At 71.5% G+C, this 40605-nt stretch carries 35 protein-coding genes (1 of these 35 cut by a window edge); 14 read left to right on the forward strand and 21 right to left on the reverse strand.

All coding sequences use genetic code 11. The features are described 5' to 3' along the window. From FLL47_RS08270 to FLL47_RS08285, 4 genes are all read left to right on the forward strand, one after another. Nucleotides 1-600, forward strand: partial view of a response regulator transcription factor gene (locus FLL47_RS08270; protein ID WP_144119845.1) — the 3' portion only. 57 nt of this gene lie to the left of the window's left edge; only the last 600 of its 657 coding nucleotides appear in the window; its start codon lies off the left edge, out of view; the stop codon is at nt 598-600. Then, nucleotides 597-1802 carry a sensor histidine kinase gene (locus FLL47_RS08275; protein WP_144119846.1) on the forward strand — a complete coding sequence of 402 codons (1206 nt, stop codon included), beginning with the start codon at nt 597-599 and terminating at the stop codon, nt 1800-1802. The genes FLL47_RS08270 and FLL47_RS08275 overlap by 4 nt, the downstream gene beginning before the upstream one ends. A gap of 88 nt (nt 1803-1890) precedes the next feature. Beyond that, nucleotides 1891-2385, forward strand: coding sequence for a SigE family RNA polymerase sigma factor (locus FLL47_RS08280; protein WP_144119847.1), 495 nt, complete (start codon nt 1891-1893; stop codon nt 2383-2385). Next, nucleotides 2378-3676, forward strand: coding sequence for a beta propeller repeat protein (locus FLL47_RS08285; protein ID WP_144119848.1), 1299 nt, complete (start codon nt 2378-2380; stop codon nt 3674-3676). Before FLL47_RS08280 ends, FLL47_RS08285 begins: the two co-directional genes overlap by 8 nt. A gap of 62 nt (nt 3677-3738) precedes the next feature. Here FLL47_RS08285 and FLL47_RS08290 read toward each other — a convergent pair whose 3' ends face one another. Then, a complete protein-coding gene (locus FLL47_RS08290) occupies nt 3739-6135 on the reverse strand; it encodes a hypothetical protein (RefSeq protein WP_144119849.1) in 2397 nt (798 codons plus the stop codon). Between the two features lie 223 nt (nt 6136-6358). Here FLL47_RS08290 and FLL47_RS08295 point away from each other — a divergent pair, with 223 nt between their 5' ends. Beyond that, nucleotides 6359-7423, forward strand: a complete 1065-nt coding sequence (locus tag FLL47_RS08295; RefSeq protein ID WP_144119850.1) for an NAD-dependent epimerase/dehydratase family protein — start codon at nt 6359-6361, stop codon at nt 7421-7423. A 35-nt stretch (nt 7424-7458) separates the two neighbouring features. Beyond that, nucleotides 7459-8277, forward strand: a complete 819-nt coding sequence (locus FLL47_RS08300; RefSeq protein WP_144119851.1) for a WecB/TagA/CpsF family glycosyltransferase — start codon at nt 7459-7461, stop codon at nt 8275-8277. Between the two features lie 137 nt (nt 8278-8414). On the opposite strand, the gene FLL47_RS08305 is transcribed toward FLL47_RS08300, so the two are convergent. Then, nucleotides 8415-8753 carry a hypothetical protein gene (locus FLL47_RS08305; RefSeq protein ID WP_144119852.1) on the reverse strand — a complete coding sequence of 113 codons (339 nt, stop codon included), beginning with the start codon at nt 8751-8753 and terminating at the stop codon, nt 8415-8417. 166 nt (nt 8754-8919) lie between these two features. On the opposite strand from FLL47_RS08305, the gene FLL47_RS08310 reads away from it, so the two are divergent. Continuing rightward, nucleotides 8920-9693 carry a hypothetical protein gene (locus FLL47_RS08310; protein WP_144119853.1) on the forward strand — a complete coding sequence of 258 codons (774 nt, stop codon included), beginning with the start codon at nt 8920-8922 and terminating at the stop codon, nt 9691-9693. A gap of 104 nt (nt 9694-9797) precedes the next feature. Here FLL47_RS08310 and FLL47_RS08315 read toward each other — a convergent pair whose 3' ends face one another. Both FLL47_RS08315 and FLL47_RS08320 read right to left on the reverse strand, forming a co-directional pair. Then, entirely contained in the window at nt 9798-10022 is a 225-nt protein-coding gene (locus tag FLL47_RS08315; protein WP_144119854.1) for a DUF397 domain-containing protein, read from the reverse strand. Further along, nucleotides 9986-10870, reverse strand: coding sequence for a helix-turn-helix domain-containing protein (locus tag FLL47_RS08320; RefSeq protein ID WP_144119855.1), 885 nt, complete (start codon nt 10868-10870; stop codon nt 9986-9988). The genes FLL47_RS08315 and FLL47_RS08320 overlap by 37 nt, the downstream gene beginning before the upstream one ends. Nucleotides 10871-11254: 384 nt before the next feature. On the opposite strand from FLL47_RS08320, the gene FLL47_RS08325 reads away from it, so the two are divergent. After that, a complete protein-coding gene (locus tag FLL47_RS08325; RefSeq protein ID WP_144119856.1) occupies nt 11255-11572 on the forward strand; it encodes a hypothetical protein in 318 nt (105 codons plus the stop codon). A gap of 172 nt (nt 11573-11744) precedes the next feature. Further along, on the forward strand, nt 11745-12068 hold the full coding sequence (locus FLL47_RS08330) for a hypothetical protein (RefSeq protein ID WP_144119857.1): 324 nt from the start codon (nt 11745-11747) through the stop codon (nt 12066-12068). Nucleotides 12069-12143: 75 nt separating this feature from the next. On the opposite strand, the gene FLL47_RS08335 is transcribed toward FLL47_RS08330, so the two are convergent. Further along, nucleotides 12144-13091, reverse strand: a complete 948-nt coding sequence (locus FLL47_RS08335; RefSeq protein ID WP_144119858.1) for a PASTA domain-containing protein — start codon at nt 13089-13091, stop codon at nt 12144-12146. Nucleotides 13092-13169: 78 nt separating this feature from the next. Next, a complete protein-coding gene (locus FLL47_RS08340; protein ID WP_186315610.1) occupies nt 13170-13850 on the reverse strand; it encodes a PASTA domain-containing protein in 681 nt (226 codons plus the stop codon). Nucleotides 13851-13947: 97 nt separating this feature from the next. Here FLL47_RS08340 and FLL47_RS08345 point away from each other — a divergent pair, with 97 nt between their 5' ends. Next, nucleotides 13948-15192, forward strand: a complete 1245-nt coding sequence (locus tag FLL47_RS08345; protein WP_144119860.1) for a hypothetical protein — start codon at nt 13948-13950, stop codon at nt 15190-15192. 93 nt (nt 15193-15285) lie between these two features. Here FLL47_RS08345 and FLL47_RS08350 read toward each other — a convergent pair whose 3' ends face one another. After that, nucleotides 15286-16551 carry a CapA family protein gene (locus tag FLL47_RS08350; protein WP_246157661.1) on the reverse strand — a complete coding sequence of 422 codons (1266 nt, stop codon included), beginning with the start codon at nt 16549-16551 and terminating at the stop codon, nt 15286-15288. 52 nt (nt 16552-16603) lie between these two features. Next, nucleotides 16604-18079, reverse strand: coding sequence for a glutamate-cysteine ligase family protein (locus tag FLL47_RS08355; protein ID WP_144119861.1), 1476 nt, complete (start codon nt 18077-18079; stop codon nt 16604-16606). Nucleotides 18080-18236: 157 nt separating this feature from the next. Between FLL47_RS08355 and FLL47_RS08360 the strand changes: the two genes are divergently transcribed. After that, nucleotides 18237-18707, forward strand: coding sequence for a MarR family winged helix-turn-helix transcriptional regulator (locus tag FLL47_RS08360; protein WP_144119862.1), 471 nt, complete (start codon nt 18237-18239; stop codon nt 18705-18707). Between the two features lie 356 nt (nt 18708-19063). On the opposite strand, the gene FLL47_RS08365 is transcribed toward FLL47_RS08360, so the two are convergent. Further along, on the reverse strand, nt 19064-21523 hold the full coding sequence (locus tag FLL47_RS08365) for an ATP-binding protein (RefSeq protein ID WP_144119863.1): 2460 nt from the start codon (nt 21521-21523) through the stop codon (nt 19064-19066). Nucleotides 21524-21819: 296 nt separating this feature from the next. Between FLL47_RS08365 and FLL47_RS08370 the strand changes: the two genes are divergently transcribed. Then, complete coding sequence (locus FLL47_RS08370) at nt 21820-22623, forward strand: hypothetical protein (protein WP_144119864.1); 804 nt, start codon at nt 21820-21822, stop codon at nt 22621-22623. Between the two features lie 106 nt (nt 22624-22729). Here the strand turns inward: FLL47_RS08370 and FLL47_RS08375 are convergent, their stop codons facing one another. The 6 genes from FLL47_RS08375 to FLL47_RS08400 form a co-directional block, all read right to left on the reverse strand. After that, on the reverse strand, nt 22730-23875 hold the full coding sequence (locus tag FLL47_RS08375; protein ID WP_144119865.1) for an acyl-CoA dehydrogenase family protein: 1146 nt from the start codon (nt 23873-23875) through the stop codon (nt 22730-22732). An 11-nt stretch (nt 23876-23886) separates the two neighbouring features. After that, entirely contained in the window at nt 23887-25407 is a 1521-nt protein-coding gene (locus FLL47_RS08380; protein WP_144119866.1) for an acyl-CoA carboxylase subunit beta, read from the reverse strand. 245 nt (nt 25408-25652) lie between these two features. Then, nucleotides 25653-26546, reverse strand: coding sequence for a chaplin family protein (locus FLL47_RS08385; RefSeq protein ID WP_186315611.1), 894 nt, complete (start codon nt 26544-26546; stop codon nt 25653-25655). A gap of 374 nt (nt 26547-26920) precedes the next feature. Then, complete coding sequence (locus FLL47_RS08390; RefSeq protein ID WP_144119868.1) at nt 26921-27799, reverse strand: hypothetical protein; 879 nt, start codon at nt 27797-27799, stop codon at nt 26921-26923. Further along, nucleotides 27792-28286 carry a SigE family RNA polymerase sigma factor gene (locus FLL47_RS08395; RefSeq protein WP_144119869.1) on the reverse strand — a complete coding sequence of 165 codons (495 nt, stop codon included), beginning with the start codon at nt 28284-28286 and terminating at the stop codon, nt 27792-27794. The genes FLL47_RS08390 and FLL47_RS08395 overlap by 8 nt, the downstream gene beginning before the upstream one ends. 118 nt (nt 28287-28404) lie before the next feature. Continuing rightward, nucleotides 28405-29319 carry a hydroxymethylglutaryl-CoA lyase gene (locus FLL47_RS08400; protein WP_144119870.1) on the reverse strand — a complete coding sequence of 305 codons (915 nt, stop codon included), beginning with the start codon at nt 29317-29319 and terminating at the stop codon, nt 28405-28407. Nucleotides 29320-29497: 178 nt separating this feature from the next. Between FLL47_RS08400 and FLL47_RS08405 the strand changes: the two genes are divergently transcribed. Next, nucleotides 29498-32731 carry a S8 family peptidase gene (locus FLL47_RS08405; RefSeq protein WP_144119871.1) on the forward strand — a complete coding sequence of 1078 codons (3234 nt, stop codon included), beginning with the start codon at nt 29498-29500 and terminating at the stop codon, nt 32729-32731. Nucleotides 32732-32788: 57 nt separating this feature from the next. Here the strand turns inward: FLL47_RS08405 and FLL47_RS08410 are convergent, their stop codons facing one another. From FLL47_RS08410 to FLL47_RS08435, 6 genes are all read right to left on the reverse strand, one after another. Next, nucleotides 32789-34126, reverse strand: a complete 1338-nt coding sequence (locus tag FLL47_RS08410) for an acetyl-CoA carboxylase biotin carboxylase subunit (protein ID WP_144119872.1) — start codon at nt 34124-34126, stop codon at nt 32789-32791. A gap of 172 nt (nt 34127-34298) precedes the next feature. Next, entirely contained in the window at nt 34299-34910 is a 612-nt protein-coding gene (locus tag FLL47_RS08415) for a TetR/AcrR family transcriptional regulator (RefSeq protein WP_144119873.1), read from the reverse strand. 35 nt (nt 34911-34945) lie between these two features. Beyond that, nucleotides 34946-37819 carry a hypothetical protein gene (locus tag FLL47_RS08420; RefSeq protein ID WP_144119874.1) on the reverse strand — a complete coding sequence of 958 codons (2874 nt, stop codon included), beginning with the start codon at nt 37817-37819 and terminating at the stop codon, nt 34946-34948. Further along, a complete protein-coding gene (locus FLL47_RS08425) occupies nt 37816-38193 on the reverse strand; it encodes a hypothetical protein (RefSeq protein ID WP_144119875.1) in 378 nt (125 codons plus the stop codon). The genes FLL47_RS08420 and FLL47_RS08425 overlap by 4 nt, the downstream gene beginning before the upstream one ends. A 98-nt stretch (nt 38194-38291) precedes the next feature. Beyond that, nucleotides 38292-39062, reverse strand: coding sequence for a hypothetical protein (locus tag FLL47_RS08430; protein ID WP_144119876.1), 771 nt, complete (start codon nt 39060-39062; stop codon nt 38292-38294). A 1-nt stretch (nt 39063) separates the two neighbouring features. Next, nucleotides 39064-39582 (reverse strand): SigE family RNA polymerase sigma factor, encoded by a 519-nt coding sequence (locus tag FLL47_RS08435; RefSeq protein ID WP_144119877.1) that lies wholly within the window; start codon nt 39580-39582, stop codon nt 39064-39066. Nucleotides 39583-39755: 173 nt separating this feature from the next. Between FLL47_RS08435 and FLL47_RS08440 the strand changes: the two genes are divergently transcribed. Then, entirely contained in the window at nt 39756-40538 is a 783-nt protein-coding gene (locus tag FLL47_RS08440) for a maleylpyruvate isomerase family mycothiol-dependent enzyme (protein WP_186315612.1), read from the forward strand. The last annotated feature ends 67 nt before the right edge of the window (nt 40539-40605 follow it).

A 40605-nucleotide genomic window follows, 5' to 3' on the forward strand; every position in this document is an offset into this window, starting at 1 on the left:
CTGCGTGACGACGCTCACGCCGTCGACGTGGTGTACGACGGCGACGCGGCGCTGGAGCGGCTGGCCGTACACGACTACGACGTGGTGCTGCTGGACCGGGATCTGCCGGTGGTGCACGGCGACGACGTGTGCCGCTCGCTGGTCGACTCGCAGTCCAGCGCCCGGGTACTGATGCTCACCGCCGCCGCCGAGGTCGGCGACCGGGTCGCCGGGCTGACCCTGGGCGCCGACGACTACCTGTCCAAGCCGTTCGCGTTCGCCGAGCTCGCCGCCCGGGTGCACGCCCTCGGCCGACGCGCCCGCCCGGCCAGCGCGCCGACCCTGGTGCGCGGCGGGATCCGGCTCGACCAGGCCCGCCGGGAGGTCTTCCGGGACGGCCACTACGTGCCGCTGTCGCGCAAGGAGTTCGGCGTGCTGGCCGAGCTGCTGCGGGCCGAGGGCGCGGTGGTCTCCGCGGAGAGCCTGCTGGAGAAGGTCTGGGACGAGCACGCCGACCCGTTCACCTCCGCGGTCCGGCTGACCATCCTCAAGCTGCGCCGCAAGCTGGGCGACCCGCCCGTCGTCACCACCGTCGCCGGAGTGGGGTATCGGATCCCGTGAGACTGCCGTCGTACCGCCTGACCATCCGCGCCCGCCTCACCCTCGTCTACGGCGGGCTGTTCTTCCTCGCCGGGCTGGCCCTGCTGGTGGTGACCTACTTCCTGGTCGACCAGTCGCTGCTGCAGAAGTTCACCTTCCACGCCCCGCTGCCCGACCTCGGCCAGGCGCCCGGGGTCGCCGGGCTGGCCGAGCAGGGCGGCGGCGCGCGGGTGCGGGTCCTCATCAACAACAACCCCGACCTCGTCTACTACATGGACAAGCAGGCCGAGTCGCTGCGCCACGCGACCATGGTCGCGCTGCTCCAGCAGGGCGCGATCGCGCTGCTGGTGGTGGGTGCCGTGTCCATCGCGCTGGGCTGGCTGATCGCGGGCCGGCTGCTGTCGCCGCTGCACCGGATCACCGACACCGCCCGCCGGATCAGCACCGCCCCCGCCGCCGACCGCGGGCTGCACGAGCGCATCGCGCTGCGGGGCCCCAACGACGAGATCCAGGAGCTGGCCGACACCTTCGACGCCATGCTGGCCCGGCTGGACCAGGCCTTCGACGGGCAGCGGCGCTTCGTCGCGAACGCGTCGCACGAGCTGCGTACGCCGCTGACGCTGAACCGGTCACTGGTGGAGCTGGCCATGCACCGCAAGACCGCCTCCGACGACGTCAAACGGCTCGGCGAGACGCTGCTCGACATCAACGGCCGGCACGAGCGCCTGATCGAAGGGCTGCTGCTGCTGGCGCGCTCGGAGAACGAGGTGGTGGAGCGGCGGCCGATGGACCTCGCCGACGTCGTCGACCACGTCGGGCTGCAGAGCGCGGGCGCGGCGGCCGAGGCCGACGTGGCGGTGGCCGTCGAAGCCGCCCCCGCGGAGACCACCGGTGACCCGGTGCTGCTGGAGCGGGTCGCGCAGAACCTCATCGGCAACGCGATCAGGCACAACGCCGCGGGCGGCTGGGTCCGGGCCGCGACCTCCACCCGGGGCGGCCGGGTGGAGTTGGAGGTGTCCAACACCGGGCCGGTGGTGGCAGCGTACGAGGTGGAGGGGTTGTTCGAGCCGTTCCGCCGGGGCAGCGAGCGCACCCGCTCCGACCAGGGCGTGGGGCTCGGGCTGTCGATCGTGCGAGCGATCACGCGGGCGCACGGCGGCACGGTCACCGCTCGGCCGCGCGAGGGCGGGGGCCTCGTGGTGACGGTCTCGCTGCCCCGGTAGAGACATTCGTCTGCAACATTCCCGCGCCCCAGCGCGTGCCAGAGGAAAGCCGCCGCTGTGGGCGGCTCCGGCCCGCGGGGAGCGCCGCATGTCACCACCGACGGGGTTCACGGAGCTCTACGCGACCCACTTCCAGCGCCTCGCCACGCAGCTCTACGCCTACCTCGGCGATCACGCCGAGGCGCAGGACCTGGCGCAGGAGGCGTTCTGCCGGGCGTTCGACCGCTGGCACCGGATCAGCGCGTACGACGACCCGGCCGGCTGGGTGCGCCGGGTCGCCTGGAATCTGGCCACCAGCCGGTTGCGGCGGCGCGCCACCGCGCTGCGCTACCTGTCCCGACAGCGGGAGGAGCACGTGGCCGGGCCGGAACCCGACCGGGTCGCGCTGGTGGAGGCGCTGGCGAAGCTGCCCGCCAGGCACCGGCTCGCGGTCGTGCTGCACCACCTCGGGCAGCTGTCCACCGCCGAGATCGCCGAGCAGCAGGGCGTCGCCGAGGGGACGGTCCGGTCCTGGCTGTCGCGCGGCCGGGCCGCGCTGGCCGCCCATGTCAGCGACGTTCGCGAGGAGAGCAGCCGTGCCTGAGCCGATGGATCAGACCTTCGCCGACTTCGCCGCGCGCACCGCGGGCACCTTCCGGGCCGTGCCGGTCGAGGCCGTCGCTTCGGCGGTACGCCGCCGACGGCGCACCCGGCACGGCGCGCTCGCCGCGCTCGCACTGGCCGCGATCATCGCTCCGGTGACGCTGCTGAACCTCGGTGGCCGCGGCGAGACCCCGCCCGTGGTCACCCCCTCGACGCCCGCCGTGACAAGCCCTTCGGGCAGCCCGTCGGCCGCGCCCGCACCCGTTGTGGAGACCAGGGCGGTGCAGGTGCCGGGCGTCGCGCCCGACTTCCCGGCGACCGTGGTGTTCACCGACGCCGAGCACGGCTGGGCGCTGCTGGTGGGCTGCCCGTCGCGCGCCCCGGCCTGCGACCAGGACGACTGCGTGCAAGCCGGCCACACCTGCACCGCGGTGCTGGCGCGCACCGGGGACGGCGGGCGCACCTGGCACCGGGTCACCGGCGTGCCGTCCCTGGACGGCAAGGTGATCAACCTGTACGCCCTCGACGGGCAGACCATCGCGCTGCACCTGATCAAGGAAAAGTTCCTGCTGACGCGGGACGGCGGGGCGACCTTCACGACGCACCCGCTCTCCGCTCCGCCGCAGGAGGCGGTGCTGGCCGACGCCCGCGCCCACGGACACGAGGGCTATGGGCTGGCCTGCCCCGGCGCGGTGACCTTCGAGGACGGCGCGTCCGCCCCCGAGTGCGAGCGCGTACAGCTCTACAAGATCGGATCCGGCCCGGTGGTGCCGCAGCCCCAGCTCGGCGGCAACCCGAACCGCGCGTCGTCGCTGCACCGCGGGCTGGACGGACGGTTCTGGCTGCTCACCTCACCCGAGCACGAGGGCGCGCCGCGGATCCAGCTGAGCGAGGACGGTTTGCGCAGCTGGCGGCAACTGCCCGCACCGGCACAGGCGACCGCCTTCGGGCTGGTGCTGTCGCCCGACGGCGCCGAGGTCTGGCTCACGGGCAACACGCAGCAGCTCTGGCGGCTGGTCGGCGGGGCCTGGCAGCGCCAGGCCGACCTGCCCGCGGAGACCCAGCCGCACCAGGTCGTGGCGCTGGGCGGCGGCATCCTGCTCGCCGGCAACCCGTCGGGGGTGTGGCGGCTGCAGGACGGCGTCTTCACCCAGGTGCCAGGCCTGCCCGGGCTGGGCATCCTGACCCGGCTGCCTGACGGCACCCTGTTTGGATACGACGACAATGGCCGGAAGTGGCTGAGTCCGGGCACCGGTAACGCTGCCGACCGCCCCTGGATCAAGATCTTCTAGCCGGGTAGCGAGCCTGGCGCCTGGTGGTCCGCGATCGCGGACCACCAGGCGCCAGGTCGGTGCTACGGAGCCGTCACCTGAATGCTGTGCCAGGTGTAGCCGGAGACGAGTCCGTCCGCGGTGAAGCTGCGCACCTCGATCTGCAGCCAGTACTCCTGCTGCTCGGGGGTGAACGTCACGGTCGCCTTGCCGTCGGGTCCGGCGGCGACACGCTGGATCTCGCCCTCGTACCCGATCCGGTATTCGAACTCGGTGGTGCCGGCGAGCTGCGCCGTGAAGGTGATCTCCTGCGGCTGCCCGACCACGCCGTCCGTCGCCGAGATCAGCGGCTCGAGGCCGTTCACCGCGATGGAGTGGTAGGCCGGGTCCGAGAGCAGGCCGTCGGCGCTACGCGACTGCACCAGGAGGCTGTACCAGCCACCGTAGGTGCTGTTGTAGACACGAGGGGTCCACTCCACCGACGCGGTGCCGTCCGGCGCCGCGGCGATCACCTGCTCCGGTCCGTCATCGAACCGGTAGACGTACTCGACCACCTCCGGCACGGCCGGGGTGAACACGAACGTCCCGGGCATCCCGATACCGCCGCCCCGGATGCCGTTCGGGTAGACGGCCGACTCCACGCCCGGCGCGATCGACGCCGGGTAGAAGGCGACGCCCGACTCCTCCGAGGTGAACCCGTCGGCGGTGCGGCTGCTGACATCGAGCGTGTTGTAGCCCGCCCGCGTCGCGGTGAACGGGAGGGTGACGGAGCCGTCCGGGCCGGCCGCCACGGTCTGCGCGGGCTGCTCGTCCTCCTGGTACCGGTTGAACTGGTACGTGTACTCCACGACGCCGTGCATCCGGGGCTTGAAGGTGAAGTGGCCCTTCGTGCCGACCGGAAGACCCTGCGTGCCGTCCATCGGGAAGTCGGTAGAGATGATCTCCGGCGCGGTCCAGACCGAGAGCTGCCTCCAGTTCTCCCCCGAGAGCAGGCCGGTCGCCGTCGTGCTGCGCACGTAGACCGTCGAGCCCTGGACCGACGGGGTGACGACGACCTGGGCGGTGCCGTCCGCGGCCGCGGCGACCGTCTGGTCCGGGCCGTCGTCGAGCCGGTAGGTGTACGACACGACGTCGTCCATGTTCGGCCGGAAGGTCAGGTGGTGCGGGTCGCCTGCCCAGGCCTCAGGATCGGCGTCCTCGATCATCGGCGCGGTCCGGCGCACGATGAAGTTGTACGAGACCTGGCTGGAGGAGTTGCCCGCCCGGTCGACGCTGTACACGTACAGCGTCTGGTATCCGTCCCGGGTCGGGGTGATCGGCACGGTGACCGCGGCGCCGAGGCTCGGCGCGGCGACGTACTGGTAGGCGCCGCCGATGCCGTACCGGTAGCCGGCCACGTCGGCCACTCCGTTGGCGCTGAACGTGAAGTCGCCCGCGAGGCCGGGGCCGCCATGCGTCCACTGCCCGTCGTTGGGGTAGTCGACGGAGCTGACCAGCGGCGGCTGGGACGGCCGCTCCCGGTCCACGGTGAACCGGCATTCGGCGCTCCACGGCCCGGCCACGTCGTCGTCCGCGGCGCGCACCGCGGCAACGTAGGTGCGGCCCTGCTCCAGCACGCCGCTCGGGACCGTCCCGGACACCCACCGCGGCGCGTAGCTGCGGTAGGTCGTCCACTCGACGCGCTTCTCGGGCTCGTCGGCGGGCCACACCGCGAACGTCGGCATGATCGGGTCGCCGATGGTGTTGCCCGGCGCGACGTCGGGGTCGGTGGCCCACGCGGTGATCGTGGGGGTGGCGGTGGGGATGAAGAGCGCCTGCTCCACGCCGCAGCTCTGGTTGGCGACGGTGAGCTGCGTGGGGGCACCCGGTGCCGCGTTGGCGGTGATCGAGATGCCGGTGTTGCGCACGCGGCGGCCGTAGTGCAGGTTGCCCTCGACCTCCTCCGGCACACGCAGTGCGAGCGTCAGCGAGGTCTGCCCGGCGGCGAGCGAGTCGCGCACCAGGTCGAGGACGTCCACGCGAAGGTACCGGGGCGGGCAGGAAGGCCCGTCGAACCCGGCGAGCCTGGCCAGCTCCTGCGGCGGGGCGGCCCAGGTGGTGCTCCCACTCACCGGGGAGGTCCGCCACAGTTCCAGGCTGCGCTGCTTGTCGCAGTCGTTGGCCGCGGTCTCCGTGGCCGCGAAGGCCGCCGCGGAGATCGTCTTGCCCCGGTAGGCGGACAGGTCGTACGTGAAGTACGCCCGAGACTTGTGGTGCTTGCCGGCGTCGTCGCGCCACGAGCCCACGGGCATGTCGTACGCGGTGACGTCGATGTAGGGGGTGTTCTTGTCCCGCGAATCGGTGTGGGCCCACGTGCTCGCGGTGACGAAGGTCATCGTCGCCGCGTCGGCCGGCCGGCTCGGCGCGAGCACGCCCGCGGCCGCCAGCGCCAGCACGCCGCCCAGCACAGCCAGGCGCCTGCCCCCGTAATACTTGATCACACGACCTCCGTTGGTAGACGTGAAAGCGGTGGGATCGTAGCGGCGCGGCCGGACCGCCGCCGACCCGGTTTCCGGGTCGGCGGGTCCCGGACCCGGCAGCGGAACGAGATCTTCACGCTCCGTGTACGCAAGGCCACCCGGCCGACAGGCTGCCCCCGACCAGGGCCGGTCAGGGTAAGCTCTCCGCTGGTCGCGATCGTCGATTGGTTACAGGGAGTGTCTGGTGAGCGTTGCGTTGGTGACCGGTTCGGCCGGTCTGATCGGTTCCGAGGCAGCCCGCCACTTCGCCGGCCTGGGCATGCACGTCGTCGGCCTCGACAACGACATGCGCAAGTACTTCTTCGGCGAGGACGGCTCGACGGCCTGGAGCCTGGTGAACCTCACCAGCAAGCTCGGCGACTCGTACACCCACTACGACGTCGACATCCGCGACCGTGACGTGCTCAACAAGATCTTCGAGCGGTACGGCAAGGACATCTCGCTGGTGATCCACACCGCGGCCCAGCCCAGCCACGACTGGGCGGCCAAGGAGCCGTTCACCGACTTCGACGTCAACGCCGTCGGCACGCTGAACGTGCTGGAGTACACCCGCCAGCACTGCCCCGACGCCGCGTTCATCTTCTGCTCGACGAACAAGGTCTACGGCGACACCCCGAACCGCCTCCCGCTGGTCGAGCAGGAGACCCGGTACGAGATCGACCCGAACCACCAGTTCGCGGGCGGCATCACCGAAGACATGACGATCGACAACAGCATGCACTCGATCTTCGGCGTGTCCAAGGTCGCCGCGGACGTGGCGGTGCAGGAGTACGGCCGCTACTTCGGCATGAAGACGGCGTCCTTCCGCGGCGGCACGCTGACCGGCCCGGCCCACTCGGCCGCCGAGCTGCACGGCTTCCTGGCGTACCTGATGCGCTGCGTGATGGAGGGCCGCACCTACAACCTGTTCGGCTACAAGGGCAAGATGGTCCGCGACGCCATCCACTCGCACGACGTGCTCACCGCGTTCGAGGCCTTCTTCCGCAACCCGCGTTCCGGCGAGGTCTACAACCTGGGCGGCGGCCGCTTCTCCAACACCTCGCACCTCGAGGCCTTCGCCATCGCCGAGAAGATCGCGGGCAGGGAAGCGAAGGTCAACTACGTGGAGCAGGCCCGCATGGGCGACCACCAGTGGTACGTCAGCGACATGGCCAAGTTCCAGGCGCACTACCCGGACTGGCGGATGACGTACGACGTGCCCGCTATCCTCAACGAGATCTACGAGGCCAACGCCGACAAGTGGATGTAGTCCCCCCGATCGGCGCGCACACCCCGAGGAACGTCATGACGACGACGCTTAACAGCGGCAGCAAGCGCAACGTGCTCGGCGTCCTCGTCGACGCCACGGACTACGACGACGCCACCGAGCGCATCATCCGCGCCGCGGCGGACGGGCGGCCGTTCGCGGTCACCGCGCTCGCGGTGCACGGGGTGATGGAGGGCGTCGCCGACGGCACGCTCGGCGCGCAGCTCAACAGCTTCGACCTGATCACCCCGGACGGCCAGCCGGTGCGCTGGGCGCTCAACCTGCTGCACGGCGCCGGGCTGCGCGACCGGGTGTACGGACCGGAGCTCACCCTGCGGGTGCTCGGCCGGGCCGCCGAACAGGGCCTGCCGGTGTACCTCTACGGCTCGACCCAGCCTGTGCTGGACCTGCTGATCCCGGCGCTGATCGCGAAATTCCCGGCGCTGAAGATCGCCGGGAGCGAGCCGTCGAAGTTCCGCGGTGTGGAGCCCGGCGAGCCCGAGCAGATCGCGGCGCGCATCACCGGCTCGGGCGCCCGGATCGTGCTGGTCGGCCTCGGCTGCCCGCGGCAGGAGAAGTTCGCCTACGCGATGCGGCCGTACCTGGCGATGCCGCTGCTGGCGGTCGGGGCGGCGTTCGACTACCACGCCGGCGGGCTGCGCAAGCCGCCCGCGTGGATGCAGCGGAACGCCCTGGAGTGGCTGTGGCGCCTGGGACTGGAGCCCAAGCGCCTGTGGCGTCGCTACCTGATCCTCAACCCGAAGTACCTGGCCCGCCTCACCGCCCAGAAGACCCGCCTCTGGCGCGCCACCCCGGTCACCCCCGCCACGAACTCCCCCTCAACCTTCGCGGTCTGACCCACCCCACCCACCCGCCGTCATCCGGGTCGCAACTCTTAAAGAGTCGCGGCTTCCAGGGGAGACGGATGCCGCGACCTTTTAAGAGTTGCGACCCGGGTGGACGGCGTGGGCCGGCGGGGAGGCCGGTGGGGAGGTTACCTGCGCAGGTAGATGAGGCCCAGGACGGAGCGGGTGGCGTCGAACCAGCGGTCGAACCACTCCTCGGTGGGCGGTGCGTTGCGGGGCGGGAGCTCCAGGAGCAGGCCGCGCAGCAGCGGGTGGTCGACGAGGGTGGACTCGGCGGGCATGTCCAGCCAGCTCGACGGAGCGAACGACTGCTCGCCGAACCTGTCCAGGCCGAGCGCCTGCAGCGGCCCGGGGCCCGGCTCCAGCAGGGTGTCTCCCGGCAACTGGACCCGTTCGGAGTCGCGCAGGTTGCGCTCGCGCGGAGCGGGGCTGGCGTTCTGGCTGGGCACGTGTTCAGGCATCGTCATCTTCGTCCTACCCGGTCGGCGAGTTTCGCGGTGTGGTGGGGCGCCGTCTGATACAACGACCGCAACGGAATGCAGGCGACGGTCTACCCGCGATCGTCACTGCACGTGTTGCTTGCGTGACTATGCGCAAGCAAACCAGTTGTGCATCACGTGCGGGGGAACCACCATGGTCGCTGAACCGGCGTCCACACCATTGCCATCTCAGGTCACGCCGGCGCAGCTGATCGGCGAGATCAGCCGGCTCGTCCGGCAGCTGCCCTGTCCGCACTGCGGCCAGGAGGGCGCCGACTCCGCGCGCGCCCACTACCAGGCGGTGGTCCCGGCGGCCCGGGAACCCTACGACGACGTCGCCCCGCTCGACCCGCTGGACGAGATCGGCGACGACGAGCGCTGGCTGTGGCGCCTGGTCGAGGAGGCCGAGCGCGTCGCCGCGGCCGCGCCTCCCGGGCCGGATCCGCGCCAGGTCGCGCTCGCCGAGCAGCGCTGCCAGGAGGCGTACGAGGCCGAGCAGAAGGTCCAGACGCGCATCCACGCGACCATCACCGCGCTCGCCCAGCCGTCGTCATGGCTGCGGCCCCGCCACCGGTCCGCGCTCGCCCGGCACCTGCGCGAGGACCGGGCCGCCGCCGTGCTGACCGCGATCCAGCGGGGACGCATCGAGGAGATCCGGGGCCGGCTGCGTGCCGTCGCCAACCGGCGGGCCGACTACCTCACGGCGCATCGCGCCACGCTGGAGGCCGGGCGCAACGCGCGGGTGGAACTGACCCGGGTGCTCGACGACCTGATCGACCGGTACGCCCGGATGGCGCAGCCGCCCGCCTGGTTCAAGTTCGGGCTGGACTACCCGCCGGAACCCGGCACGCGCCGGGAGTGGCTGCAGCACGCCCGGGAGACGATGATCGAGCGGCGCCGCGCCAACCTGCACCGCGTCCTGCTGTAGTCGGCCGGGTACGACGAAAGACCCCCTTCTGCGCCCTTGAGGGTGGCGCGAAGGGGGTCCCCCGCAAGCGTGATCCAGAGCTGTAACCCGGGCGCGGGTTCGTCCTAGAGATCGAACTCCCCGTCCTTGGCACCCTCCACAAAGGCGTCCCACTCGTCCGGCGTGAAGATCAATGCCGGTCCGGCGGGATTCTTGGAGTCGCGAAGCGCGATCGCACCACCAACAAACGCGACTTCAACGCAGTTGTCGCAGTTCGGCCCACTCCGCGTGCTCTTGTACCAACGTGCTTCACTCAGATCGACTCGAAACCCCTTGGTCTCGACTTCCATAGTGGCTCCTCCGCCAGTTGTGCGATCAGCTCGGCGGACTCCTCGGGGCTCAACGCAGCCCTCCGGATGTTCTCGAAGATCTTGGTGTACTTCCCCAGCTCATCGTTTTTTTCCAGGAAAAGTCCCCCGGTCGCATTCTCCGCGTAAACGACATCTGAGTCACCTGGTTCGGGAAACTCCAGGATGGCGAAAGTACCGTCCATACCGGCGTGTGGACCTGCCTCGAACGGCAACACTTGCAAGGTCACGTTAGGCCACGAGGCTGCTTCGGCCAGTAGCCGAAGCTGGTCTCGCATGACCTTGTCGCCGCCCACGGGCCGGCTCACCACCGACTCATCGAGCACCACCTGAAACCTGATCGCATCGTCTTGTCGCGTGAGCAACGATTGGCGGCCCATCCGGACACGGACACGATTCATGATCGCTTCTTCGTCCCAGTCCGGCCAGGCGCCGCGAATCATCGCCTCGGCATACTCGGCTGATTGCAGCAGGCCGGGGACAACCTGCTGTTCGTACGCGCGGATGGAGCTGGCCGCAGCCTCCAGCCCGACATAAGCGCCCACGAGCACGCTGCTGTAGGGATGCCACCAGCCCTTCTGCCGGGCCTCCTTGGCGATCTCCACCAGCACGTCGACCTCACCGGCCGGCGTGTTGTAGATCGTCAACATCTCTCGGACGTCGCGACTGGTCACCGAGCTGTGCCCGGTCTCGATCCGCGAGATCTTGGACTGTGAGCACTCCATCCTCTCGGCCACGAACTCCAGCGTGATGCCGGCATGTTCGCGCCGCTTGCGCAGTTCGGCACCGAGTCTTCGTCGGCGCACTGTCGGGCTCTGTCGGGTTGTCACGGCGCACCTCCGCGACGCACGTCGGCGGAGGCACGAAAGTCGATGCCCCCGCCCGATGGAACTTGCATATGTCGTGTTGCGAGTCTGCTCCGACGATCGGCGAATCTTCAACCGGCCGAACGCACAGAGGGTGCGACACGACATCACCGGGGAGACCGACACCAGCTTGTCACATACCGGACGAAGGACACCAGTGCGCATACGCACTTTGCAACTTGCATTAAGCAAAGTCTTCCGGCACAGTGTCTGTTATGGCCCCCGCTGTGCTGATCTTCCGTTTTCATGATCACGCACGGTGGGCGGAGCTTCACCTCTAGCGTTCAACGAGCGACTCCCGATTACGTGTTGTCCATTCGCACCGGTACGAGAGAGCAAGGAGAAAAGGTGACTCCCCAAGCCGGCGACATCCTCCACGTCACTCGCGAAGCCAGCGTCCAGTTCCTGCGCCCGATGATGTTCCGGGTGATCCGCGTGCACGACTGGCCGACCTACGAGGGCTGGGTGTGGCTCGACGGCTACCAGCTCAACGCCGCCGGTGACGCCGTGGAGCGCCGCTCGATCTTCGTACAGCGTGCCGGCCTGCGCATAGTGCCCGACAACAGCGCCTCGGCCCGCGCCCGCACGGTGCCCAGCCGCGTCGGCCAGCGCCCCGCACTGAGCCGCACCCCGCACCTGCGCCCCGCGACCGCGGGCGCTCGCTGAGGATTTCTCGCGATCGGCCTCCGGCCTGCCCATACCGGATCTACGCTCGAATAACCCTAGTTGAACGACGGTGGCGACTCGCCCGGCCGACTGCAGTCCGCAGGCTGCCGCGACGAGTTCCTACCGTCTGCCCTCGCGTGGCACGGCACCCGCTCACCCGGGGGACGGCGCCATGGACATCCGAACGATCGCTTCTGGACGCGAGCCCAGGGCGACCATTCCACATCGGCCCCACCGGCTCGCCGCACTGTGCGGTGCGGCGCTGGCAGCGGCGTTCTTCACGCCGGTGCCGGCCACCGCCGGGGCGACCGAGGTGCGGGCCGCAACGGTTGCGGACGCATCCATCGCGCGGCAGGCACCGTTGCCCGCCGCAGTCAGTGCCCACTCCGTGCCACCCGAGCTGATGGCACGTTCGCTCATCTCCACCGGCATGATCGGCATCGGTCTCGCGCTGGGCGGGATCGTCATCGTCACCCACCGGCGCCGCCAGTGGTGACGTGCCGCCTGCCGGACAGGAACGCGCCCATGCCGCGACTGCGACCTGGGCGCGTTCTCGTGCCTGCGGCGGACGTCAATCGCCGTCCGGGCTGGGGCTCTCCTCCGGGCTGGGGCTCGGCTCGGGGGACGGGCTGGGTGGTGCCGAGGCCACCACGATGGTCACCGTCTCCCCGACCTCCAGCACCGAGCCGCCCTCCGGTTGCACCTCCACCACGGTGCCCGGAGCGGCGTCACCGGTGACGCGCAGGGTGATCCGCGGGTTCAGACCCAGCGCATTCAGCGCGGCGATGGCCTCCTGCTCCGACAGGCCCACCAGGTTCGACGGCACCCGCACCGTCGACGGCACCGGTGACGGCGACACGGATGCCGACGGGCTCGGCGCGGCACTGCTGGGCGCGGCCGTGGTCCGCGCCGGGGTCGGCGAGGCACTCGGCGACGGTGTCGGCCCGCTGCCCCGCAGCGCGAGCCAGGCAGCCACCCCGAACAGCGCGAGCAGCAGCAGTGCGATCCCGATGATGACGAGCGGGGCCCGCCAGGTGCGTTGTCCCTCGCCGTACTCGATGCCGCGTGGCGGGGTGGCGTCGCGCATCGGCGCGGGCTCCCGGGCGGGCACCCCCGCGCGACCGGTCCAGACGTCCTGGGCCGGCATCACCGAGGTGCGCTCGTCCGGCGGGGTGGGGCGACCACCGGCAGGAGGCAGCACCGAGGTCGGCTCGCCGCCCGGTGGCACGGCCCTGGGCCCGCCCGCCGGCAGCACGGTCGTCGCGTCGTCGCCGGTGTGCCCGCCCGTCGGCAGCACGGTCGTGGCCTCGTCGCCGGCGCGTCCGCCCGCGGGCAGGACGGTCGTGGCCTCGTCGCCGGCGGACCCGCCCGCGGGCAGGACGGTCGTCGGTTCGTCGCCGGGGCTGGGTTGCTCGTCCCGCCGGTGAGCAGGCATGGGGGCGGTCTCGTCGGGGGACGACCCGGGGCCGCTCCCGCCCGCCGCCGGATCGCTGTCGTCGTGCCGCTGCTCATCGGACATGCTGAGGTCCTACCACGTCGCCGGGCCGGTTAAGCATTACCTGGACACGTGGCGCACCGCAGCACGCCACCACCGTCGTCAGCCCGCCGCCGGGGAAGGAGGCGCGGCGGTCTCGCAGGTGAGCGAGACCTCGGTGTTCCACCTGAGCTTCGTACCGGCCTCGGCGGTGGCCGCGGTGACCATGCCGACCTTCTCCGCCGGGTACGGCCCGACCCGCAGACCCGCGGCGACCAAGGCCTTCTTCGCCTCCTCGCAGGACGTGCCGACCAGCGTGGGCACGTCGACGTCGACGATCGGACCCGCCACGTAGAGCTTCACGCTCGTGCCCGGACGTACCGGGAGGTCCGCCGCGGGCTCGGTCTTCACGATGTGGCCCGCCTCGCCATCCTGGTCGAACTGGACCGTGACGGTCACCTTGAAGTCGGCCATGATTTGGCGGCGGATGGACTGGAAGTCCTTGCCGGCCACGTTGGGCATGCGCGGGCCGTCCGGCGCGGGCGATGCGGCGCTCGGCTCGACCGTCGGCGTCGGTGAGGGCAGCTCGCTCGGGGACGCGTCAGCCGTCGGCGAGATCACAGCGCTCGGGCTGGCGCTCGTCTGGACTTTCGGGTCGCCGTCACCGGCCGCGAACCATCCGATCGCGAGTCCTGCGACGGCCAGCAGCACGGTGGCCGTCGCCAGCACGGCGACGGTGCCGGGGCTGAACCCGCGTGGTCGCTGCGGCGTCAACGGCGCCGTCTGTGCCCACGGGTCGGTCATGATGGTCTCCTCTTTCGGGTACGCCCGGCGAACGCTACGCCGCAACGAGAGTAAACCGTTCACACGAACCCCCCTCGCATTGCTATACGCTCGCGTCATGTCACTTCAGGGCCCGGGTACGCGGCTGGGACTGAGCTCGGTCGCGGTCGCGGCGGGCGTTGCCGCCGCTGCGGGAGCAGCACAGTTGGGCGTCGGATACGGCCTGGGCGTCTTCTCCTGGGTGCCCACCGTGCACGGCGGCGATGAAGCCGCGTGGCTGGCGAGTCTGGCCTGGACGGTGTGGATTTCGGCCCTGTCGGTGGTGCTCGGTGCCGTAGTGGCCGATCGCGTCGGCCAACCGACTGTCCAGTCGTCGACAGCGGTCCGCGTGCTGCGCCGGGCCGCGCTGTCGATCGCCGCCGCGTTGGGCGGCCTGGTGGTCGTCGCGCTGACCGCGGTGCCCGCCCGGGTGGCCGAGCGGGCCGACACCTTCGCGCCGCATCTGATCGTCGGCGGATACGCCATCGCCGGGGTGCTGCTCGGCCTGTTCATCTCCGTGGCCGCCCTGGTCGCCCGCTCGATCGCCGCCAACGTGCTGGCCACCGGCGGCTGGCTGTGGCTGCTCGCGGTCACCGCGGCGGCCGACGGCATCGCGGCGGGCCGCGACCCCGTCGTGGCACAGCTCGGCGCCTGGCCGGTCACCGCCGCCGGGCCCTGGTTCCGCAGCGTCTACCTGCCCGGCGCGGCCATCGCCGGTGTCGCCGCCGTGGTCATCGGCTTCCTAGCCGCGCTGCCCGCCGCGCGCCGCCGCGACGGCCAGGCGGGGGTGGCGCTCTCCGGCGCCGCCGGCCCGGCCCTGGTCGCCGTGGCGTACCTGCTGGCCGCGCCGAAGCTGACCGGCGCGCTGCCGGAGCCGGAGCAGCTCTCGGCGCACCTGGTGGCGCCATACGCCGTGGTCACCGGTCTCATCGGCTCGGTGCTGGCACTGGTGCTCTGCAGCCCACGCCGCCCGCGGCGCGTCACCGCATCGACCGCGCCGGTCCCGCCGCAGTACACCGGCTCCGACGCCGCACCGGCTCCGGCCGTGCCCGCGCAGACCACCCCGGGCAAGTCCGGCTCGGCCAAGGACACCCCCGCCAAGGACACCCCGGTCAAGGACACTTCCGACAAGACCGCGTCCGACAAGGCCGCCACCGGCAGAACCGCCACCGGCAGGGCCACGGTCGTCAAGGCGGCCCCGGACACCACCGCCACCGAGAAGGCGGCGGACGCGCCTGACGCGGCCGCGTCAGGCACCACCGCGGGCGGGGTCTCCCCCGTCGCGGACCCGCCGGGCCCCAGGCAGCCGCGCAAGAAGCGCTGACCTGCCCTGATCTCGCGCCGCGAGCCGGTCATCCGGCGGCGTGACCGGCACCGACGCGACCACCGGCCAGCACGGCCGCTCAGGCGGCGCGCGTCAGCGCACCACGACCATGCCGACGCTGCCCGCGCCGCGTGAGCGCAGCACCCGGGCAGAGCGTTCGCCGCTGGCCCGGCAGGCCGCGCGGCGGGCCGCCGGGCACGCCGTCACCAGCAGCACCCTGACCGGGGCATCGTTGAGCTGCATGTACGTCGGCAGCGCGGCGACCGCCGACACCGTGAACCGGCCGGGTGCCGTCTCCAGGAAGGTGAACCGGCCGATCACCCCGTCCCGGGTGACGTCCGAGAAGTTCTGGTTCGAGACGTGGTTGCCCATGCCGTAGGCGACCCAGCGCCCCTCGATCCGCTCGAACGGCTGCACCACGTGCGCATGGTGGCCCAGGATCAGGTCCACCGCGCCGTCGCGCAGCAGCCGCCGGGCGACCGACACCTGCTGCTCGTTGGGGCGCTGCTGATACTCGGTGCCCCAGTGGATCGAGACGATGACGACCTCGGCCCCGGCCCGCCGAGCCCGGCCCGCCGCCTGCCGGACGTGCTCCGGGTCGAGCGAGTTGACCAGCCACTCCTTGCTCCTGGGCCGGGTCAGCCCGTTGAAGGAGAAGGTGTACGACAGCAGCGCCACCTTGACCCCGCGCACCGTGACGATCGTCGGCTTGTCCTGCTCGGCGCGGCTGCGGGCCATGCCCGCGTGGGCGATCCCGGCCGCATCCAGCGCGGCGAGGGTGCGGCGCACGCCCGCCTCGCCGCCGTCCAGGGAGTGGTTGGACGCGGTGGAGCAGGCGTCGTAGCCGGTCTGCTGCAGGGCGGGCACGATCTGCGGCGGCACCTTGAAGATCGGGTATCCGGTGAACGGGCCCTGCGGGCCGCCCAGCGGAGTCTCCAGGTGGCAGATGGCCAGGTCGGCTGACTCGATCACCGGGCGCACGCCCTTGAGCAGCGGCGCGAAGTCGTAGCCGCGGCCGCCCGCGTCCCGCTGCGCCTGCCGCCAGAGTCCGCTGTGCAGCAGCACGTCGCCGCTGCCGGCCACGGTGAACGTACGCGGCACGAACGACCCGCCCGCAGGAGTCGGCGAACCGGCCCCCGGGCTCGGTGAAGCCGCGGGTGACCGGCTCGGCACCGGCTCGGCGCTGCTCGACGCAGGACGGGGCACCGGTACCGTCGCCGTCGGCAGGACCTGCGACGACGGCCGCGGCGCCTGACCGGGCAGCCACGGCGGCAATGCCACTGCGGCGACTGCGGCCAGCAACACGGCCAGGGTCACCGGCAGCGTCCAGGGCCTGAGGTCACTTCGGTCACCGGTCACGGCTGCACCTTCCCCCGAGGTCGTCGGTCACACCATCCGCTGTCAGGCCGAGTCAGCCCACGGGCCAGGTGTGCACCGGTTCATTGGTGCGCTGGTGCTCGGCATACCGGCCGACCATGGCACGCAACGCCGCGGGCCGGGTCGCGCCGGCCGCCTCCAGCGCACGCACCGTGGCCACCTGCCAGGTGGAACCGTTCTGCCCGGTGACGCAGCGCTGCTCGATGATGCCGAGCAGGCGATCCCGGTGCGCCGGGTCGACGCCGAAGCGGTCGAGGCCTTCGGCGGCCCGCGGCAGCAGCATCTCCAGCACCAGATCGGTCACCCGGATCTCGCCGAGCCGCGGCCACCAGACCGGCGCGACGATGCCCCGGCGGGCGGCGGCGTGGAAGTTGTCCTGCGCCACGCTGAAGGGCAGCTGCGTCCAGAGCGGACGGTCCTCCTCCACCAGCGCGCGTACGAGACCGAAGTAGAGAGCCCCGTTGGCCAGCATGTCGACCACGGTCGGCCCCGCAGGCAGCACCCGGTTCTCCACCCGCAGGTGCGGGCGGCCGCCCATGATGTCGTAGACCGGCCGGTTCCAGCGGTAGACGGTGCCGTTGTGCAGCCGCAGCTCGCCCAGCCGGGGCACCCCGCCGTCGCGCAGCACGGTCAGCGGGTCCTCCTCCTCGGCGATCGGCAGCAGCGGAGGGAAGTAGCGGACGTTCTCCTCGAACAGGTCGAAGATCGAGGTGACCCAGCGCTCACCGAACCAGACCCGGGGGCGTACGCCCTGGGCCTTCAACTCGTCGGGGCGGGTGTCGGTGGCCTGCTCGAACAGCGCGATCCGGGTCTCCGACCACAACTGGTGGCCGAACAGGTACGGCGAGTTGGCGCCGACCGCGACCTGCACCCCGGCGATGACCTGCGAGGCGTTCCAGTACGCGGCGAATTCCGCGGGCGACACCTGCAGGTGGAACTGCAGGCTGGTGCACGCGGCCTCGGGCGCGATGGAGTCGGTGCGGATGCGCAACCGGTCCGCTCCCCTGATGTCGACGCCGATCTGCTCGCCGCGGGCGGCCAGGATCTCCTCGTTGAGCGAGCGGTAGCGCCCGTTGACGGAGAGGTTCTCGGTGACCGTGTGGTCGGTGGTGAGCGTCGGCAGGATGCCGATGGTGAGCAGCGCCGCGTCGTGCTTGCGGGCGTGTGCGTCCGCGCGGCGCAGGCTCTCGATGATCTGCTGCTCGTACTGGACCAGCCCGTCACCCGAGATGAGTCGCGGCGGAACGTTCAGCTCCAGATTGAACCGTCCGAGTTCGGTCTGGAACTGGGGATCGGCCAGGTCGCGCAGGACCTCCTCGTTCACCATCGTCGGCAGGTGCTCGGCGTCGACCAGGTTCAGCTCGATCTCCAGCCCGGTGGTCGGGTGGTCGGCATCGAAGCTGAAGTCGTTGAGCATCAACGCGAACACGTCCAGGCAGCGCCTGACCTTCTGGCGGTAGTGCTCCCGTTCCTGGCGGCTGAACGTCTGCAGCGAAACGTCCTTGCCCATGAGCCCTCCCCGACGCACGGTCACCAAACGAACCCTCAGAGTACGGTTCGCGGGCGACAGTCGTATCGGGTGGTCGTCCCGATTGGCACACCCGTCGTCCCACTCTGCGGGAAACGAAGGGCAACAAATGTGCTATCTCTCCATATACGATGCGCAAATGGAGCTACTCGAGGATTCGAGGCTCACCGCCATGGGCCTTTTGACAGAGGCGTACACCAGCCTCAACACCCTCTGCGCGGAGCATCTCGCCGCGCACGGCCTGGCACCTGTCGAGTTCGAAGTGCTGCTGCGGCTGGCCCGCTCGCCTGCACGACGGCTGCGCATGACCGACCTTTCCCGACAGACCTCCATGAGCACGAGCGGGGTGACCCGCATGATCGACAGGCTCGAGCGGGAGGCCCTGGTCTGCCGGGTGCCCTGCGACATCGACCGGCGCAGCTCGTACGCCGCACTCACCAGCAAAGGCCTGGCCCGCCTGCAGGAGACCGTCCCCGGCCACTTGGAACTGATTGACGAATGGCTCATCGGCCCACTTACCCAGCGCCAACTGCAGGGCCTGCTCGTCGGCCTGCGCGTGGTGCGAGACGCGGTCCGCCCGGAGGCGACCGCGGGCGTCCATGACCGGTGACGACCCTGGGAGGCGGCGTTCAGCTGCCGCTGCGGCAGAACCGGCGGCAGAAGTGCCGAGCTCTGGCCAGAAAGGACGGTTAAAGCCCCGAATCGGGTGAACCGGGCTGCTAGCGTCATGGCCCTGTGGGAGGACGGCCAGGCCGGCCTTCTCACGGGGGCTGCATCGGCGCGGGCGGAGACGGCGGGGGGCGCGGTTTGCCACGGCGGGCCGCGGAGGGACATCATCCGTCGGGGGGCCGCCCGCGCCGAACCCAGCGCCTCGAAGCGGCCGCTCGGCGTCATCCGGAGCACAGCGCAGGATGACACCGGTTGAATCCGCGTAGCGGGATCCGCGTGGCCCGCCCACACCGGCTTTCAGAGGTTGCTGAGCAGTCCCAGCGCGTGCGGCGTCAGCGAGATGCCCGTGCTGTCCCGCAGCTCGTAGAGCCGGGTCACCACCTCCGCCGGCTCGTCGCTGGTCGCCGCCAGCCCCACGAGTGCCTCCATCATGTCCCGCCGGTCGTTGAGGCCGCTGGTCAGCCGCGCCGCAGCCGCGAACCAGGAGGCCGCCAGCGTGCGATGACCCCGCTGCCAGGCCACCGTCGCCTCGATCATCGCGCAGTGCCAGTCCTCCTCGGGCTCGGTCGCACCGGGCACGTCCACCCCCGGGCCGGGCTCCTCCAGCAGCACCGCACGGATGTCGGACAGCGTCTTCTCCGCCTCCTCCAGCCGACCGCCCTGCGCGTACGCCAGACCCACCACACCCACCAGCCGCCGGCGCTCGCCCGGATTGCCGACCTCGGCCAGCATCTCCGCGGCCTGCAGCCCCACCCGCACCGCCTCGTCGTAGCGGCCGTCCAAGCGCAGCACCTCGGCCAGGTTGGCCCGCGCCAGCGCGCGCAGCTTGTGCTCGCCGGACCGCGCCGACAGCCGGTCCACCGCGGCCAGCCGCCGCTGGGCCGCGGCGAGGTCGGCCTCGCGCAGGTCGTGCCAGATCAGGTTGTGCTGGGCCACGGCCATGTCGTCGACCCGGCCGGTGCGGGTGGCCAGCGCCAAGGTCGCTTCACCGTGGCGACGGGCGTCGTCGTACTCCCCCGCGCTCTGGTGCACGACCTGCAGCACGGCACGCGCCGCGAGCTCCCCGGTCACGTCGCCCACCAGGAGGAACGCCGCCAGCGCGGCCTCACCCCGGGCGAGTTCCGCCCGGCCTGCGCCGTGCTCGGCCGCGAGCTGCACCACGCCCAGGTTCGCCCAGGCGCGCACGATCGGGTCGGCGTCGGCGGTGCGCGGGTCGTCGAGCAGCCGCAGCAACCACTGCCTGCCCTGCTGGTCCCGGCCGCGGAAACGCCACCAGCGGGGCAGCTTCGACGCCAGGCACAGCGCGGTGTGCGGGTCGTGCTCGGCGGCGTGGGCCAGCGCCGCCCACAGGTCGCTGGCCACGTCGTCGAGCCGGGCCACCGCCGCGGCCAGCGTGGACCCCACCATCGTCGGGGCGGTGCGGGCCGCGAACCGGGCGAAGACCACGCCGTGCTGCCGGCGTGCCTCGGCCAGCTCACCGGCCACCTCAGCCTGCTCGGTGGCGTACTCCTTCACCACGTCCAGCAGCACGAAGCGGAACGCGCCGGAGCCGCGCACCTGCACCAGGCCCAGTTCCACCAGCCGCTCCAGCACCGGCACCACGTCGACCTGCGGGCCAAGCAGGTCCTCGGCCAGCTCGACCGACCAGCGGTAGCCGAACACGGCCAGCCGTCGCAGCGCCTCCCGCTGCGCGGGCTCCAGCAGGCGGTAACTGGCCGTCACCACATCGCGCAGGGTCACCACCGGCGGCGAGGCCGCGACGTCGGCGCTGCCCAGCTCCAGCAGCCGGTTGCCGTACCGGGCCAGCATCTCCGCCGGATCGAGCACCCGGCCCCGGGCTGCGGCCAGCTCGATGGCCAGCGGCAGTCCGCCCAGCCGGCGTACGAGCGTGACCAGTGCCTCCACCTCGACATCGGCCGACGACCGGCGCACCTGCCGCCACCGGGCCAGAAACAGCGCGCTCGCCGGATGCCGCTCGGCCTCGCCCAGCGAGCGCGTCCCGGCCGGGGGCAGCGCCAGCGGTCCCAGCGGCCACACGTGCTCGCCCGCGGGGCCCAGCGGGGCCCGTGCCGAGGCCAGCACGCGCAACGCCGGCGCGACAGCCACCAGTTCGGCCAGCACCGTCCGGAAGGCGTCCGGCGAGCGGTCCACCGCGTCCACCATGAGCAGCACCGGCTGCTCGAGCCGGGTGGGCAGATCGGCCGGGCGGCTCACCTCCAGCACCGCGCAGACCACCTCGCGGATGTCCGTGACGGTGTCCCCGGCCGCGACGCTGATCGCGTGCACGCCCGTCGGGAACTGCGGCTGTGCCTGATGCGCCACGCTCAGCGCGAGCGCGCTCTTGCCCACCCCGGCCAGGCCCACCAGCGTGGTGAGCCCGGGCCGGCCGGCGAGATGGGCGATCAGAGCCGCGGACTCCTCGGCGCGGCCGTACAGCTCCGGCGGGGCGGGCAGGGTGAACGCGGGCCGGATGGGCGCGGACGGCTGGGGCGCCTGGCCGCGGGCGGCGAGGTGGAACTCCGCGGCCGCGTCACCGGTCAGCGACAGCGCTCCGACGAGCAGCTCCACCGTGCTGCGCTGCGGTCGGGCCGCTCGTCCGTGCTCCAGGTCCCGGACCGTGCGCACCCCGAGCCCCGCCCGCGCGGCGAGTTCCGACTGGGTCAGCCGTGTGGCGTCCCGGTGCGCGCGGAGGAGCGCGCTGAAGGAGGCCGCCGATGCGTCGGCGGCCTCTGCGGGAACCGGGTGACCTGGGGCCATGGCCGCAAAGACTACGCACCCGAAGCCGAACGTGGGAGTCGAGCGTCTACTTTTTGGCGCACTCACGGCACATGACCGGTGTCACACCGCAACCGTTCCGGTGAGCTGTTCGTGTCACTCCCACCAATCGGTGGAGAGCGGAGAGGGCGTTCTGCGCTCCCGTGCTGTCCGGCTGCCGACAAGGCGCAACCGGACCGCGACACATCGAGTGTCTTCAGTTACCGGGCCGCCACGGGGCAGTCCGGTACCGATGGAGGACCTCGGCCGGGCCGCGGCCGACGGCGGAGGGAGCGCTCATGACCGCACCGAACATCGCTTGGCGCAGGTCGGCCACGCTGCCGCTGGCTGTCATGCTGGCCGCGGCTTTCGCCGTGGGCTGCGATCGGCCGGGGGCCCCTTCGGCGTCCGCGCCGCCGAGCGGCACACCGCGGGTGTCCGCGCCGCCGAGCAGTACGCCGACCCCGCAGCCGTCACCCGAACCGTCGACCGAAGACCGCTGCCTTGACACGTACCCGGGCGCCATCGCCGACGCGGCGTTCCTGCCGGGCACGTTCGGCGCGGAACAGGCGGACCTCTGCTACCGCGTCCGACCCGCCCGGCCCGGCGAGGAGGATTGGCCTGCCGAGGACCACCTACCGCAGGTCTGCGCGTCGGGGACGCTGCCCAGCGAGGCGCTGGTCGCCGACCGCCGCGGCGGCCACCGGCTGTGGAACAGCAGCAGCACACCGGGCGAGACCTCGACGGCGGTGTACGACCACACGGTCACCCGCTACGCGGGCACCGGAGCCCGGGGCTACCTGGCCGACCTGCGCGCGGCGGTGAACCGCTGCGGGGCGTACACCCGGGACGGTGCCCGCTACGAATACTCCGTGGTCAGCGCGCCGAAACTGGGCGACGAGTCGCTGCGGCTGGTCCTGCACCGCCGCTACCTGCAACCGCAGGAGGCCACGCCCCGCGAGGCGCGGTACCTGATCGCGGTGATCCGCCGGGGCGACCACGTCGCGGTCGTGTTCGACCACGGCTGGGAGGGCACCCCCACCCGCGACCGCGCCATCATCGACGTCTTCACCCAAGCCGCCCACCTCCTCCCCACCCCCTGACCCCACCGCGCGGGCCCCCGCGCAACTCTCAAAGAGTCGCGCCTTCCGGATGGCCGGGTGGGCGCGACTCTTTAAGAGGTGCGGCGAGGACGTCGGGGTCAGCGGGTCAGCGGAGGCCGAGGTCGCGGGCGATGATCATGCGCTGGATCTCGGAGGTGCCTTCGCCGATCTCCAGGATCTTGCTGTCGCGCCACATGCGGGCGACCGGGAACTCGTTCATGAAGCCGTAGCCGCCGTGGATCTGCGTGGCGTCCCGGGCGTTGTCCACCGCGACCGTGCTGGCGTGCAGCTTCGCGATGGCCGCCTGGCGCTTGAACTCCTCGCCCGCGACCAGCCGCTGGGCCGCGTCACGCCAGGCCAGCCGCGCGGTGTGGGCGCGCGTCTCCATGTCCGCGATCATGAACTGGATGGCCTGGTACGACCCGATGGTGTGCCCGAACGCCTCACGCTGGGAGGCGTACTTCAGCGACTCGTCGACGCAGCCCTGGGCCAGGCCCGTGGACAGCGCGGCGATGGCGATCCGGCCCTCGTCGAGGATCTGCAGGAACTGTGCGAAGCCGCGGCCCCGCTCGCCGAGCAGGTTCTCCACCGGCACCCGGCAGTCGACGAAGGTGAGCTCGTGGGTGTCCGAGGCGCACCAGCCGACCTTGGAGTAGCCGGGCGCGACCGTGAAGCCGGGCGTGCCCGACGGCACGATGATCGAGGAGATCTCGTTCTCGCCGGTCCGGGCGGTGACGGTGACCAGGCTGGTCATCGTGGTGCCGGAGTTGGTGATGAAGGCCTTGCTGCCATTGATGATCCACTCGGTGCCGTCCTCGGACAGCCGCGCCGTGGTACGTGTGCCGCCCGCGTCGGAGCCCGCGCCCGGTTCGGTGAGACCGAACCCGGCCAGCGCCTCGCCCCGGATCAGGGCGGGCAGCCAGCGCTGCTTCTGCTCCTCGGAGCCGAACCGGTAGATCGGCATCGCGCCGAGCGAGATCGCCGCCTCCAGCGTGATGGACAGCGACGAGTCGACCCGGGCCAGCTCCTCCAGCACGATGCACAGGGCGAGGTAGTCGCCGTCCATGCCGCCGAGCTCGCTGGGAAAGGGCAGCCCGAACAGCCCCATCTCGCCCATCTGGCGGACCAGGTCATACGGGAACTCGTGCCGCTCGTACAGGTCGCCGATCACCGGCGCCACCTTGTCCTGGGCGAAGCGCCGTACGGTGTCGCGCAGCTCGCGGTGCTCCTCGGACAGCCCGAAGTCGGTCATCACGGCCTCTCTCAAACGGGAGTCACGCCGTGTCGGCGGCGTGAGAAGTGACGGTCCTTGCCGTGTGCGGCGCGGTACCGCTGGATGAGCTCGTCGCGGAGCCGATCGGGCTCCACGATCGTGTCGATGACCAGCTCGCTGGCGAGCCGGACCAGGTCGATGTCGGTCTCGTACTCGGCGCGCTTGGCGGCGATGAACGCCTCCCGCTCGGCCTCGTCCTCGATCGCGGCGATCTTGTTGGCGTAGACGGCGTTCACCGCGGCCTCGGCGCCCATGACCGCGATCTTGGCGGTGGGCAGCGCGATGGTCGCCTCGGGCATGAAGCCGGGTCCGGCCATGGCGTAGAGGCCGGCGCCGTACGCCTTGCGTACGACCACGCAGATCTTCGGCACGGTGGCCTCGCTGATCGCGGTGACCATCTTCGCGCCGTGGCGGATGATGCCCTGCCGCTCGACCACGCTGCCGACCATGAAGCCGGGCACGTCGCACAGGAACAGCAGCGGCACGTTGAACGCGTCGCACAGCTGCACGAAGCGGCTCGCCTTGTCGGCCGAGTCGACGAACAGAACGCCACCCTTGTGCAACGAGTTGTTCGCCACGACGCCTACGACCTGGCCGTCCAGCCGGCCGAAGCCGACCGTCAGCTCCTTGGCCCAGCGCGCCTGGATCTCGAAGTACTCGCCGCCGTCGAGCAGGCCCTTGACCAGCTTGCGCATGTCGAACGCGCGGCGCTCGCTCTCGGGGACGATCGCGGCCAGGTCCGTCTCCGGCGCGGGCATCGGCTCCAGCGCGGGCGGCTGCTCGGTCCAGTTCGAGGGCAGGAAGGACAGGTAGCGCCGGACCACACCGAGCGCCTCGTCCTCGTCCTTGCACAGGAAGTGGCCGACGCCGGACTGCTCGGTGTGCACCTTCGCGCCGCCCATCGCCTCCAGCGTCGTCTTCTCGCCGGTGACCATCTCGACCATGCGGTCGGAGCCCAGGTACATCGAGGCGTTGCCGTCGACCATGGCGACCACGTCGCAGAAGGCGGGGATGTAGGCACCGCCCGCGGCGCTCGGCCCGAACAGGGCGCACACCTGCGGAATGCTGCCCGAGGACTTCACCTGCTGGTAGAAGATGTTTCCCGCGCCCCGGCGGCCGGGGAACAGGTCGACCTGGTCGGTGATCCGCGCGCCGGCCGAGTCGACCAGGTAGACCATGGGCACGCCCTGGCCGTACGCCCGCTCGATGATCCTGATGATCTTCTCGACGGTGCGTGCACCCCAACTCCCGGCCTTGACCGTGGAGTCGTTGGCCATCAGGCACACGGCGCGGCCATCGATGGTGGCCTGCCCCGTGATCACCCCGTCGGCGGGCAGCCCGTGCGCCAGCGCATTGGCGAACATCCCGTCCTCGACGAACGACCCCTTGTCCACCAGCCGCGCGATGCGCTCCCGGGCGAACAGCTTGCCCTTCGCCTCGTTGGCCTGGTGGTACTTGGGCGACCCGCCGGCCCCGATGCGCTCCCTCAGCTCATCCAGCCCTTCGTGCATGTCGCACCCTCTCCTCCCACCAGCCCAACCTGAACGATAGTTAAGTTACCACCAGGTGAGACACCCCGCCTCCCCCGCCAGGTGCGACCCCGCCCCACCCCCGGCGCAACTCTCGGGGACCTGCGGCCTCATGCCGCGACTTCTTCAAGAGTTGCGGCAGGTGGGGGGTGGGGCGGGCAGGGCGTGGGGGGTATGGGAAAGGGCCGGCGCGCGTCCGCGCCGGCCCTCTCGGTGGGGAAGATTGTTCAGCAGAAGTTCGCGGTGGAGCCGCCGACGCTGGAGGCGTTGGCGTTGCCCAGCAGCGCGCCCACGGCCACGCCGGACACGTCGATCGGCGCCTGCACCGGCACGAACACCTGGTTGCCGCTCAGGATCCCCGAGTTGCCGAAGGTGTTCCAGTTCAGGTCGCAGGTGCTCGGCGCGGCGTGCTGCCACTTCTTGCGCTGGTTCATCATCTGCTGCTGCTGCTTGGCGCCGATGCCGACGCTGGCGCTGGTGTTGCCGACCGCGCTGGTCAGGCCACTGGTCAGCCCGTTGATCGGCAGCAGGCCGGTGATGACGTCCAGCGGGGAGCTCTCGGCCACGGTGCTCTCGATCGGGGCCGCCGTGGACACGAAGTCCTTCTTCTTCTTGTTCTTGCCCTGGTGCTGGTGCCAGCTGGGCTCGCCGTAGGGCTGCGGGTACGGGTCCTCGTCGACGTCACCGGGCTCCGCGCCGGGCAGGTTGGCCTCGGAGCCGCCGACGCACCACGCGTTGGCGTTGCCGAGCACCCCGACACCCACGCCGCAGGCGTTGATCGGAACCTGGATCGGGGCCAGCACCTGGTTGCCGCTCAGGATGCCCGAGTTGCCGAAGGTGCTCCAGTCGGTGGCGAGGGCGTCCTCGCCGTAGTTGGCCTCGCTGCCGCCGGTGCAGCTGGCGTTGGCGTTGCCCAGGATGCCGATGGCGATCCCGCAGATGTTGATCGGGGCCTGCACCGGCAGCTTGATCTGGTTGCCGCTGCCGATACCGCTGTTGAAGGAGGTGTTCCAGTTGTCGGCCGCGTGCGCGCCCGTACCGCCGACGAGCAGCACGCCGGCGGACAGGACGCCGACCTTCACGGACGTCTTGGTCCACGTGCCCAGCGAAGTCGCAGTCATGTGAATCGCAGTGCCTTTCGATCTGGAATTGCCACGGGGAGATGCAGTGTCTTGCCATGTCACGGCTACTTTGGGTAGCGACCTATGTGCACGATGAGCGCGCCGGAGTACGGTCACTCCGGCTGTCGACGTGCGCCCGTAGTCACCTGATTCGGCTCGTACAAATAGGGCATTTATGACATCGCAAGGGTCAACGAGCCTGCCATTCCTCGGACACGGATGACCGAAGCGATCACCCAGGGCGGCAAATGCCATTCCTTGCACGAATTACGGCTTATGTCCGAATTGCTCCAGATTGAAAAGCCAGGAACGGTCAAATAGCTGACAGGGAGTGACCTATGGTCACTCCCTGTCAGTGTTGCTACGGGCCGGATTCAGCAGGCCGTGGTGGCCCCGCAGATCCGTGTCACGGCCTTGCGCCCGAGATCTTCGGCGAGCGCCTCGTCGGCGGCGCCAGGGGTGTCCGGGAACATCAGGCTGAGGTTCGTGTACACCGCACCCACGCGCACCAGCACCAGCAGCACGTCCGGGCTCAGCCGGACGAGCAGCGACTCGTCACCGGCGAACCCGGTGCGGACGATCTCGAACTCGGCGTGGGTCTCCCGGTGATCCACCACGGCGCAGTGCTCGAACCCGGCGCGTTCGTGGGCGACCCGGGCACCGGCCAGCTGGGCCGAACCGTAGCCGTACGTCCGCTGTAGCACGTGCATCCGGCCCTGCCCCGCGGCCAGCACCCGCTGCCGGAACGACTCCCGGACCCGCGAGGTGTCCGGCGCGGAGGGCTTGCCGTCCCACTGGCCCTTGTCCTGGCACAACCCGGTGACGTACTGGTAGGTCTCCCCCAGGTACTCGCCCTCGTCCACCCGGTGCGCCGGGCTGACGTCGGACGCCCGGAGCATGGCGCCCGCCGGGATCACCGTGTCGAACGGTGCGCCCACGGTCGCCGAGGGACCGGCTGTCGGCGAGGTCAGGCCCTGTGCGCGGGCCGAGGGAGACGTGCTGATCCGTGGCACCGCGGAGACTGTCGGGCTTGGCGTCGTGGCGGGCGGCGCGGGATCCTCGGGCCTCGTGCCGAGCGCCAACGCGGTGCCCGCGACCAGGACGGCGGCCACCACTGCGGCGGCGGTCATTCCTGCCGCGTGCACGCGGCGGCGGCGCTCCCCCCGGCCCCGAATCTCTTCAGGCGAGGCCCAGATCATCGCCGGCATGTCCGCTCCGAACCCGTCGAGCTGCTGGGAGATGTCGTCACGCATAGCTGGTCCCCGTCGTCTCGGTGCGGAGCAGGTGGGCGAGGGCCTGCCGCCCCCGGGAGAGACGTGCCTTGACCGTGCCCTCGGCGACTCCCGTCTCGGCCGCGATCTCGGCGACGGAGCGGCCCGCGATGTGGTGCAGCACGATCGCGGTGCGCTGCGCCTCGGGGATGCCGCGCAGCGCGGTCACCAGGGCGACGGTGTTCTCGTCCGGCGGCTGCGCACTCGTTTCGGCGCCGTGCCTGCGATGCGCGGTGAACATGTTGCGGGTACGCCGCCAGCGGCTCACCGCGATCCGGAACGCCACGGTGCGCACCCAGGCCTCGGGGTCGTCGTACGCACCGACCTTGCCCCAGTTCTGCCAGGCCCGGGCATAGGCCTCCTGCAGCACGTCCTGCGCGTCCTGCAGGTCACCGGTGACGGCGTACGCGCAGCGCAGCAGCCGTTGCCTGCTGCCCAGATAGAACTCGTCGAACACGGGTGGTGACATCCGTGGCTCCCCGCTGATGGCTGTCATGTCACCCACAAGTCACGCCCGCACCCGGTGGCCGGTTGCGGGCGATTCCTGTTATGTCGCGGCGATCCCGCCTGGGCGGCGTCTGCCCAGGTCAGCTCACGGTGCGGCTGCGCGGGCCGGCCCGCAGCACGCCGGACGGCAGCTCGCGGCCCACGATCTGCTCGGCCAGCCGGGCCGCGTCGATCAGCTTCACCAGGTCGATCCCGGTGTCGATACCCATGTCGTGCAGCATGTGCACGACCTCCTCGGTGGCGACGTTGCCCGACGCACCCGGCGCGTAGGGGCACCCGCCCAGGCCGCCGACGCTGGCGTCGTACTCGGTGATGCCGAACTCGAGCGCGGTGAGGATGTTGGCCAGGCCGGTGCCGCGGGTGTTGTGGAAGTGCAGCAGCATCGGCACGTCCGGGTGCCGCTCGCGCACGATCGACAGCAGCTCGCGGACCCGGCGCGGGGTGCCCATGCCGGTGGTGTCGCCGAAGGCCACCCGGTCCGCTCCGTCGGCGACGACCCGGTCCACGATCGCGGCCACCCGCCTGGGGTCCACGTCCCCCTCGTACGGGCAGCCGAAGCTCGTCGCGATGATCACCTCGGCGGTGGAGCCGCCCTCGTGCAGTGCCGGGATGAGCTGGGCGATCTCGTCCAGCGACTCCTCGGTGGCGCGGTTGATGTTGCGGCGGTTGTGCGTGTCGGAGGCCGACACCACCACCTCGACCTCGGTGAATCCGCCGGCCAGGGCCCGCTGGGCGCCGCGCAGGTTGGGCACCAGGGCGCTGTAGCGCACCTTCGGGTTCCGCGCGACGGTGCTCCACACCTCGTCGGCGTCGGCCATCTGCGGAATGGCCTTGGGGTGCACGTACGAGACGGCTTCGACGCGCCCGACGCCGGTGGCGCTCAGCGCGTCGATCAGCCTGACCTTGTCCGCGGTGGGCACGGGGTCCTCGTTCTGCAGCCCGTCACGCGGGCCCACCTCACGAATCGACACCCGGTCCGGCAGCACAGCACCCATGCCGTCACCTTAACCCTCGTTAACCTCAGCTGCCCACCCCTCCCCTGACCTCTCCGTTCGCCGAACCTTCACAAGGATTTGAGGTATTCATTCATGTCTCTGCACAACGCGTCGGCCGTTCGGTGCGTCTCTACGAACGACAGTCCAAGGAGGACTGATCGAACGGACGGGGAGGAACATGCGATCCAGCAGAGGAACGAGGGCATTGCTGGCCGGGGGGATCGCCGCCGCGCTGCTGATGGCCGCGCCCGGCACCGCGGGCGCTGAACAGGCCGCCTCACCGCAGGCGGACCGACCCGCACTGAGCAACACGAAGACGCAGACCGTGGCGCTGATCACCGGCGACCGGGTGTCGGTGCACGGCAACGGCCGGATCAGCCTGACCCCGCGGGACGGCGTGACCTACCGCAGTTACCGGGTCAAGGACCACCACTACGTCATCCCGTCGGACGCGGTGCCGCTACTCGCGGCGAACCGCCTCGACAAGCGGCTGTTCGACGTCACCGAGCTGCTCGCGGTCCAGGCCACGCGCAAGGCGACGCTGCCGCTCATCATTTCCGGCGCGAGCTCCGCGCCCGGCCTGACCGCCGAGCGCAGGCTCCCGGCCGTCAAGGGCTTCGCGGCCGAGGTGCCGGAGGAGTCCCTGGCCACGCAGTGGCAGGCGACCCGCAAGGCGAGCACCGGCAAGATCTGGCTCGACGCCGTACGCAAGCCGGCACTCGACCAGAGCGTTCCGCTGATCGGCGCGCCCGCGGCCTGGTCCGCCGGGTTCGACGGCACCGGCGTGACCGTCGCGGTGCTCGACACCGGCATCGACATCACGCACCCCGACCTGGCCGGCAAGATCAGCGCCCGGCAGAACTTCACCGAGGGCGAGGAGGACGACCTCGACCGGGTCGGCCACGGCACCCACGTCGCCTCGACCATCGCGGGCAGCGGGGCCGGTTCCGGCGGCAGGTACAAGGGTGTCGCGCCGGGCGCGTCGCTGCTCGACGGCAAGGTGTGCGTCGAGGGCGGCTGCGCCGAATCCTGGATCCTGGCCGGCATGCAGTGGGCCGCGGAGTCCGGGGCCGACGTGGCGAACATGAGCCTGGGCGGCGGCAACACCCCCGACATCGACCCGCTCGAGCAGGCCGTCAACGACCTGACCGCGCAGTACGGCACCCTGTTCGTCATCGCGGCGGGCAACTCCGGTGCCGACGAGACCGTCGGCTCCCCGGCCACCGCTGAGGCGGCGCTGGCCGTCGGGGCGTTCACCAAGAGCGACGAGCTCGCCGAGTTCTCCAGCCGGGGGCCCAGTGCCGACGGCTGGACGGTCAAGCCGGAGATCGCCGCACCGGGTCAGGAGATCGTGGCGGCGCGCAGCAAGGACGGCTTCCTCGGCGAGCCCGGCCAGCTGTACATGCCGCTGGACGGCACGTCCATGGCCACCCCGCACGTCGCGGGCGCGGCGGCGCTACTCACCCAGGTCCACCCCCAGTGGACCGCGGCGCAGCGCAAGTCCGCACTGATGGCCTCCGCCAAGCCGTCCGCCGGTGTCGGCGTGTTCGCGCAGGGCGCGGGCCGGGTCGACGTCGCGCGGGCGATCACCCAGCAGGTGACCACCAGCCCCGCGTCGGTCACGTTCGGCCTACAGGAGTGGCCGCACCAGGACGACGAGGTGCGCACCAACACGGTCACGTACCACAACGGGGGCAGCGCGGCGGTGACCCTGCAGCTCGCGCTGACCGGGGCGCCGGCCGGCGTGTTCTCGCTCAGCGCCGACACCGTCACGGTGCCGGCCGGCGGCGACGCGTCGGTGAGCATCACCGCCGACACCCGCCAGGGCGGGGACGTCACCGGCGGCATCGGCGGTCAGCTCACCGCCACCGCGGCGGGTGTCTCGGTCCAGACGCCGTTCGGCGTCGTCCGAGAGGAGCTCAAGCACACGGTGCACGTCACCGCCACCGAGCGCGACGGCGACCCGGCGGAGAACGCGTTCACCGTGCTGGTCAGCCCCACCACGTTCAAGGATTACCTGGTGTCCGGGGCGAGCGCCGACCTGCGTCTGCCGCCGGGCGAGTACTTCGCGTTCAGCTGGGTCGACGAGGAGAACGACGGGGCCCCCTCCACCACCCAGGTGGTGTACCCCGTGTTCAAGGTCGACGGCCCGGAGTCGTTGGCGATGGACGCGCGCGGCGCTGGTGTCTTCGACATCACCGTGCCCGACCCGAAGGCCGACGTGGTGCTGGCCGCGTACGACGTCAACATGGAGTTCGAGAACGGCGGCATCAGCGTCGGCGTGCTCGGCGACGCGTTCGCCAACATCTACGCCAAGCAGCTCGGCCCGACGAATGTCACCGGGCTCAGCTCGGCACTCACCGGAACGCTGGCCGAGACGGACGAGGAGGGCAACCCGGCGCTCGCGCCGCACGTCTACAACCTCGGCTGGCACCAGGCCGGCAGCCTGCTCCCCGGGCTGGTCAAGCACCTGCGCTGGTCCGATCTCGCCACCGTGAAGGCCACCCACGGGGTGCTCGACAAGGGCACCAACGGCGTGAAGCTCAACTTCCTCGCGCCGCCCGACGGCGGTGGCGGCTGGGCCACCGGCTGGCCGACCCCGCTGCCGTTCACCCGCACCGACTACTACGCGGGCAACGTGCCGTGGCAGGTCGAGCTCATGGTGGAGAAGCCCGCCGTGGGCGAGGACTGGCCGGAGACGGTGTCCAACAACAGTGCCGGCGCGGACTACCGGGCCGGCAAGACCTACCAGGAGCACTGGAACAAGGGTGTGTTCGGGCCCAGCGTGGCGAAGTTCTTCCCGGGTGACCGACCGGCGGTGCGCGAGGGCGACCTCATGTACGTCGGACCGGCACTGCTCGGTGACGGCCAGGGCAGGGCGGGCTTCGGACAGATCACCAGCGGCAAGGGTGCGCTCTACCGCAACGGTGAGCTGATCGCCGAGGCCACGGACGGCCCGTCCGTCTACACCGAAGAAGTGGACCCGGCCAAGGCCTCGTTCCGGTTCGACGGCAGCCTGGAGCGCGACTCCCGCCTCACCACGAAGATGTCGGTGAGCTGGACGTTCAGCTCGGGCCACACGGACAAGCCGGCGTCGCTGCCGCTGACCGCGGTCAGCTTCGCGCCGAAACTGGACGACCAGAACGTCGGCAAGGCCGGTGGCCTGGGCGTCTACCCGGCGACCTTCACCCAGACCGAGGGCTCCGGCCGTGTGGTCAAGCTGTCGGTCAAGGCGTCGTACGACGACGGCAAGACCTGGGTCAAGGTGCCGGTGCTGTACCTCGGCGGCCAGTGGCTGGTCATGGTGGTCCACCCGAAGGCGGGCGGCTTCGTGTCGCTGCAGGCGTCGGGCGCGGACGCGAAGGGCAACACCTTCGACCAGACCGTGATCCGGGCGTACGAGATCCGCTGATCACCGTTACGAAGAAGGGCCCGGCGACCGTGGTCGCCGGGCCCTTCCCATCTCGATTCAGCGCATCCGGGTGACCAGGGCGGTGTCGTAGTCGCCCGAGACGAACTCGGCGTTGTCCATCAGCTCGGCGAAGAACGGCAGGTTGTTCTTCGGCCCGATCAGCTCGAAGGCGGCGACCGCCGCCTTGGCCCGGATGATCGCCTCAGCGCGGTCGGCGCCGTACACGATGACCTTGGCCATCAGCGAGTCGTAGCTCGGGGTGACGATGTTGCCCTCGGCGTAGCCGGAGTCCACCCGTACACCCTCGCCGGCCGGCTCGACCCAGGTCTTGATCGCGCCGGGGCCGGGCAGGAAGCGCTTCGGGTCCTCGGCGTTGATCCGCAGCTCGATGGCGTGACCCCGCGACACCAGCGCGGCCGGGTCGAACTGCACCGGCAGCCCGGCGGCGACGCGCAGCTGCGCCTCGACCAGGTCGATGCCGAACACGGCCTCGGTCACCGGGTGCTCGACCTGCAGCCGGGTGTTCATCTCCAGGAAGAAGAAGTCACCGGTGGCCGGGTCGAACAGGCACTCGACGGTGCCCGCGTTGCGGTAGCCGACCGCCTCGCCCGCGCGGACCGCGGCAGCCAGCAGCTTTTCGCGCTGCTCGGGGGTGAGCGCCGGCGACGGCGACTCCTCGACCAGCTTCTGGTTGCGCCGCTGCACCGAGCACTCGCGCTCGCCCAGGGCGATCACGGTGCCGTCGGCCAGGCCGAGGATCTGCACCTCGACGTGGCGCACCCGCGGGAAGAAGCGCTCGAGCAGCACCGAGCCGTCGCCGAACATGCGCTCGGCGAAGCCGCGCACCTTCTCGTACTGCTCGGTCAGCTGTGCGGCGTCGTCGGCGACGGCCATGCCCATGCCACCGCCGCCCGCCGCGGCCTTGACCATGACCGGGTAACCGATCTCCTCGGCCGCGGCCAGCGCGTCCTCGACCGTGGCGGCCGGGTCCGCGGTGCCGGGAGCGACCGGGACGCCGGCGGCGGCCATCAGGTTGCGGGCGTTGATCTTGTCGCCCATCGCGGTGATCGCATCAGCGCCGGGACCGACCCAGATCAGGCCGTTGGCGGCGACGGTACGCGCGAAGTCGGCGTTCTCGGAGAGGAAGCCGTAGCCGGGGTGGATCGCCTGCGCGCCGGTCTGCTTGGCGGCGTCCAGGATCGCCTCGGCGTTGCGGTACGACTCGGCCGGATTGGCCGGGCCGACGCACACCGCCTCGTCCGCCTCGCGCACGAACGGCAACTCGGCATCGGCCTCGGAGTACACCGCGATAGTGCGGATCCCCAGGCCCCGGGCGGTGCGGATGATGCGCCGGGCGATCTCTCCCCGGTTCGCGACCAGCAACGACTCGATCATGCGGCGTCCCCTCCTGCGCTTCAGCCAACCACACCGAGCCTAAACGCACGTTCAGTTCCACCCCCCAGGCGGGGCTGCGGTGCAGCCGCGACCAGCAGTTTCGGGGAAACTGCGGCTTCCGGGCATGCCGAGGGCGCAGTTTCCCCGAAACTGCGAGCGGTGGAGGGGGGCGTCAGCCCAGGAGGGCGGCGAGGGCGGCGGCGCGGAGAAGGGTGGCGCGGCGCTGGCGTTCGACTTCGCCGCCCAGGAAGGGGGTGGAGTTCATCAGGCCGAAGGCCGCGTGGGCCAGCACCCTGGCCTCGCCGCCGGTGACGTCGGCGCGTACGGCGGTCAGCACCTGCACCCATTCCTCGACGTACTGGCGCTGCAGCCGGCGGATCTCGCGACGCGGCTCCTCGGGCAGCCGATCCAGCTCGTGCAGGTGCAGCGCGATCACGGCGGGGTTGGCCAGAGCGAACTCGACGTGGAAGTCGACCAGTGCCTCGACCGCGGCCCGCGGGTCGCCGGGGTACTCGGACACGCGGCCGCGGCCGCCCGCCAGCAGTCCCTCGCTCACCGGCATCAGCGCGGCGACGAGCATCGCCTCCTTGCCGGCGAAGTGGTGGTAGAGGGCGGGTCCGGTGACGCCGGCGGCGGTGCCGATGTCGTCCATGGACACGCCGTGATAGCCGCGCGCGGCGAACAGGCCGACGGCGATCTCGAGGATCTCCTCACGTCGCGACCTGCGTGCCGGCTTTGCCGGGGGGGTGTCTACCTGCTGCTCCACTGCCGTCACCCGAGACATGCTACTCGCCGGTCAAGCGACACCTTAACGTCCGTTTAGTCCAGTTCAAACCCATATTCCCCTGCCAGGCGGCGGGCTTCCTCCGCCCGGTCGCACTGCATCAGCGTGTGCGCGAGCGCGTACGCCGCCCGCGGCAGCGTCGCCGAATCCCGGGGCAGGCCGTTCAGCACCTCGCGCAGAACCGGCTCGGCCTCCTCGGCCCGGCCCAGGGTCAGCAGCACCTCACCCGTGGTCAGGTCGGCGAGGAACGCCTCCCCGAACGCCTCCAGCCCGCGGAAGCGCTCCGCCGCGCCGCTCACCCGGGTCAGCGCCGCCCCCGGATCGCCCGCGCCGACCATGGCCCGCGCCCCGTCCAAGGCGAGCCAGGCCAGCTCGTACTGCGCCTCGGGCTCCTTGGCCAGCCCCGGCGGCAGCTCGGCGGCAGCGGCGTCGGCGAGCTCCACGGCCTGCCGGGCCCGGTCCGGGTCGTCGGCGTACATCGCGGCCACGGCCTGCCTGCGGCGGGTCCGCATCTCGTCCAGCGGCAGCCGCGCCACCCGGTACGCCGCGGCGGCCGATCCCAGCCGGGTCGCTGCCAGCCCATCGCGATCGAGGTCGAACAGCAGCTCACCGGCCTGCTCCAGAACCCGGGCCCGCCCCGCGGCGTTGTCGAATCCGTCCAGGTTCGCTGCCAGCTGATCGAGGTAGGACAGCGACTGCTCGGTCTCCCCCAGCCGCTGGTAGATCGCGGCCAGCAGGTGGCGCACCTGGTCGGCGAGGTTCTGGTTGCCGGCCCCGTCCGCGCCGTACACCGCCTCCTCGGCCACCTCGGCGGACTCCTCCACCCGGCCCGTGTTGAACAGAGCCACGGCCAGGTGGAACCGGGCGTGCTCGGCGTCGTCGTCGTGCACCTGCCCGGCCTCCGGATCGCCGCCGAGCCGGGCGACCATGGCGGCCAGGTCGTCGACCGCCTCCCGCGCCCGCGGCGTGCCCGCCAGCAGCACGGCACGCCGCTCCCGGACCTCGCGCTCCAGCGGCTCGGGCAGCACGCGCGCCAGCGCCCGGTCGTATGCCGCCGCCGCGCCGGCGTTGTCATCCAGCATGCTCAGGCCCTGGCCGAGGAAGAACTCGCCCAACCCGATCATCTCGTCCTGGCCCTCGGCGACGGCCTGTGCGATCAGCTCCCGCGCCGCGTCGGCGGACTCCTGGACCCGGCCGTCCGCGCCCAGTGCCTGCGCCCGCAGCAGCATGACCTGCAGCCGCACCCGCGCGCCCGGATCGGGCTCGCCGACCCCGGCGATGCGATCCAGCTCCCGCAGCGCCTCGCCCGGCTGCTGGGCGTGCAGCAGCGCGACCGCCAGCCGGCGCAGCGCCCCGGCCTGGTCCTTCGGCCCGCCGTGCACCAGCAGATAGTCCGAGGAGGCGCGGACCTGCGCCAGGCCCTCCTCCGGCTGGCCGTGCCGGCTGCGGTGCAGCCCCAGCCGGCCCCGGATGCGCTGGCCGCGCACCTCGTCCCCGGCCGCGGTGTAGCGCTCCAACGCCTCGGTCCAGGCCTGCTCGGTCTGCTCGGCCGTCTCGCCGTGCAGCCGCATGCCACGCAGGTCGGCGAGTCGGCCCAGCTGCAGCGCGGCCAGCCCGTCCGCGCCGATGAACGGCTCGATGAGCTGCCACAGCGCCTCCGAGCGGGGCTCGTCGTCGCGCCGCAGCGCCTCCTCGATCAGATCGAGCAGCAGGTCGAGGCCGGCGTCCGCGGGCACGTCGGCCAGGTCGGCCGGGACCGGGCCGCTGGGCGGGGGCGACACCGCGGGCGTACGCCGCATCGCCGCGCTCACCCGGGCGGTCAGGCTCAGCGGCAGCTGCTCCACCAGCGGCTCGGCCGCCAGCGTCGCGGCCACCCGATCGCTCTGCGCGGCGGTGCCGTTGCGGGCGTCGAAGCGCTTCGCCAGCGCGACGGCATGCGCCGCGAGGTGCTCGGCCAGCTCCGCGACGTCCTGCTCGGCGCCGCGCACCGGCCGTGCCCCGTGCCCGGCGGCGGCCAGGTGCCGCAGCACCAGCGCCGAGGCAGCGGCGAACTCCATCTCGACCAGCGGCGAGGACGCCTCGGGCAGCCACGGCAGGTGCCGCTCGACGAGTTCCAGCCCGCGGACGGCGTTGCCGCTCACCGCGAGGAAGTACACGTGGTCGGCGATCGTGCCGAGCTGACCCCGGTCGGCCCGGATCGTGCGGTAGGCCTGGTGGTGTGCCCTGCGTGCCTCGTCGAACCGGCCGGTGCGCAGGTATGGCAGCAGCAGCGCGGTGAGGATCTCCTGCGGCTGCTCGAGACAGGTCAGCTGCCCGGCGAGCACCGGGCCGACGAGCTCAATGGCCTCCGTGTCGCGGCCCCGGTCGGCCAGGTGCCGGACCTGGTCGGTCGGGTCGCAGCCGACGCAGTCCGAGTTGCCGTCGCGCGCGGCCGCCTGCCAGTGCTCGTAGTGCAGGTCGGCGGCGGTGCTGTCGCCGAGGTGCGACGCCACCAGCCAGCGGTGTTTGTGCACGGCCTGCAGGCTGTGCCCGCCCTCGGCGTAGCGGCGCTGCATGTCGTCGAGCACCGCGTAGGTCCGGGCCAGCGGCACGTCCGGGAACCTGGTCAGCGAGTTGACCATGTACTTGTAGTGCCAGAGCAGCAGGTACTCCTGGTCCCCGTGGCGCTCCGGATAAGAGTCGAAGCGGGCAAGGCACCAGGAGAACGTCACGAACCCCCTGGCCGGCAGGCCGCCGCGCTGATACGCCTCCGTCGCCGCCATCCGCGCGTGGAACCGCAACTGCTCGTCACCGAGCGCGTCCGCCTGGGCGATCGCCTCCTCGGCCAGCGCCACCTGACCCGCGCCACGGGGTGCGTCCCAGCACTGTTCGATCAGCGCGCGGATCCGGTCGGGGTTGGGGGTGGTCATGGAGCGCGGTTCTCCTCGTCGGTGCGGTCGTCGCGGCCCGGCGCCGGGAACGAGCGGTATTGCGGTGCCGTGCCGGCGGGGCGTGGTGCATGGTGCCCGCGCGGCGACGCCTCGGCGTAGCGCGCTTGCACGACCGGGTCCGTGGTGTCCGGCTCAGGTAGAGACGCGATGGGCCGCATCAAAAGGTTGCGGCGGCCGGGGACCAGTTGTGGACACCACCGCCGGGGTGGCGTCGGGAAGGCTGCCGACGCACCGGCCCACGCGCCGGCCGCCAACTCGTCCGGCCCGCGCAGGAGCACCCGCGGGACGCCGTGGCGGTGCTGGCTCAACAGGTCGACGGTGCCCCGTGGATCGACCTGAAACGAGTGGTCCACGCCGGACACCGTACCCGGATCCGGCGACGAGCGCGCGGCCACGACAGTCGAGCGGCCTCCCGGCGGGAAGCCGCTCGATGTGCCGCCGCAATACTCGGCTACTCGTAGCAGTCCTGGCTCTTCAGTTGCAGGCTGAGTTGGATCACGCCTGACGCGCCACCCATCTCGATCCGGTACACGGCTTCCTTGTTGCCAGGGACGTTCACGTAACCTCGCCCGAGCGGCTTGCCGGGATCCACCACCGACTTCCAGCTGGGGTAGATGGCGATCAGCTCCTCGTAGCTCATACCCAGCCGCGCGCCTTCCGGGGTCTCGACGCCCGGGAAGGCGTAGATCGCGGCGAGACCGAGTCGCGCGGAGAAGAACAGCATCCCGTCCACGTCCCGATCGTCGCGCGCCTCCGGTGCTCCCTTGAGTACAGAGCTGCTGTCGCACCCCATGCTATTGATCTTCCCGGTCGTGACGACCAGGCCCGTCCGGATCGCCTCAGCAGGACGTTGCCCGAGGAGGAGATCGCCGTAGCCATGCGGACCGAGCACATGTTTCGCCGGGGTCCCCGCGGGAGAAGGTGTCGTGGAAGCGGACGGCGTCACGGACGGATCGGGCGACCCGCTCGGAGTGACGGTGACCCCCTGGGTTGCGGGGACTTGTGGCGGGCCCTGGTTGCCGCGGTCCATGGAGGCGTATGCCAGCGCCGGCGCGGCCAGCAGCAGCACCCCCAGCACGCTCAGCGCGGCAGTCGTACGGGCCCGGCGGCGCTTGACGGTGTGTCGTACCGCGCCCGTGCCGGTGGCGCGTACCGACGGTGCCGCGGCCGCGGTGAAGCCCGCGAAGGCATCGTTGATCAGGTCGTCGTCGCAGTCGGTCATCTCAGTTCTCCTTCTTGAGCTGGGCGGCCAGTGCGGCACGACCGCGGCTGAGCCAGGATTTGACGGTGCCCTCCGCGACGCCCTCCTGCGCGGCGATCTCGGCGACCGGCAGCTGCGCCATGTAGTGCAGGACCACCCCCCGCCGCTGCTGTGCCGGGATTACGGCGAGCGCGCGGGTGAGCGCGACCCGGTCCGGATCGGGGCCTGCGGCGTGCTCCTCGCGCTGGCGGCGCAGGAAGTTCAGCGCTGTACGCCGCCTGCGGAAGGTGCTCGTCGCCAGGTTCCAGGCGACCCGGCGGACCCACGCCACCGGCTCGTCGTACCGGCTGATCCGGTCCCAGCGGGCGTACGCCCGGCAGAAGGCCTCCTGTACCAGGGCCTGGGCCTCACCGAGGTCACCCAGGTAGGCGTACAGCTGAAGGCTCAGCGGCGTGAACGCCGCCGCGTAGAACTCGTCGAAGTCGCGTGATGCGGCGGATGCCGCATCACGGACCCAGACCTCCCCGTGATGCGTGGCCATCGTGGTCACACGGTCCTTCCTCCCCGAAGCCACCGGTTCCGATCCGGTGGACGGCACGAACACGCGCGATCGGGGGTATCGGTTGCACCCCGGTCCACGACGGACGGCCGCGGTCCCGCGCCCTCCCGGCTCGGAGTCTTGCGTCGCAGGTGCATACGCGGAAAGCTGCGGCCATGTCCGCACACGACCGCACCGCTGCGGCCTGCCGCCACAGCCTGCATGCCCTCGCCAAGATCGGTGATCAGCTCACCGACGAGCAGTGGGCCGCCCCGACCGACTGTCCCGGCTGGACCGTCGGCGACGTGTACGCCCACGTGGTCAGCCTGGAGCAGTGGATGGCCGATGGCGGCGCGGCCCTGGACGGCCCGCCGCAACAGCTGATCGACTCCGGGATCGCCCAGTGGCGCGGCACCCCGCGCACCGCGGTGCTGGACGCCCTGCATGCGCTGCTGCCGGTGCGCGAGCGCCAGCTCACCGACGAACTGCGGGCGGCGGACGCGCCCGGCTGGTGGGTGTGGGCGAACACGGCGGTCCCGTTCGCGGTGCAGCTGTCGGCGCGGGCGTTCGACCTGTGGGTGCACGAGCAGGACGTGCGCCGTGCCCTGCGCCGCCCCGGCAACCTGGGTTCGGCCGGCGCGCAGGTCGCCCGGGACCTGGTCCTGCAGGCGCTGCCGCGGATCGTGGTGAAGAAGGCCGGTGCGGCGCCCGGCGCGGCGATGCGCTTCACCACGCTGGGCGAGCTGCCCCAGGACTTCACCGTGTACGTCGACGAGCACGGCCGCGCCGCGGTGGGGCTTAGCGACACCCACCCGTCCACCGCGCACGCCACGCTGAGCTGGGAGGCGTACGCGCTGCTGGCCGCCGGACGCAGCACCCGCGACCGGCAGCAGGTGTGGCTCACCGGCGACGTCGCCCTGGCCGAGCGCGTCCTCGATCACCTCAACATCGCCCCGTGAACGAGGAGAGGCGGGGCCGGGGGCAACCCCGCCCCCCCCCCCAGGGGGACCCGCCAGCGCCCCTGAA

The organism is Catellatospora sichuanensis (assembly GCF_007483665.1).
GTDB classification, from domain to species: domain Bacteria; phylum Actinomycetota; class Actinomycetes; order Mycobacteriales; family Micromonosporaceae; genus Catellatospora; species Catellatospora sichuanensis.

Excerpts from the sequence above, each read along its gene's own strand:
- FLL47_RS08280 (WP_144119847.1), top strand. The coding sequence starts at position 1,891 with ATGTCACCACCGACGGGGTTCACGGAGCTCTACGCGACCCACTTCCAG.
- FLL47_RS08300 (WP_144119851.1), top strand. The coding sequence starts at position 7,459 with ATGACGACGACGCTTAACAGCGGCAGCAAGCGCAACGTGCTCGGCGTC.
- FLL47_RS08305 (WP_144119852.1), bottom strand. The coding sequence starts at position 8,753 with ATGACGATGCCTGAACACGTGCCCAGCCAGAACGCCAGCCCCGCTCCG.
- FLL47_RS08310 (WP_144119853.1), top strand. The coding sequence starts at position 8,920 with ATGGTCGCTGAACCGGCGTCCACACCATTGCCATCTCAGGTCACGCCG.
- FLL47_RS08315 (WP_144119854.1), bottom strand. The coding sequence starts at position 10,022 with ATGGAAGTCGAGACCAAGGGGTTTCGAGTCGATCTGAGTGAAGCACGT.
- FLL47_RS08330 (WP_144119857.1), top strand. The coding sequence starts at position 11,745 with ATGGACATCCGAACGATCGCTTCTGGACGCGAGCCCAGGGCGACCATT.
- FLL47_RS08335 (WP_144119858.1), bottom strand. The coding sequence starts at position 13,091 with ATGTCCGATGAGCAGCGGCACGACGACAGCGATCCGGCGGCGGGCGGG.
- FLL47_RS08340 (WP_186315610.1), bottom strand. The coding sequence starts at position 13,850 with ATGACCGACCCGTGGGCACAGACGGCGCCGTTGACGCCGCAGCGACCA.
- FLL47_RS08345 (WP_144119860.1), top strand. The coding sequence starts at position 13,948 with ATGTCACTTCAGGGCCCGGGTACGCGGCTGGGACTGAGCTCGGTCGCG.
- FLL47_RS08355 (WP_144119861.1), bottom strand. The coding sequence starts at position 18,079 with ATGGGCAAGGACGTTTCGCTGCAGACGTTCAGCCGCCAGGAACGGGAG.
- FLL47_RS08360 (WP_144119862.1), top strand. The coding sequence starts at position 18,237 with ATGGAGCTACTCGAGGATTCGAGGCTCACCGCCATGGGCCTTTTGACA.
- FLL47_RS08365 (WP_144119863.1), bottom strand. The coding sequence starts at position 21,523 with ATGGCCCCAGGTCACCCGGTTCCCGCAGAGGCCGCCGACGCATCGGCG.
- FLL47_RS08370 (WP_144119864.1), top strand. The coding sequence starts at position 21,820 with ATGACCGCACCGAACATCGCTTGGCGCAGGTCGGCCACGCTGCCGCTG.
- FLL47_RS08375 (WP_144119865.1), bottom strand. The coding sequence starts at position 23,875 with ATGACCGACTTCGGGCTGTCCGAGGAGCACCGCGAGCTGCGCGACACC.
- FLL47_RS08380 (WP_144119866.1), bottom strand. The coding sequence starts at position 25,407 with ATGCACGAAGGGCTGGATGAGCTGAGGGAGCGCATCGGGGCCGGCGGG.
- FLL47_RS08385 (WP_186315611.1), bottom strand. The coding sequence starts at position 26,546 with ATGACTGCGACTTCGCTGGGCACGTGGACCAAGACGTCCGTGAAGGTC.
- FLL47_RS08390 (WP_144119868.1), bottom strand. The coding sequence starts at position 27,799 with ATGCGTGACGACATCTCCCAGCAGCTCGACGGGTTCGGAGCGGACATG.
- FLL47_RS08395 (WP_144119869.1), bottom strand. The coding sequence starts at position 28,286 with ATGTCACCACCCGTGTTCGACGAGTTCTATCTGGGCAGCAGGCAACGG.
- FLL47_RS08400 (WP_144119870.1), bottom strand. The coding sequence starts at position 29,319 with ATGGGTGCTGTGCTGCCGGACCGGGTGTCGATTCGTGAGGTGGGCCCG.
- FLL47_RS08405 (WP_144119871.1), top strand. The coding sequence starts at position 29,498 with ATGCGATCCAGCAGAGGAACGAGGGCATTGCTGGCCGGGGGGATCGCC.
- FLL47_RS08410 (WP_144119872.1), bottom strand. The coding sequence starts at position 34,126 with ATGATCGAGTCGTTGCTGGTCGCGAACCGGGGAGAGATCGCCCGGCGC.
- FLL47_RS08415 (WP_144119873.1), bottom strand. The coding sequence starts at position 34,910 with ATGTCTCGGGTGACGGCAGTGGAGCAGCAGGTAGACACCCCCCCGGCA.
- FLL47_RS08420 (WP_144119874.1), bottom strand. The coding sequence starts at position 37,819 with ATGACCACCCCCAACCCCGACCGGATCCGCGCGCTGATCGAACAGTGC.
- FLL47_RS08430 (WP_144119876.1), bottom strand. The coding sequence starts at position 39,062 with ATGACCGACTGCGACGACGACCTGATCAACGATGCCTTCGCGGGCTTC.
- FLL47_RS08435 (WP_144119877.1), bottom strand. The coding sequence starts at position 39,582 with ATGGCCACGCATCACGGGGAGGTCTGGGTCCGTGATGCGGCATCCGCC.
- FLL47_RS08440 (WP_186315612.1), top strand. The coding sequence starts at position 39,756 with ATGTCCGCACACGACCGCACCGCTGCGGCCTGCCGCCACAGCCTGCAT.